Consider the following 57,671-nt stretch of genomic DNA (forward strand, 5'->3'; position numbering starts at 1 on the left):
GTGCTCGCCCGTCGGCCGCGTGGTCATCTCAGCCCAGCCGGGCCAGCAGCGAGGACGCTTCCTGGCGGGAGCTGCCCTCCTCGGTGAGGTGGTGCAGCTGCTCGGGGATCTCCTCGCCGCGGCTCGTCATCGCCTGTGCCCACAGGCGTCCGGCGCGGTAGCTCGAGCGGACCAGCGGGCCGGCCATGACGCCGAGGTAGCCGAGCTCGGTCGCGATGTCGGAGAGCTCGACGAACTCCTGCGGCTTGACCCAGCGGTCGACCGGGTGGTGGCGCAACGAGGGCCGCATGTACTGGTTGATCGTGATGAGGTCGGTGCCGGCCTCGCGGATGAGACCGAGCGCCTCGACGACCTCGTCGAACGTCTCGCCCATGCCGAGCATGATGTTCGACTTCGTGACGAAGCCGTCGTCGCGGGCGGCGCGCAGGACCGAGAGTGAACGGTCGTAGCGGAACCCGGGCCGGATGCGCCGAAAGATCCGGGGCACGGTCTCGACGTTGTGCGCGAGCACCTCGGGCCGCGAGGAGAACACCTCGGCGAGCTGGTCCGGGTCCGCGTCGAAGTCGGGGATGAGCAGCTCGACACCGGTGCCCGGGTTGAGCCGGTGGATCTGCCGGACGGTCTCGGCGTAGAGCCAGGCGCCGCCGTCGTCGAGGTCGTCCCGGGCCACGCCGGTGATCGTCGAGTACTTCAGGCCCATGCGCCGTACCGAGCTCGCCACCTTGAGCGGCTCCGCGCGGTCGAACAGGGCGGGCTTTCCGGTGTCGATCTGACAGAAGTCGCAGCGCCGCGTGCACTGGGCCCCGCCGATGAGGAACGTCGCCTCGCGGTCCTCCCAGCACTCGTAGATGTTGGGGCAGCCGGCCTCCTCGCACACGGTGTTGAGGCCCTGGCCGTGGACGAGGTCCTTGAGCTCGTTGTACTCCGGGCCCATCGTCGCGCGGGTCTTGATCCACTCCGGCTTCTGGCCGATCGGGGTCTCGGCGTTGCGCTTCTCGACCCGCAGCATCTTGCGCTCGCCCGGCGCAGGCCGCCGAGCGGGGTCCGGCTGCGACTCCGGTGCGTCGACCTTCGCGTCGGCGTGCCCGCCGCAGCCGCACGACGCGCCGCCCCCGCACCCGCAGGAGCCCCCGGTGGCGGCGAGAGAGGTGAGCCCGAGGTCGACCGATACGTACGGGTCGGCCGACCGCGCAAGACCGTTCGCCGGCGCGGCCGTGACGGCGTCGGCCGCGACGTCCGGCAGGGCGTGGACGGCCGTCATCGGGAGCAGGTGCCGCACGAGGGCGCGCTCGACGACGTCGGCGACCTCGCCGAGGGTGAACGGGCGGCCGAGCGACCGCTCGAGCGAGGTGACGTCGGCGTCGGGGATCCCGCAGGGAACGATCCGGTCGTACGCGCCGAGGTCGGGGGAGACGTTGAGGGCGATGCCGTGCATCGTCGTCGCGCGCGCGACGCGGACGCCGATCGCACAGATCTTCGCGTCGGGCGCCCCACTGGTACCCGGGACCCAGACGCCGGTGCGCCCGGGGACCCGCACGGTCGTCAGCCCGAGCTCGGAGCACGCGTCGATCACCGCGTCCTCGAGGGCACGCACGTAGGCGACGACGTCGACCGGCTCGGCCAGCCGCACGATCGGGTACACGACGAGCTGGCCCGGACCGTGCCAGGTGATGCGCCCGCCGCGGTCGACGTCGACCACCGGGGTGCCGTCCGTCGGCCGGTCGGAGCGCGCGGTGCGCCGGCCGGCCGTGTAGACGGGGTCGTGCTCGAGGAGGAGGAGCGTGTCGCTCCGCGTGCCGTCGGCGACCTCCGTGTGGACCTCCCGCTGCAGGTCCCAGGCCTGCCGGTAGTCCGTACGGGCGGTGCCGAGATCGAGCCTGCGCAGATCCATGCCCTCGACTCTAACCGCGCGGCGGTCGGTCGGTGCCACGGGGCCGACAGGTGGCCCCGCCGGGTGCGCGTGCGGGCGCCGGGCCCTGTCGGGGTACGACTCGACGGGCTGTCGAGCCCGACGGGTGCGCGGTCGAGGTTCGACGCGGACGGGCCCCGCGGTCACCCTCGGTGACTGCGGGGCCCGTCCGTGGTCCCTGAGGTCGGGTCAGAGGCCGAGGTCGCCCTCGAAGGAGCCCTCCTCGAGCCGCGCCTTCATCGTCTGGAGGAACCGCGCGGCGTCCGCACCGTCGATGAGCTGGTGGTCGTAGCTGATCGCCAGGTACATCATCGAGCGGATGGCGATCGCCTCGTTGCCGTCGGTGTCCTTGACCACGACCGGGCGGCGCGTGATCGTCCCGGTGCCGAGGATCGCAACGCCGGGCTGGTTGACGATCGGCGTGTCGAACAGCGCGCCGCCGGAGCCGGTGTTGGTGACCGTGAAGGTCGCACCGCTCACGTCGTCCGGGGTGACCTTGCCGGTGCGGGCCCGCTCGGCCTGCTCGGCGATCCGCTTGGCGATGCCGCCGAGCGTGAGGTCGCCGGCGTCCTTGACGACCGTGACCATGAGGCCCTTCTCGGTGTCGACCGCGATGCCGATGTTCTCGGCGTCGTGGTAGACGATGTTCTCGCCGTCGATCTCGGCGTTGAGCTTCGGGTGCGCCTTGAGCGCCTCCGTGGCCGACTTGACGAGGAACGGCAGGTACGTGAGCTTGACGCCCTCGTTGGCCTGGAAGGTCGACTTCGCGCGGGCCCGCAGGTCGGCGATGCGGGTGAGGTCCACCTCGACGACCGTGGTCAGCTGCGCGGTCGTCTGCATCGACTGCATCATCCGCTTGGCGATGACCTTGCGGGTGCGGGACATCTTCTCGGTCGTGCCGCGCAGGGTGGAGGCCGCCGGGACGGTCGTCGGCGCCTTGGCGGCCGGAGCGCCGGCCGCCGGAGCGGCCGCGGGGGCCGCCGACGCCTGGGCAGCGGCCTCGGCCGCGGCCTCGACGTCCTGCTTGCGGATCCGACCGCCGACGCCGGAGCCCGTCACCGTGGACAGGTCCACCCCGCGGTCGCGGGCGAGCTTGCGCACGAGGGGCGTGACGTAGGACGCGGCGCCCTCGGCGTCCGCGGGCGGGGCAGCCTGGGCCTGCGCCGGAGCAGCAGGTGCCTGCGCCGGGGACGCCGGAGCAGCAGGCTTCTCGGCGGCCGGAGCGGACGGAGCCGCCGGAGCGGGCGCCTCGGCCGGGGGAGCGGCCGGTGCGGGCTTCTCCTCGGCCTTCGGCTCCTCGGCCTTCGGCTCCTGGGTCTTCGGCTCCTCGGCCTGCGCCGGGGCCGGTGCGGCCTCCTCGGCGGGGGCCGCGGCCGACCCGCCGGCGTCGCCGCCGATGACGGCGAGCACGGCGCCGACGTCGACGGTCTCGTCCTCGTTCACCCGGATCTCGGTGAGCGTGCCCGCGAACGGGGAGGGCACCTCGGTATCGACCTTGTCGGTCGAGACCTCGAGGAGGGGCTCGTCCACGGCGACCTCGTCGCCGACGGCCTTGAGCCACTGCGTGACCGTGCCCTCGGTGACAGACTCGCCGAGCGCCGGCATGGTGACCTCCTGGCCGCCGCCACCACCGGTGGACGCGGTCGCCGGCGCCGCCTCCTGGGCGGGCTCCTCGGCCTGGGCGGGCTCCTCGGCCTGCGCCGGAGCCGCGTCCGCCGGCTCCTCGGACGACTCCTCGGCGGGAGCCTCCTCTGCGGGGGCCGCGTCCGCCGGCTCCTCGGACGACTCCTCGGCGGGAGCCTCCTCCTGCGCGGGAGCGTCGTCGGCGCCACCGCCGCCGGAGCCGTCGCCGATGACCACGAGGTCGGTACCGACCTCGACGGTCTCGTCCTCCTCGACGAGGATCTTCTCGATCGTTCCGGCGACCGGCGACGGGACCTCGGTGTCGACCTTGTCGGTGGAGACCTCGAGCAGGGGCTCGTCGACCTCGATGGTGTCGCCGACGGCCTTGAGCCACTGGGTGACGGTGCCCTCGGTGACGGACTCGCCCAGCGCGGGCATCTTCACGGATTCAGACATGGTGGGTGCTTTCTCCTAGGCGCGGGCTCAGTTGTGGGAGTGCAGGGGCTTGCCGGCGAGCGCGAGTGCCGCCTCTCCGACGGCCTCGTTCTGGGTCGGGTGCGCGTGGACGAGGGCGGCGACGTCCTCGGGGTAGGCCTCCCAGTTGACGATGAGCTGGCCCTCGCCGATCTGCTCACCGATGCGGGCGCCGACGCCGTGGAAGCCGACGATCGGCCCGTCCTTCTCACGGACGAGCTTGATGAAGCCGGTGGTGCCGAGGATGCCCGACTTCCCGTTGCCGGCAAGGTTGAAGTCGACGGTCTCGACGTTGTCCTTGCCGAACCGCTCCTCGGCCTGGGGCTGGGTGAGGCCCACGGAGGCGATCTCCGGGTCGCAGTAGGTGACGCGCGGGATGTTCGCCTCCTCGATGACGACCGGGTTGAGGCCGGCGATCTCCTCGGCCACGAAGATGCCCTGCTGGAAGCCCCGGTGCGCGAGCTGCAGGCCCGGCACGATGTCGCCGACCGCGTACACGCCCGGCACGCTGGTCGCCAGGCGCTCGTTCGTCAGGACGAACCCGCGGTCCATCGCGACACCCTGCTCCTCGTACCCGAGGTTCGCGGTGGCCGGGCCACGGCCGACGGCGACGAGCAGGTAGTCGGCGTCGATCGACTTGCCGTCCTCGGTGGTGACCGTGACGCCGGAGTCGCTCTGCGTGACGCCGGAGAAGCGGGCCTTGGTGTGGAAGGTGATCTTCCGCTTGCGGAAGGCCCGCTCGAGCGCCTTGGAGACGGCCGGGTCCTCGTTGGGGACGAGGTTGGGCAGGCCCTCGATGATCGTCACGTCCGCGCCGAACGACTTCCAGACCGACGCGAACTCGACGCCGATGACGCCGCCGCCGAGGACGACGACCGAGCTCGGCACGTGGTCGAGCTCGAGCGCCTGCTCGGAGGTGATGACCCGGCCGCCGATCTCGAGGCCGGGGATCGACTTCGAGTAGGACCCGGAAGCGAGGATCACGTTGCGACCGACGAGACGGCGACCGCCGACCTCGACGGTGTTGGGCGCCACGAGGGTGCCCCAGCCGGTGACGTACTCGATCGAGGCGGAGGACACGAGGCCCTGCAGCCCCTTGTACAGCTTGCCGACGACGCCGTCGCGGTAGCCGTTGACGGTGGGCATGTCGATGCCGTCGAGGGAGGCCTTGACCCCGAACGTCTCCGAGTGCGCGATCTCGTCGGCCACCTCGGCGGCGTGGAGGAGCGCCTTGGTGGGGATGCAGCCGCGGTGCAGGCAGGTCCCCCCGAGCTTGTCCGCCTCGACGAGCGCCACGCTCAGCCCGAGCTGCGCCCCACGCAGGGCCGCGGCGTAACCGCCGCTCCCCGCTCCGAGGATGACGATGTCGTACTCCTGGTCTGCCACGTGCCTCTCCTTGCCGCAGGCTCGGCGGTCCACCTCACGGGGCCGCCATGTCAACAGGTCCAACCGTAGCCGCCCGGGACGGCCCGTCCCGCCGATGGGCCGAGCGCCAGGGCGCTTCACGGTCGATCGTGTCACGGCGGGGGCTCCCGGCGCGCGCCGGGAGCCCCCGCCGCCCGGTCACGAGGCGGCGCGCGCCTCGAGGTAGCCGAGCATCGTGCGCACGCCGTACCCGGTGCCGCCGACCGGGGTGTAGCCGAACGGCTTCGCCGAGTTGTAGCTGGGCCCGGCGATGTCGATGTGCGCCCACGGGGCGTCCCCGACGAACTGCTGGAGGAAGACGCCCGCCGTCAGCATGCCGCCGGCGCGCTCGCCGGAGTTCTTGAGGTCGGCGACGGGGGACCTCAGCCCGTCGAGCAGCTCCGGCGGGAGCGGCATCGGCCAGGCGGCCTCCCCGGCGGCGTCCGCGGCGGCGACGACGTCGGCGCGCGCGTCGTCGGTGCCCATGATCCCGGCGGTGCGGTCGCCGAGGGCGACGACCTGGGCGCCGGTGAGCGTGGCGATGTCGAGCACCGCGTCCGGCTTCGCGGCGACGGCGTCGACGAGCGCGTCCGCGAGGACGAGCCGCCCCTCGGCGTCGGTGTTCGTCACCTCGACCGTCGTGCCGTCGCGCTGGGTGAGGACGTCGGACGGACGCTGCGCCGTGCCGCTGGGGAGGTTCTCCGCCAGCGGGAGGTAGCCGGTCACGGCGACGGGGAGACCCAGCTCGGCGGCGGCCAGCACGGTGTGCAGGACGGCGGCGGCACCGGCCATGTCGGACTTCATCGTCTCCATCGACTTCGGCGGCTTGAGCGACAGGCCGCCCGAGTCGAACGTGATGCCCTTGCCCACGAGGGCGTACCGCCCCTTCGCGCGCTTCGGCGCATAGCTGACGGTGACGAGGCGCGGCCCGCGGGTCGAGCCCTTCCCGACGCCGACGAGGCCCCCGTAGCCGCCCGCCTCGAGCGCGGCGACGTCGAGGACGTCGACGGTCACCTTGGTCTTCCGCGCCAGCTCCTTCGCCCGGTCGGCGAACGACTCGGGGTAGAGCTCGCCGGGGGAGGCGTTGACGAGGTCGCGGGTGGCGTTGACGTGGCCGGCGACGATCCGTGCGCGGTCGGCGGCGGCGTCGATCTCCTTGCCCTTGACGGTCGCGAGGGTGAGGCGCTCGACGGGCGTCTCGGGCTCGGAACGGTAGGTGCCGGCGGAGAACGCGCCGAGCAGGGCGCCCTCGGCGACGGCCCCGGCGTCCGCGGCGTCCCGCGCCGGCAGGGCGAGGACGGCGTGCCCGACGCCGGACAGCGAGCGCGTGGCGGCGCCGGCCGCGCGGCGCAGCGCCTCGGCGTCGACCTCCTCGACCGGTCCGACCCCGGTGAGGACGACGGCGGGTGCCTTCCAGGACTCCGGGGCGGCGACGCGCACGACCTGATCGGGCTTCCCCGTCACGCCGAGGGCCGCGAGGCGGTCGGTGAGCGCCCCGTGGTGCCTGCCGAGCGCGTCGCTCCCGACGAGCGCGGGCCCGTGGCCGGTGGTGCCGACCCCGACGACGACGACGTCGGCCGTGATCGTGGTCGCTGACTTCGTGCTGGTCTCAAGTGTGGTCACCGCTCCAGGGTAGGACGACCGTGCGACGCCCCGGGCGGCCCGCCTAGGCTGCGCCCGTGCCCCTGCCCGACCCGTACCCCGCGATCTACCGCCGCCTGCTCACGCGCGTCGACCCCGAGGAGGCCCACGTCGCCGCGCTGCGGGCCATCGCCGCGGCCGGCAGGGTCGAGCCCGTGCGGCGCCTGCTCAAGGCGACGGTCGGGCGGGCCCCCGCGGTCCCTCTCGCGCCCGCGCCCCACGGCCCGTTCGCCCGTCAGGTGCCGTCCGTCGTCGGTCTGGCCGCAGGGATGGACAAGGACGGGCGCGCGATCCTCGGTCTCGACGCCCTCGGTTTCGGTTTCGTCGAGGTCGGGACCGTCACCGCGCACCCCCAGCCCGGCAACCCCCGCCCGCGCATGTGGCGCCATCCCGAGCTCCACGGCCTGCGCAACGCGATGGGCTTCAACAACGCCGGCGCCGACGTGCTCGCGCAGCGGCTGCGCGAGCTGCGCTCGACCCGACAGGGTCGCGGCGTCGTCGTCGGGGTCAACATCGGCAAGTCCCGGGTCACCCCGGTCGAGGACTCCGTGGCCGACCACGAGCACTCTGCCCGCGTGCTCGCGCGGTGGGCGGACTACCTGGTCGTCAACGTCTCCTCGCCCAACACGCCGGGCCTGCGGGCGCTCCAGCACGTCGACGCGCTGCGCCCCATCCTCACCGCGGTCCAGCGGGCCGCCGACGACGCGGCGGACCGTCGCGTGCCGCTCCTGGTGAAGATCGCGCCCGACCTCGCGCCCGCCGACGTCGACGCGGTCGCCGACCTCGCGCTCGACCTCGACCTGGCGGGCGTCTCGGCGACGAACACGACCATCGACCACGACCTCGGCGCCGGAGGACTGTCCGGCGCCCCGCTCACCCTGCGCTCCCGGGAGATCGTCGCGCGGCTGCGCGGGCGGCTCGGGCCGGACCGGGTGATCATCGGTGTCGGCGGCATCGGCTCCGTCGACGACGCCCGGGCGATGCTGGGTGCCGGCGCCGACCTCGTGCAGATCTACTCGTCGTTCGTCGAGCAGGGCCCGTTCCTGCCGGGCAGGCTCGCGCGCCAGGCATGACCGGCGTCCTCGACGCCTTCGGAACGATCGGCGTCCTCATCGGCGCGGGCGCGCTGCTCGCCCACCTGGGGATCGTCGACCTCGGGGTGCAGCGCGCGCTGAGCACCGTGGTGTTCTGGCTCGCGGTCCCGGCCCTGCTCGTCGGGGTCGTCGGCGCGGCCGACCTGGGCGACATCGTCTCCGGCGCCGCCCTCGCCCAGCTCCTGGCGGTCGTCGTCGCCTCCCTCCTGGTCGCCGTTCCGGCGCGCCTGATCCTCCGGCGCGACCTGGTGAGCACGACGGTCGCCGCGTCGCTCGTCGGGTTCGTCAACGCCATCAACCTCGGGCTGCCGCTCGCGATCTTCGCGCTCGACGACCCCACCGTCGTGGTCCCGATGGTGCTGATCCAGCTCGTCCTCGTCCAGCCGCTGATGATCACGGTGCTCGAGGTCTCGCGGGCCCGGCGCGGCGGGGCGGGGGAGTCCCGCGAGCAGGGGCGGGGCGCGGACGCTGCGAAGGCTCGGGGCGCCGGGCCCGTCCGCGCCGCCCTGCAGACGCTGGCCAACCCGATGCTGCTCGGCACCGCCGTCGGTATCGTGCTCTCGGCGACGGGCTGGGAGCTGCCGACGACGATCGACACCCCGCTGTCGATGCTCGGGGACATGACGATCCCCGCGATCCTCGTCGCGTTCGGCATCTCGCTCCGGCTCGGCCCGCGGATCGGCGAGGGCGGCTGGGCCGAGGTCGCCTGGATCACCGTCGTCAAGCTCGTCCTCATGCCGGCCGTCGGGGTCGGGGTCGCCCTCGCGCTCGGGCTCGACCGGACAGCCACGCTCGGGGTCGCGGTCGTCTGCGCCCTCCCGGCCGCCCAGAACATCTTCGTCATCGCCGGCGAGTACGGCCGCGGCGAGCAGCTGGCCCGCGACGGCATCGTCGTCACCACGGTGCTCTCGTTCCCGGCGATCCTCGGTATCGCGGCGGTCCTGGGCTAGGGGCGCGAGGCCCCGCGGACCGCTACTGCTTCGGCCGCACCGGCTCCCCGCCGATGCGCACCTGCGGCTTGGGCTGGCGGAGGAAGCGGGGGTACATCGAGCGGATGAACGCGTACCAGACGGTGCCCTTCTGGTAGCGCGCGCCGTGCTCGGCGACCAGGCGGCGCTTCATGAGGAACACGGCAATGACCGACGTGACGATCGACAGGACGAGGAGCACGTACATCGACATGACGATGACGCCCTCGTAGCCCGGGAAGAACTGCCCGACGATCAGCATGCCGAGCATGATGACGAACGCCCCGGGCAGGAAGATCTGCGAGGGCAGGAACTTGGCGTCGATCCAGTCGCGCGCCGCACGCCGCGCGGGCCCGCGGTCGCGGGCGGGCAGGTAGCGTTCGTCGCCCGTCCGCATCGCCTCCTGCTGGAGGGCGAACGCCTTGTTGCGCTCCGCCTTCGCCCGCTGGCGCGCCGCCTTGCGGTCGTTGACGACCAGCGGCTGGCGGTTGCGGGCGGCGGCCTCGGCCTTCGTCGGCGTGGGGCGGCCCTTGCGCGGCGTGGTGCCGGCGGCCGGCCGCTCGTCCACGACCTCCGGGGCGGCGCCGTCGTCCTCGGGCGCTGCGGGGGACGCGTCTGTGCGGCGAATTCTCACCTCAGCAGGGTAGTCGACCCGTCCGGCGGCCCGGGAGGGTGGCGGCGTGGCTCCGGGCACACGGACCGCGCCGGTCGCGGGTGGCCGGTCGGGCGGGACGCGAGGACCGGAGGGACCGGCTCCCGAGGTCGTGGGGTGGGGCTGGGGGCGTCGGCGGGTGGACGCCGTGGGGAGCGGCCCGCGCCGCGTCGCCTAGCCTCGTGGCGTGACCATCGACGACCTCATCGCCCGTGCCGAGCAGGACTACCCCCGGGTCCTCGCCGAGCTCTCCGAGCTCGTGACCATCCCGTCCGTGTCGAACCCCGCGTTCGACCAGGCGGCCGTCCGCGTGAGCGCGGAGGCCGTCGCCGGGCTGCTGCGGGGCGCCGGGATGCAGGACGTCCGGATCGCGGAGGCCACCACCGACGACGGCGCCGTCTCCCGACCCGCTGTCCTCGGCCACAAGGCGGGCCCTCCCGGGGCGCCCACGGTGCTGCTCTACGCGCACCACGACGTCCAGCCCCCGGGCGAGTCCGCCGGCTGGTCCACGGACGACCCGTTCGTCCCCGAGCTGCGCGGCGACCGGCTCTACGGCCGGGGCGCGGCGGACGACAAGGCGGGGATCCTCGCGCACGTCGGCGCGCTGCGGATCCTCGGCGACGACCTGCCGGTCAACGTCACCGTGTTCGTCGAGGGCGAGGAGGAGATCGGGTCGCCGACGTTCCGCTCGTTCCTCACCCAGCACCGCGACGCGCTCGCCGCGGACGTCATCGTGGTCGCCGACTCCTCGAACTGGGACGTGGGCACGCCGGCGCTGACCACCTCCCTGCGGGGCGTCGTCCAGGTCGAGGTGGAGGTCCGGGTCGCCCACCACGCCGTCCACTCCGGCCTCTTCGGCGGCCCCTCGCTCGACGCCGTCACCTCCCTCGCCCGGCTCATCTCGACCTTGCACGACGAGGACGGGGAGGTCGCCGTCGACGGGCTGCACGTCTCCGACGCCGAGCTCGTCGACTACCCCGAGGAGAGTTTCCGGACGTCATCGGGGATGCTCGACGAGGTCCGGCTCGCCGGCTCCGGGCCGCTCGCGGCGCGCCTGTGGAACAAGCCCGCGATCGCCGTGATCGGCCTCGACGCCACGCCCGTCGCGACGTCGTCGAACACCCTCATCCCCGCGGCGCGTGCCGCGATCTCGCTCCGCGTGGCGCCCGGGCAGGACCCGGCGGAGGCCGCCCGCGCCCTCACCGACCACCTCGAGTCCCGCGCGTCGCTCGGCGCGCAGGTGACGACGACCGTCGTCGAGTCCGGCCCGGGCTTCGACGGCAGCGGTGGCGGCCCGGCCACCGAGGCGGCCGAGTGGGCCCTCGCCCACGCGTGGGGCCGGCGCCCCGTCCACCAGGGCATGGGCGGCTCGATCCCGTTCATCGCCGACCTCAAGGAGACGTTCCCGCACGCGCAGATCCTCGTCACCGGCGTCGAGGACCCGGACTCGCGGGCGCACTCCGAGGACGAGTCCCTGCACGTGGGCGAGCACGCCCGCGCGGTCCTCGCCGAGGCCCTGCTGCTCGCCCGGCTCGGCGGGACCCTGTAACCGTGCGGGTCCTGCTGGCCACCGACCGGGTCGGTGCTCTCCCGGCCCGCGAGGTCGCCGCCGCCCTCGCGCAGGGCTGGGGCGTCGAGCGGCCCGACGACGACGTCCGCGAGCTCCCGCTGTCCGACGGCTCGGCGGGCCTGCTCGACGTCCTGCCGACCGCCGGGCGCGAGGTCGTCGTGGTCCCCGGACCGCTCGGTGACGACATCCCCGCCGGGCTCGCCCGGACGGGTAGCACCTGGTGGATCGACGCCGACGACGTCCTCGGCGCCCGGCTCGTCGGCGGGCGCGTGGCGGAGTCGCTCGAGCGCGGCAGCAGCGCCGGGCTCGGGGTGCTGCTCCGGCACGCCGCCGCCGCGGGCGCGGGCCGGGTGGTCGTCGGCCTGGGACCGGCGGGCGTGCACGACGCCGGGTCCGGCCTCGTCCACGAGCTCGGCGTCCCCGGCCCCGACGAGGACGGCCACTGCACGATCGGCGGGCGCGGGCTCGACGCGGACGGGGCCGCGGGCGCGGGACCTGACTCGCCGACCGGTCCGGTGCCCGGCGACGCGTCGGCCATCGACGATCTCGCCGAACGGGTGCGCCGGGCGGCCGACCGGCTGGCGGGCCTCGACGTCGTGCTCGCTCTCGGCGTGGACGAGCCGCTCACGGGCCTGCACGGCACGGGGGCCCAGCTCGCCGAGCGGCACGGCCTGGACCCCGTGGCCGCCCAGGACCTCGACGGACGGACCGGCCGGGCCGCGGAGCAGATCCTGCGCGCGGCCGCCGACCTGCCGCGCCGGACCTCCCTCCCGCTCGCCGGACCGCCGGACGCCTCGGGTGCGGCGGCAGCGCACGCGGGCCACGCGCACGCCGCGCCCGCAGCCGACGCTCGCCTGACGACCCGCACCGACGGTGGCGGCGCCGGGGGAGGGGCGGGACTCGCCCTGCTGGCGCTCGGCGCCCGGGCGTTCGAGGGGGCGGACGTCGTCGCCGACGAGCTCGGTCTGGCCGACGCGCTCGACGAGCTGGAGGGCGTGGGACTGGTCGTCACGTCCGCCTCGGAGGTGGGCCCCGACGAGGCGCGCCGCTCGGTGCTCGCGACCGTCGGCCGGGCCGCGGCGGCCCGTGCGCTCCCCGTCGTCGCCGTGGGGCGCACCGTCTCGTCCTCGCGCCGAGAGCTCGCCCCGACGGGCGTCTCCGCCACCGCCGCGCTCGTGCCCGGCCGGCACCCGGACGAGGCGCCGGCGGCGGACGACCCGGTGGCCCTGCGCCGCGCGCTCGTCGACCGGGGCGCCCGGCTCGCCAGGACATGGTCCAGGCCCTGATTCTCTGACGTCGTCGGGTCGGCGTTGACGTGACGCATCCGCCTCTCCCGTTCCGGTGCACCGGAGACGTACCCTGTGAGCGCGGGAACAACGCGCGCCGAGCGGGCGTTGCACCCGGGACCGGCCCGGGCCGGAGACGAACTGCGAGGAAGGACGTCCCATGACGGACACGACGATCGACCAGGCGCACGGTGTCAACCTGAGCGACGGCGCCGCTGCCAAGGTCAAGAGCCTGCTCGACCAGGAGGGGCGCGACGACCTGCGCCTGCGCGTGGCGGTCCAGCCCGGCGGCTGCTCGGGCCTCATCTACCAGCTGCACTTCGACGAGCGCATGCTCGACGGCGACCTCGTGCGCGACTTCGACGGCGTCGAGGTGATCGTCGACCGCATGTCGGCCCCGTACCTCGACGGCGCGTCGATCGACTTCGCCGACAGCATCGAGCGCCAGGGCTTCACCATCGACAACCCGAACGCCGGCGGCTCCTGCGCCTGCGGCGACTCGTTCCACTGACCGGCCCCACGGCGCGCCGACGCACCCGTCGGCGCGCCGTTGTGCTGCCCGGACACCCCCAGACCCCGACCCAGACGGAGATCTTGTGCGCCGACCCATCCGACTCGTGACCGCCGCCCTGCTCGGCGCCTCCCTCGCCCTCGCCGGCTGCACCGGCTCGGACGAGGAGGAGAGCACCGACGGCTCCGAGCAGCCCAGCGACGGCGAGGCCGCCACGCCGGCCGGCGAGGACCTGCCGACCGTCAGCACCGAGGTCGGCGAGACCCCGGTCGTCGAGTTCCCCGGCAGCGGCGCGCCCGAGACCCTGCAGACCGAGGTCGTGGTCGAGGGCGACGGCGCCGAGGTCGGCGCGGACGACGTGGTTGTGGCCAACTACTCGGGTCAGATCTGGGACGGCGAGGTCTTCGACTCCTCGTTCGACCGCGGAGCGCCCACCGCCTTCTCCCTCAACCAGGTCATCCCGGGCTGGAAGGAGGGACTGACGGGCACCCACGTGGGCGACCGCGTGGTCATCTCCATCCCGCCGGAGGACGGCTACGGCGAGACCGGCCAGCCCGCGGCCGGGATCGGTCCGGAGGACACGCTGCTCTTCGTCGTCGACGTGGTCGACACGTTCGCGCCCGACGCGCAGGCGGAGGCCGACGCGACCCCGGTCGAGCCGGCCCCCGACCTGCCCGTCACCATCGAGGGGGACCTCGGCAGCGCCGCGACCATCGCGGTCGAGGAGGGCGCCGAGGAGCCCACCGAGATGACCACCCACGTCATCGCCGAGGGCTCGGGCGACCCGGTCCCGGAGACGCCGGGCAGCACGGTGGTCCTCCAGTACGCCGCCGCCTCGTGGGACGGCTCGACGACCGAGTCGACCTGGGAGCTCGGGTCGGTCATGGCTCAGCCCGTGGGCATGGGCAGCGTCGCCGACGCGCTGACGGGGGTCCCCGTCGGGTCCCGGGTCGTCGTCCTCGCCCCGGCGCTGGCCGAGCAGGGCGTCCCGTCGTCGGCCTTCGTCTTCGACGTCGTCGGCGCCGTCGAGGGCCCACCGGTCGAGGGCGGCGAGTCCCCGTCCGAGTCGGGCTCGGAGTCCGGCTCCGGCGCCGAGAGCCCGTCGGAGAGCGCCTCCTGACCCCATCCTCGGACCGACACCTCGGACGGCCCCCGGCAGCGCGCAGGACGCGCCGCCGGGGGCCGTCCCGTCGATACCCGGCCGACGCCGGGACGCCGCCCCACCGGGTGCAACACGCGGGATCCGATCGGGCGGGCGATGGCGACGCTGCGTCGTGACGGCGGGGTAAGGTGGCCCGGACGGGCCTACGTCCCGCTCCACCACGGCTGTGCGGCCGCTGCCCGGGGCGGACGGCCGGCCCAGCTGATCAAGACGTCGGGAAAGGTCCACCGTGCGGAGTACTCAGTCCCACAAGCGGCGAACGCCGCTCCTCGCCGCGGCCGTGACGGCGAGCCTGCTGCTCGCCGGCTGCGCGGGAGAGAACGGTCCCTCGGAGGAGGGGATGGGCCTCGACGTCGGCTTCCTGCCGTCGACGCGGGACATGACGGACAAGACCGACCAGCTCATCAGCTTCTGGAACGGGACCTGGCTCGCCGCCCTGGCGGTCGGCGCCGCCGTCTGGATCATGACGCTCGTGTGCATCGTCGTGTACCGCAAGCGGAAGAACGACGACCGCCTCCCGGTGCAGACCCGCTACCACGTGCCGCTCGAGATGATGTTCACGGTCGTCCCCGTGCTCCTCGTCGGCACGCTCTTCTACTTCTCGCAGTCCTCGACCGCGACGATGCAGGACACCTCCGCGGAGGAGGACCTGGTCATCGACATCTACGGCAAGCAGTGGAGCTGGGACTTCGTCTACACCACCGACGGCGTGTACTACTCCGGCGGCCGCATGGACCTCACCGGCGAGGAGGGCGTCGAGGAGACCCTCCCGACCCTGTACCTCCCGGTCGACCAGACGGTCGAGATCGTCGTGCACTCCCGCGACGTCAACCACGCGATCTGGATCCCGGCCTTCCTCTACAAGGTCGACATGATCCCGGGCCGGACGAACTCCTTCGAGCTCACTCCCACCCGCGAGGGCGTATACTCGGGCAAGTGCGCCGAGCTCTGCGGCGAGTTCCACAGCGAGATGCTGTTCAACGTCGCGGTCGTCCCGCAGGAGGAGTACGACGCGATGATGGAGGAGTACCGGGCGAACGGTTGGGTGGGCGATCTGCCCGCGGAGCTGGGGCGTGACTACGACCTGCCCCGCTACCCGGTCGAGAGCGCGAGCGAGGGCAACTGATGGCGACCACGATCGAGGAGTCGGCACACACGTCCGACGGCGGTGAGCTCGTCCCCGGGCTGCGACCGCGGAAGCAGTCGATGGGCAAGATCATCGTCGACTGGATCACCTCGACCGACCACAAGACGATCGGGTACATGTACCTGATCACCGCGTTCGTGTTCTTCGCGATCGGTGGTCTGCTCGCCCTGGTCATCCGGCTCGAGCTCTTCTCGCCCGGCCTCATGCTCCAGTCGGCGGAGCAGTACAACCAGTTCTTCACGATGCACGGCACGATCATGCTGTTCCTGTTCGCGACGCCGCTGTTCACGGCGTTCGGCAACATCATGGTCCCGTTGCAGATCGGCGCGGCGGACGTCGCGTTCCCCAAGCTCAACATGTTCGCCTACTGGCTCTACCTGTTCGGCGGCATCGTCGTCGTGGCCGGGTTCCTCACCCCGCAGGGCGCGGCGAGCTTCGGCTGGACCGCCTACACCCCGCTGTCGACCGAGGCGTTCTCGCCCGGACTGGGTGGTGACCTGTGGGTCGTCGGCCTCGCGATGACCGGTTTCGGCACGATCTTCGGGTCGGTCAACTTCATCGCCACGATCATCTGCTACCGCGCCCCGGGCATGACGATGATGCGCGTCCCGGTCTTCACGTGGACCACGCTCGTCACCTCGCTGCTCGTGCTCATGGCGTTCCCCGTGCTGGCGTCCGCGCTGTTCGGGCTCGGGTTCGACCGCGTGCTCGGCGGGCAGATCTTCAATCCGGAGGCCGGCGGGGCGCTGCTGTGGCAGCACCTGTTCTGGTTCTTCGGCCACCCCGAGGTCTACGTCATCGCGCTGCCGTTCTTCGGCATCATCTCCGAGGTCATCCCGGTCTTCTCCCGCAAGCCCGTGTTCGGCTACCAGACGCTCATCTACGCGACGATCGCCATCGCCGCCCTGTCGATGACCGTGTGGGCGCACCACATGTACACGACCGGCGGGGTGATGCTCGACTTCTTCTCGCTGATGACGATGCTCATCGCGGTCCCGACGGGCGTGAAGTTCGTCAACTGGATCGGCACGATGTGGCGCGGGAAGCTGACCTTCGAGACGCCGATGCTGTGGGCGCTCGGGTTCATGACCACCTTCGTCTTCGGCGGCGTCACCGGCGTCATCCTCGCGGCGCCCGCGCTGGACTTCATCCTTCACGACACGTACTTCGTGGTCGCGCACTTCCACTACACGGTGTTCGGCACGGTCGTGTTCTCGATGTACGCGGGCATCCACTTCTGGTTCCCCAAGTGGACCGGCAAGATGCTCAACGAGACGCTCGGCAAGATCACGTTCTGGCTGACGTTCATCGGCTTCCACACGACGTTCCTCTTCCAGCACTGGCTCGGTGCCCAGGGCATGCCGCGCCGCTACGCGGACTACATGGTCGAGGACGGGTACCAGCTCTACAACCAGATCTCGACGGTCGGCGCGTTCATCCTCGCCAGCTCGACGATCTTCTTCTTCATCAACGTCTACGTCACGATGCGCGGCCCGCGTACCGTGTTCGTCGACGACCCGTGGGGCTTCGGCAACTCGCTCGAGTGGGCCACGGCCTCCCCGGTCCCGCGGCACAACTTCACGTCGCTGCCCCGGATCCGTTCGGAGCGGCCGGCGTTCGACCTCCACCACCCGGAGGTCACCGCCATGGAGCACACGGCGCCCGACGAGTCGGTGCTCGCCGCGGCCGGCCACGGGCGACGATCGTCGACGAACGACCAGGAGGTCCAGCGATGACGGCGCAGCAGCCCGACGGGAGCAGCACGGACCCCATCGGTATCGAGGAGCAGCAGCGCGAGATCCGCCCCATGCGGGTCGAGATCGTCATGTTCACGGCGCTCACCGTCTTCTTCACGCTGTGCGGCGTCGCGTACGCGATCGTCGCGGACTTCGAGTCCGTCGGCACGGTCGGCTTCCTCCTGCTCGGCGGGATGAACGGCTTCGTCGCCGTCTACCTGTGGCTCACCGCGCGCACGACCGACGCGGCGACCCGCTGGGAGGACGACCCGTACGGCGAGATCGCCGACCGCGCCGGCGACATCGGCGACTTCGCCCCGCGGTCGTGGTGGCCGCTCGTGCTCGGCGTCGCAGCGACCTTCGGGTTCGTCGGCATCGCGGCCGGTTGGTGGCTCACCGGTATCGGTTTCGTCATCGCGATCGTCGGCGTCGCCGGCCAGATGTACGAGGCCAACCGCGGCATCCACGCGCACTGATCCATGGGCGCCACGGCGCCGCAGACGACAAACGCGCCCGGCCCTCCACGCAAGGAGGGGCCGGGCCCGTTCGTCGTACGGAAGGAGCGTCAGGCGACGACGAGGCCGCCGGCCGAGGCCTGGACCTTGGCGAGGCGCTCGGCCACGTTCTGCCAGTTCGCGATGTTCCAGAACGCCTTGACGTAGTCCGCCTTGACGTTGAGGTAGTCGAGGTAGAACGCGTGCTCCCACATGTCGAGCATGAGCAGCGGGAGCGTGCCGACGGGCACGTTGTTCTGCTGGTCGAAGAGCTGGAAGACGACGAGCTTGTTCGACACCGAGTCGAAGGCGAGCACGGCCCAGCCGGAGCCCTGGATCGACGTGGCGGCGGCGGTGAAGTGCGCCTGGAACTTGTCGAAGCTGCCGAACGAGTCCTTGATCGCCTCGGCGAGCTCGCCCTCGGGCTGGCCGCCGCCCTCCGGGGAGAGGTTCTTCCAGAAGATCGAGTGGTTGATGTGGCCGCCGAGGTTGAACGCGAGGTCCTTCTCGAGCTTCGGGGCCGCGGCCAGGTCACCGGACTCGCGGGCCTCGGCGAGCTTCTCGAGGGCGGTGTTGGCACCCGTCACGTAGGTGTTGTGGTGCTTGGAGTGGTGGAGCTCCATGATCTTGCCGCTGATGTGGGGCTCGAGCGCCGCGTAGTCGTAGGGGAGCTCGGGAAGCGTGTACGTCATGCATGTCCTCCATCGTCTCGCCGGCCGTGGCCGGGGGTGTCGTGCTCACGGGCTGCGGGCCCGCTCACCAGTTGCAACAGCACGTGCTCCCCATTGTTCCCGGTTCCGTGAGCCCGCGCACCTTCGTACCGGCGGGAGCGGGGAAGGCCCGCCCGGTCCGCGCTCCCGCCGCAGGATCGCGTCCGGGGCGAGGGCCCGCGTGCGTGGTTCGGCACGCGAACGGCCGGACGACGACGAACGGCGCCACCCGCGTGGGGTGACGCCGTTCGTCGTCGTGCCGGTGGTCGAGGTGCCGGTCAGTCCCGGATGAGACGCGCGCTCGAGAGCGAGGCGGGCGGCTCCTCGTGGTGCTCCTCGGCGGGGTCCGTGCCCTCGACGAGGCCGTGGCGGTGCGTCTCGGCCTCGGCGAGCTCGGCCGGCGTGACAGGCTCGACGCGGTCCTCGTAGAACCACCTCGAGAAGGCCCGGCGCAGCTTGCCGGGGCCGCGCTGGCCGGCCGGACGGTCGACGCCGTTCTCGTCGACCTCGGGCTCCTCGAGCACCGGGCGACCGGCCTCGTAGCCGACGAGCGTCCAGCGCTCGTGCTCGTCGAGGGGGCGGTGCCAGCTGTGCATCGAGCCGTCGGGCAGCTGGACGAGCCGGCCCGTGTTGTGGCCCTCGAGGACCAGTTCGCGGTCCCGGCGCTGCAGCGCGAGGCAGATGCGCTTGACGAGCGGGAAGAGGATGAACGGGAGCGCGAAGAAGGCGACCCGGAACGCCCACGTGATCTGGTTGATCGACAGGTCGAAGTGGGTGGCGATGATGTCGTTCGAGCCGGCCGCGAACAGCAGCCCGAACTCGGCGATGATGATGACGCCGACGGCCGTGCGCACGGGCACGTTGCGGGGGCGGTCGAGGACGTGGTGCTCGCGGCGGTCGCCGGTCACCCACTGCTCGATGAACGGCCACATGGCCAGGAGCCCGAAGAGGATGCCGGGGACGACGACGCCGGGCACGAGCACGTTGAACGGGATCGTGAACCCGCCGATGACGACCTCGGTCTGCCCGGGCATGAGACGGAGCGCGCCCTCGAGGAAGAGCATGTACCAGTCGGGCTGGGCGCCGGCGCCGACGGGGGAGGGGTCGTAGGGCCCGTAGTTCCACACGTTGTTGATCGACATCGTCGCGCCCATGAGCGCGAGGACACCGAAGACGACGAAGAAGAAGCCGCCCGCCTTGGCCATGTAGACCGGGAACAGCGGGAACCCGACGACGTTCTTCTCGGTCCGGCCGGGGCCGGGGTACTGCGTGTGCTTGTAGACCACGACGAGCATGAGGTGGACGGCGACGAGCGCGAGGATGAGCCCCGGGATGATGAGGATGTGCACCGTGAACAGCCGCGGGATGATGTCGGTGCCCGGGAACTCCCCGCCGAACAGCCCGTAGCTGGCGTAGCTACCGATGATCGGGATGCTCTTCGCCACGCCGTCGGCGATGCGCAGGCCGTTGCCCGAGAGGACGTCGTCCGGCAGGGAGTAGCCGGAGAAGCCGGCGAGCAGGCCGAGGATCATCAGGCCGAAGCCGACGAGCCAGTTGATCTCGCGCGGCTTGCGGAACGCACCGGTGAAGAAGATGCGGAACATGTGCGTGACGATCGACGCCATGAACAGCAGGGCGGCCCAGTGGTGGATCTGCCGCATGAGCAGACCGCCCTTGACCTCGAAGGACATGTAGACGGTCGAGCGGAACGCCTCGGACATCTCGACGCCCTGCATCGTCACCGGGAGGGCGTCCTCCGGGTAGACGGTGTGGCCCATCGAGGGGACGAAGAACATCGTGAGGAAGATGCCCGTGATGATGAGCGTGATGAAGCTGTAGAGCGCGATCTCGCCCAGCAGGAACGACCAGTGGTCGGGGAACAGCTTGCGGGCGAACTCCTTGACGAGCTTCGCTCCGCCGACACGCTCGTCGAGCATGACGCCGGCCTTGCCGGCCGCGGTCCGCGGCGCGGAGGCGGGCAGCGCGTTGGGGGTGGCGGTCGTGGTCACTTGAGACGCTCCCAGTAGCTCGCCCCGATGGGCTCGTCGAAGTCGGCGGTCGCGATGAGGTAGCCCTCGGTGTCGACGGCGATCGGCAGCTGCGGCAGCGGGCGCTTGGCCGGGCCGAAGACGACCTTCGCGCCGTCGGTCATGTCGAACGTCGACTGGTGGCACGGGCACAGCAGCTCGTGCGTCGTCTGCTCGTAGAGCGCGACGGGGCAACCCACGTGCGTGCAGATCTTCGAGTACGCGACGATGCCGTCGTAGCTCCAGTCCTGCCGCTCGGGTGCCTCGGTGATGATGCCGGGGTCCATCCGGACGAGGATGACGACGGCCTTGGCCTTCTCCTCGTAGTAGTGCTCCTCGGCGTCCATGCCCTGCGGGACGATGTGGAAGACCGAGCCGCGCGTGACCGCGGCGGCCTGCAGCGGGTCGCCCGTCGGGTCGATCGCGAGGCGGCGGCCCACGCGGCCGTCGGCCGTCTCGCCGAAGAAGCTCGGGTCGGCGTCCTCGGGCGTGTCGCCCCAGATCGTGTGGCGGAACTTGTCGACGTCCCAGTCCCGGCCGAGGTTGCCGACCAGGGGCACGACGAAGGGGAGCGGGGCGAGGGCGAGGGCGCCGGCGAGCGCGCCCTTGAGCAGCGGTCGGCGGGCGATGTTCGAGTCGTCCGCGCCGCGCTGGAGGATCTGCTGCGCCTCGGCCCGCTCGGCGGCGCCGGACGCGACGGAGTGGCGCTCCTCGATCTGCTCCTCGTCGTTCATCAGCGACTTCGCCCAGTGGACGGCCGCGATCCCGATGCCCAGCGCGCCGATCCCGAGGCCCAGGCCGAGGGAGAGGTTGGAGAGCCGGACGCTCATCATCTCGGCGTTGAGCGGCAGGACGACGTAGAGGACGATGCCGGCGACCGACGCGACGATCGAGATCGTCAGCAGGGCCACGACGATGGCCTCGGACCGCTTGGCGGCGGCCGGGTCCGAGTCGCCCAGGCGGTGCTTGTGCGGGGCCAGGCCGGGGTTCTCGAACCGCTCCTGGACCGCGACCGCGGAGTCGCTCTCGCGGCCGGTCGCCACCTCGCGGTGGTCGTCGTTGTGGGGGGTGGTGCTCACGAGGACTTCGCTCCGATCCAGACCGAGGCGGCGACGAGGACGCCCATGCCGACGATCCACACCCACACGCCCTCGTTGACGGGGCCGACTGAGCCGAGCGAGAGCCCGCCCACGGACACGTCACGCTGCGCGACGAGGTAGGCGATGACGTCCCGCTTGCCCTCGGGGGTGATGTTGGCGTCGTTGAACACCGGCATCGACTGTGGGCCGGTGAGCATGGCCTCGTAGATCTCGGTCGGGGTGGAGCCGTCGAGGGCGGGCGCGTACCGGCCCTCCGAGAGGGCGCCGCCGGCGCCGACCGCGTTGTGGCACATCGCGCAGTTGGTGCGGAAGAGCTCCATGCCGTTGGCGGCGTCACCCATCTCCGGGTCGACCTGCTCGGCGGTGGGCACCGACGGGCCGGGGCCGAGGGCCGCGACGAACGCGGCGACCTGGTTGATCTCCTCGGGCGTGAAGCTCGGGTTGCCGGCGGGGGCCTGCGGGCCGTTCATGCGCATCGGCATCCGGCCGGTGGCCATCTGGAAGTCGACGCTCGCCGCGCCGACGCCGACCAGCGACGGGCCGATGTCCGTGCCCGTGGCGTCGAGGCCGTGGCAGGTGGCGCAGTTGGCCTGGAACAGCCGCTCGCCGGTCTCGGCGTCCTCCGAGGAGCTCTCGGCGGACGTCGCGTCCGCGGTGCCCGCGTCGACGAGGGCGAGGACCCCGCCCGTCATCAGCAGTGCGAGCAGGAGCAGGATGACCGGTGCGTACCGGCTCCTCCTGCGGGCGGCGAGTGCCTTCACGATTCTCGACCTCTCGGTGGTGAGTGCGGTGGTGGGGGTCGTGGGATGTCGGGGCTGGTCCGGACCTTTCCGTGCCGCGCCCCGGCGACGCTATCTGATGACGTAGATGATGATGAACAGGCCGATCCAGACGACGTCGACGAAGTGCCAGTAGTACGACACGACGACGGCGGAGCCGGCCTCGAGGTGGCCGAAGACCTTGGCCTGGTACGAGCGGCCGAGGACGTAGAGGAACGCGATGAGCCCGCCGATGACGTGCAGCGCGTGGAAGCCGGTCGTGATGTAGAAGACCGACGAGTACGAGCTCGCCTGGATCGTCACGCCGTGGTGCATGAGCTCGATGTACTCGGTCGTCTGACCGGCGACGAAGATCGCGCCGAGGACGAAGGAGAGCACGTACCACTCGTTCATGCCCCAGCGGCGGATGTCGAGCATCGAGCCGGTGCGGGACTGCTGGAACCGCTCGGCGGCCCACACACCCATCTGGCAGGTGAACGAGCTGGCGACGAGGATGATCGTGATGCTCAGCGCCCACGGGAAGTTGAGGACGGACGCCTCGTCCGACCACGCCTCCGGTCCGGCGACGGACCGGTGCGTGAAGTACATCGCGAACAGTCCCGCGAAGAACATCAGCTCCGAGCTGAGCCAGACGATGACGCCGACCGACAGCGGGTTCGGCCGGTTCACCGTTCCCGGGACGTGGGCGGGTGCAGAGGTAGACGACACCCGGTCATTATGACCCACCCGAGGAGGTGCGCGGACCTCTCCCGTCGGCGCGCCGACAGGTCGGGACGGCCGCGCGACGTGGTACCCGCGGGGGAGGCGGCCGGTCCCGGCGGTCTGTGGGTCGCGCCACGGCCGGGTGGCGCGGCGCGGCGGGCCTACGATGTGCGGGGCAGCCCGGCCGTGCCGGGCCGCCGGGCACCGGACTTGTGAGGAGCAGGACATGACCGTGACCAGGGCCGACCATGGGGCCGAGCCGGCGAAGGACGTCGACGAGGGACGCCTGAGAGTCCTCGTGTTCTCGGACGACTCCGCCACCCGCCGCGAGATCGTCTCCTCGGTCGGGCGGCGCCCCGCGCGCGACGTCCCCCTGGTCGACCTGGTCGAGACCGCCACGGCCGAGGCGGTCGTCGAGGCTGTCGAGGCCGGCGGGATCGCCGCTCTCGTCCTCGACGCGGAGGCGGCCAAGGAGGGCGGGATGTCGCTCACCCGCCGCCTGAAGACGAGCGTCTACAACTGCCCGCCCGTGCTGCTGATGATCGCCCGTCCCCAGGACCGGTGGCTCGCCACCTGGTCGGAGGCCGACGCCGTCGCTACCTACCCGGTCGACCCGCGGGAGCTCCAGGAGGCCCTCTCCGGCCTGCTCCGCGAGCGCCTGTCGTGAGGTCGGGGCGCGCCGCCCGCTGGCCCGACCTCCTCGCCCGCGTGGTCGCGGGGGAGGACCTCTCCGCCCGGGACACCGCATGGGCGATGAACGAGGTGATGACCGGCGCGACGGACGACGTGGTGCTCGGCGGCTTCCTCACCGCGCTCAGCACCAAGGGCGAGTCCGTCGAGGAGCTGCGCGGGCTCGCCGACGAGATGCTCGCGCACGCCCTGCCGGTCGACGTGCCCTCCGACGTGGTCGACATCGTCGGGACGGGGGGCGACCGTCTGCGGACCGTCAACATCTCGACGATGGCGTCGCTCGTCATCGCCGGGACCGGCGTGCGCGTGGTCAAGCACGGCAACCGGGCGTCGTCCTCCGCGTCCGGTTCGGCCGACGTCCTCGAGCGGCTCGGGGTGGATCTCGACCTCGACGTGCCCACGGTCGAGCGGGTGTTCCACGAGAACGGCCTGACGTTCTGCTTCGCCAACATGTTCCACCCCTCGATGCGGTACGCCGCCCCCACCCGGCGCGCGCTGGGGATCGGGACGGCGTTCAACCTGCTCGGGCCCCTGACGAACCCGGCCCACCCCCGCGCGGGCGCCATCGGCGTCTCCCCGGTCCGCAGCGCCCCGCTGGTCGCCGGCGTGCTCGCGGCCCGCGGCACCTCTGCGCTCGTGTTCCGCGGACGCGACAACGGGCTCGACGAGCTGTCGTCGACCACCGTCAACCAGGTGTGGGAGGTCACGGACGGCGAGGTGCACGCCCGCGAGATCGACGCCGTCGCCCAGCTCGGCCTGGCCCCGACCACGGTCGAGGACCTGCGGGGCCAGGACGCCGCCTACAACGCCGGTGTGGCGGAGCGGCTCCTGGCCGGCGAGACCGGTCCCGTGCGCGAGGCGGTGCTGCTCAACGCGGCCGCCGCCCTCGTCGCCGACGGCACCCTGCCCGGGCTGGACCGCGCGGAGCAGCCGGACCTCGTCGAGCGGCTGCGGACGGGCATCGACCACGCCCGGGAGTCCGTCGACACCGGCGCCGCGCGCGCCCGGCTCGACCGCTGGATCGAGCTCACCGCCAGCTGAGGGCCGGACCTCGCCCAGAATATCAAGCGGGAGAACTGGATTGTTCGATATCCAGTCCTCCCGCTTGATTCATTGGGCAGTCAGTCGAGGCCGATGTGGAACGCCTGCTCGAGGTCGTTGCGGGAGTAGGCCTGGAACGCGAGGTACGTCGTCGTCCCCGTGACGCCCTCGATCTTGCCGAGCCGGTCGGACACGACGACCGCGAGGTCCTCGTGCTGCGCCACCCGGGCGATCGCGACGAGGTCGAAGTCCCCCGTGACGGAGTAGACCTCGGCGATGCCGTCGAGGTCGGCCACGCCCTGGGCGACCTCGGGGATCCTGGCCACGTCGGCCTCGATCATGACGATGGCGGTGAGCATGTCTCCTCCTGGAGGTCGGTCGGTCGCCGGGCGGTGCCGGGGCTGTGACGGCGTCAGCGGCGCCGGCCCCCATCATCCCCGATGAGCGAGTCGGGTCCGGGCGGCAGGGGCAGCGAGGCGGCACCGCCGGTCGGCGAGCCGAGCGGCGCGTCGCCGGAGTGCTCGACGATCCGGGTGCCGCCCCGCCACAGCCAGACGGCGAGGATCTCGGTCTCCTCCGCCGACGCCGCGCCCCACCCGCTGCTCGGCGGTTGCACGTGCTCGGCGGTCGCGACGAGGTCGGCCACGGTGTCCATCGGGTCGACGCCCCGCGGGGACACGGCGGTCCCGGCCAGCCGGCCGTGCCGCACCACGACGATCTCCCACCCGCCGGCGGCCAGGGCGCGGGCGGCGACGATCTGCGCGGTCGCGACCAGCGGACGCAGCAGCTCGGTGCGCCGGGCCGCGACGAGCAGCGCCCGCAGCCGGTCGCGCTCCGTCCCGGCCTCCTCGTACCGCTGCCGTGCGGCCAGCTCCCGGATCCGGGCACGCAGCCGGGCGTTCACCTCCGAGACGTCGCCCGCCAGCACCCGGCGCACCGCCGCGACCGCGTCCTCGTGCGGGAGCGGCTCCGACGTGCCGGCGGCACGCGTGCGGGGGCGGATCTCGAGCAGTGCGGGGGAGCCGACGCACGGCGCCGAGCACTGGCCGAGCTCGGCGAGCGCGCAGGCGCGGGCGTCGGCGCGCGGGGTGGCGGGCAGTCGCGTGGTGCAGCGACGCACGGGCACGGCGGCCTGGATCGCCTCGACCGCGCGCTGGGCCGCCCTGTGGGACGTGAACGGCCCGATCGCGGAGTCCAGGCCCCCGGCCGGCAGGGAGCGGACGATCGTCACCCGCGGGTGCGCCTCGTCGGTCAGCCGGACCCAGGGCATCCGCGCCGGCCGCTTCGAGCGCCGGTTGTAGGGCGGGTCGAGCTCGGCGATGAGGCGCAGCTCGCGGACCTGGGCCTCGAGCACGGTGGCGCACGGGATCTCCTCGACCGACACGGCCAGGTCGACCATCTCGCCGATCCGCGCCCGGCGCTCGGCGCTCGTGAAGTAGGAGCGCACCCGCTGGCGCAGGTTCGTCGCCCGGCCGACGTACAGCACCTGCTGATCGGGGCCGACGAACCGGTAGACGCCCGGGCCGCGCGAGAGCCCGTCGGCGAGGGTCGACTTGCGTCGGCGGTGGGCGGGCACCTGCTCGGCCAGCGTCGGCAGGTCCTCGCGGTGCGTGATGCCGAGCGGGGTGAGTCGGCCGATGAGGGCGTGCAGGACGTCGACGGTCGCGCGCGCGTCGGACAGGGCCCGGTGGTCCGGCGTCGTCGTCGCCCCGAAGTACGCGGCGAGCGTGCCGAGCTTGCGGTTGGGCACCTCGTCGTTGGTGACGACGCGGCGGGCGAGCTGGACGGTGTCGACGATCATCGGCCGGGGCCACTCACGCCCGGCGCGGCGGAACGCCTCCTTGAGGAAGCCGACGTCGAACCGCGCGTTGTGCGCGACCAGCACCGAGCCGGTCTCCAGGCCGGCCATCTCGAGGAAGGTGGGGAGCACCTCCTCGATCGGCGGCGCGGGCGTGACCATCGCCGTCGTGATGCCGGTGAGGACCGTGATCTGCGGCGGGATGGGGACGCCCGGGTTGACCAGCGTGCCGAGCTCGGCGAGCACCTCGCCGCCGCGGACCTTGACGGCACCGATCTCGGTGATCCGGTCCGACCTGGCCGCCCCGCCGGTGGTCTCCAGGTCGACGACGACGAACGTCACCTCGCTCAGCGGCGTCCCGAGCTCGTCGAGCCCGACCTGGTAGGGCCGGCCGCCCGGCCCGCCGTCCTCGGTCGCGAGGCGGCGACCGGGCGGCGGGGCGAGCATCGAGGTCATCCCGTGAGGCTACGGACGCGCGCCGACAACGCGCGCGAGCGGGACGGGTCCGGCGCGTCGGAGCGGCGTGGCCCCACGCGCCGTGGTCCGCGCCCGACGGCGTTCCCGTCGGCCGCGTGACATGGCTCCGCGGTCACGACGAGGTGCCGGCCCCGCCGTTGTCGCGTCGGGTCCGGGCGTCGGAGTAGAGCGAGTCGACGACGTCGGCGTGATCGGCGAGCACCGCGGACCGCTTCACCTTGAGCGACGGCGTGAGGTAGCCGTTGTCGACCGTGAGGTCCTCGGGGAGGATGACGAACTCCTTGATCTGCTCGGCGCGCGAGAACTTCGTGTTGACCCGGTCGATGCCCTGCTGGAGCCGCTCGCGGACGAACGGGTCGGTGCGCGCCTGCTCGGGCGTGAGCGGGTCCCGGCCGTGGTTCGCGAGCCAGCCGGGCAGCATCTCCTCGTCGAGCGTGAGCAGGGCCGCGATGAACGGCTGCTTGTCGCCCACCACCACGCACTGGGAGACGAGCGGGTGTCCGCGCAGCGGGTCCTCGAGCAGGGCGGGGGCCACGTTCTTGCCGCCGGCCGTCACGATGATCTCCTTCTTGCGGCCGGTGATCCGCAGGTGCCCGTCGTCGAGCGAGCCGAGGTCGCCGGTGCGGAAGAAGCCGTCCTCGGTGAAGGCGTCCGCGCCGACCCCGCCGCGGTAGCCGCGGAACACGGGCAGGCCCCGCACCTCGATCTCGGAGTCCTCGGCGATGCGGATCTCGGTGCCGGGCATCGGCAGGCCCACCGTGCCGATGCGCAGGGAGTCGGGCCGGCAGACGGCGATCGGCGCCGTCGTCTCGGTGAGGCCGTAGCCCTCGAGGACGACCAGGCCGACACCGCGGTAGAAGTGCCCGAGCCGCTCGCCGAGCGGCGCACCGCCCGAGACCGCGTACTTCAGGCGGCCGCCCATGACGTCCCTCAGCTTGCCGAGGACGAGGCGGTCGAGGACCCGGAAGCGGGCCTTGAGCAGGGCGGAGGGGCCCGAGGGGGTGTCGAGCGCCCGCGAGTACTGCTCGGCGGCCTGCGCCGCGGCGCGGAACAGCTTGAGCTTGATGCCGCTGCCCGCCTTCTGCTCGGCCGAGTTGTAGACCTTCTCCCAGATCCGGGGGACCGAGAGGAGGAGGGTGGGCCGGAAGACGGCGAGGTCCGCGACCGCCTCCTTCGGGTCGGGGGCGTGCCCGAGCGGGACGCCGGCGGCGAGGATGAGGACCTCGACGAAGCGGGCGAAGACGTGGGCCAGCGGGATGAACAGCAGCGTGCAGGAGCCGGGCTGCGCGACGACCTCGTGGAGGTCGTGCACCGACTCGACGGCGAGCACGGCGAAGTTCTCGTGGGTGAGCTCGGCGCCCTTGGGGCGGCCGGTCGTGCCCGAGGTGTAGATGATCGTCGCGAGGTCGGCGAGCCGGACGGCCCGCTGGCGCTCCCGGACCTGCTCGTCGGTCACGTCGGCGCCGCGGGTGGTCAGCTCCTCCAGGGCGCCGTCGTCGATGACGAGGACCTCGCGCAGCGTCGGGGTGCCACCCTCGAGCGTGCCCGCCTCGCGCAGGACCTCCGCGTTGGCCCCGGTCTCCGCGAACGCGACCGTGACCGCGGCGTCGTTGACGATCCACTGGGCCTGGTCGGACGCGGAGGACTCGTAGATCGGCACCGGCACCGCTCCGACGTACCAGCCGGCGAGGTCGAGGAGCGTCCACTCCAGCCGGGTGCGGCACATGATCGCGACCGAGTCGCCGGCTCCGACCCCTGAGGCGACGAGGCCCTTCGCGAGCGCCTCGACGCGGGCGAGGCTCCAGGCGGCGTCCCGGTCGACCCACTCGCCGTCGACCTTCTCCCGGAACAGCACGCGGCCCGGTGTCTCCCGGGCGTGGTCGACCAGCAGCGTGGTGATCGAGGAGTCGTCGGGCACGTCGATCACGCGGGGGAGCGAGGCGATCGGGCGGGGGGCGTGCTCGCTGGACATGGGGGCCTCCGTCGGCTCGTGGTCCTGCCGGGCGAACTCGGCCGCCCTGACGTCGTTGGTGGGGCAAGAGTAGGCGGCGGCGGGCGGTCCTGCGCGCGGCGCGACGACGCGGTCCGGCCGTGTCGGTGTCTGCGCCCGTCGCCGGTGCAGCCGTTCCCGGCGCGTCGCCGCGCACGGCCCGGCGCGCGGCGCGACCGGCCGCGGGGCGTCCCGGTCAGACGACAGCGCCGTCCGAGCCGTGGCCGCGCTCGCCGGGGAGCCGACGGACGAGCAGGGTGATGCCCCCGATCGTGACGGCGAGCCCGAGCAGCATGATCAGCACCGACGGGGGACGACCGACCAGGCCGAGGACGATGCCGGCGACGATCGGGCCGATCGCGAGGAGCCACCCGACAACCGCGCCGGGGTCGGACAGGTCCGGTCCGGGCGGGTCGGGCTCGACGAAACCGTCGATGCCCCACGCCGGGTCCTCCGGGTGCTCCTCGAGCAGCTCGTCGCGCGGCCCGAGCGGACGGGGCGTGCGCGCCGGCCGGTCGTGGGTGGCCGGGGGAGCCGGGGAGCGGACGGGCGCGGCACCGAGCTGGTCGAGGATCGACGCGAACTGGCGGTCCACCTCGGCGTCGTCGAGCTCGCCCGCGCCGGAGGTGTTCGCGCCGTCGGGCCGCCCCGCGCCGGAGGGGGTGCCGTCGTCGGAGGGGGACCGGTCGTCGGAGGGGTTCTCGTCGTCGGGATCCTCGGGAGAGGTGCCGGGACCGGGCTCGCGCCCGTGGTCGTTCCCCGCGGACGGCGGGCCGACCGACGTCCGCTCGTCGTCGCCCGGCTCCTCGGGGTACGTGGTCACCCGGCCACGGTATCGCCGCGGGCGCCCGCGCGGGCCGCGGGGGCGGCGGCCCCGCTCCTAGGATGGAGGGGTCCACGATGACCTCGCCGTCGAAAGGCCACCCATGACTGTCCGCCGCGTCGCCCTGCTCACCGCGGGCGGGTTCGCCCCGTGCCTGTCCTCCGCCGTCGGCGGCCTGATCGAGCGCTACACCGAGATCGACCCCGAGGTCGAGATCATCGCCTACCAGCACGGCTACCACGGGCTGCTCACCGGCACCTCGATCGAGATCACCCCCGAGGCGCGCGCGCAGGCACCGATCCTCCACCGGTTCGGGGGCAGCCCGATCGGCAACTCGCGCGTCAAGCTGACGAACGTCAAGAACCTCGTCGAGCGCGGGCTCGTGGCGGAGGGGCAGAACCCGCTCCAGGTGGCCGCCGACCAGCTCGTGGCCGACCGGATCGACGTCCTGCACACCATCGGCGGCGACGACACCAACACCACGGCCGCCGACCTCGCGCAGTTCCTCGAGGAGAACGGCCACCACATGACGGTGGTCGGCCTCCCGAAGACGATCGACAACGACATCGTGCCCGTCCGGCAGTCGCTGGGTGCCTGGACCGCCGCCGGCGAGGCCGCCGAGTTCGCCGCCAACATCGTCGGCGAGCACCGGTCCAACCCCCGCATGCTCATCGTCCACGAGGTGATGGGGCGGCACTGCGGATACCTCACGGCGGCCGCCGCCCGGCGCTACCGGACGTGGCTCGACGCCCAGGAGTGGGCGCCGGCGCTGGGCCTGACCCGCGAGCGGTGGGACGTGCACGCGGTCTTCATGCCCGAGCTGCACCTCGACATCGACGCCGAGGCCGAGCGCCTGCGCGCGATCATGGACGCCCAGGGCAACGTCAACGTCTTCCTCTCCGAGGGCGCGGGCGTCCCCGAGATCGTCGCCGAGCTCGAGGCGAGCGGCGAGAAGGTCGAGCGCGACCCGTTCGGCCACGTCAAGCTCGACACGATCAACCCGGGCGCCTGGTTCGCCGAGCAGTTCGCCGAGAAGCTCGGCGCCGAGAAGGTCATGGTGCAGAAGTCGGGTTACTTCTCCCGCTCCGCGGCCGCGGACCCGGACGACCTGCGCCTCATCAAGTCGATGACCGATCTCGCCGTCCAGGTGGCGCTCGAGGGTGGCTCCGGCCTCATCGGGCACGACGAGGAGCGTGGCGGGCTCCTGCGCGCGATCGAGCACGAGCGGGTCGCCGGGGGCAAGGCGTTCGACATCTCCCAGGAGTGGTTCACCGACCTCATGGCCGCGACCGGCCAGGACGTCCGGGCCGCGGAGCAGACCGCGCACTGACGCGTCGCGGGCGCGGTGGCGGCGACGTCACCGCGCCCGCGCGTCGTAGGTCACGTCCGACGACCGGGCGGGAGGGCCCCGGCCCGCGACGCCCTGCCTACGATGGCGCGGTGAACGTCGAGCCCACCGCGGAGACCCTGGCCGGACTGCAGCAGTGGCGGAGCATGACCGCCGCCCAGCAGCCGACCTATCCCGACCCGGAGGCGCTGTCGGCCGTCGTCTCCGAGCTCGAGTCGAGCCCCCCGCTCATCTTCGCCGGCGAGGCGGACCGGCTCACCGGTCTCATGGCTGCCGCCGGACGCGGGGAGGCCTTCCTCCTCCAGGGCGGCGACTGTGCGGAGACCTTCGCCGAGTCGACCGCCGACCGCATCCGGAACAAGATCCGCACGATCCTGCAGATGGCGGTCGTCCTCACCTACGGCGCGAGCCTCCCGATCGTCAAGATGGGTCGGATGGCCGGCCAGTACGCCAAGCCGCGCTCGAGCGACCTCGAGACCCGGGACGGCGTCACGCTGCCCTCCTACCGCGGGGACGCCGTCAACGCGCACGGCTTCACCGAGGCGGACCGGACGCCGGATCCTCAGCGGCTGCTGGGGATGTACCACCGCTCGGCGACGACGCTCAACCTCATCCGCGCCTTCACGGGCGGCGGGTTCGCCGACCTCCGGCTCGTCCACGAGTGGAACCGCGGGTTCATCGAGAACCCCGCGCACGGCCGCTACGAGTCGCTCGCCGGCGAGATCGGCCGCGCGCTGCGGTTCATGGCCGCCGCCGGCGTCGACTTCGACGCGCTGCGCACGGTCGACATGTACTCCTCGCACGAGGCGCTGCTGCTGGACTACGAGGCCGCGCTCACGCGCATCGATCACCGCACCGGGCAGCCCTACGGCACGTCGGCCCACTTCCTGTGGATCGGCGAGCGCACCCGCCAGCTCGACGGCGCCCACGTCGACCTCCTCTCGCGCGTGCGCAACCCGATCGGCGTCAAGCTCGGCCCGAAGGTCACGCCCGACGAGGTCCGCAGCCTCATCGACCGACTCAACCCCGACGGCCTCGCCGGCCGGCTCACCTTCATCTCGCGCATGGGCGCGGGCACGGTCCGCGACGCGCTGCCGGGCATCGTCGAGTCGGTCGTCGCGGACGGCCGGCCCGTGACCTGGGTGTGCGACCCGATGCACGGCAACACGATCACCTCCCCGTCCGGCTACAAGACGCGGGAGATGGACACGATCCTCGACGAGGTCCGCGGGTTCTTCGAGGTGCACCAGCAGATGGGCACCGTGCCCGGCGGCCTGCACGTCGAGCTGACCGGGGACGACGTCACCGAGATCATGGGCGGCGCCGACCCGATCGACGACGCGGGGCTCGCCCGCCGGTACGAGACGCTGGTGGACCCGCGTCTCAACCACCAGCAGTCGCTCCAGATGGCGTTCGAGGTCGCGGAGATGCTGCGCAGCTGAGGCCGCGCGGACCGCGGCGGGGAGCGGCGAGGTCCGGGCCGCCCCGCGCCCGGTCCCGGCCTGGACCCGGACGGTTCGCAATGGCCGGATGTGGCCCGGCTGGTTCTCGCCGACCGGGTGTCAGACCACGCGGAGCGTGACGACCGTGCCGGGCTCGACCATGGCCCCCGCCGCGGGCGTCTGCTCCCGCACCGTCCCGTAGAACGCGCCGAGCACGTCCTCGCGCTCCGGCTCGAGCCCGAGCTCCTCGAGCCGGGCGATCGCGTCGTCGACGTTCTCGTTGAGGAGGTCGGGGACCTCGACGAGCTCGGGGCCGAGCGAGATGACGATCTCGACCTGGTCGCCGACGTAGGCGTCGCCGTCGGCGGGGTCCTGCGAGATGACCAGGCCCTCGTCGACGGTGTCGGAGTGCTCCTCGACGACGTCGGGCTCGAGCCCCGCCTCCCGCAGGGCGTCGGCCGCGTCCGCGCGGGTCTCGCCCGTCACGTCCGGCACCTCGGCCGGCTCGCGCCCGTCGGACACGACGACGTCGACGGGGCGGTCGTGGGGGACGACCTCGCCCGCCGCCGGTTCGGTGGAGACGACCTCGCCCTCGGGCACCGTGTCGTCGTAGGCGGTCGTCACCTCGCCCACGGTGAGCCGGGCCGTGGCCAGCACGGACTCCGCGTCCTCCAGGGGCGTGCCGACGACGTCGGGGACCGCGAGCGTCTCGACCCCGAGGGAGACGATGACGGTGACGGAGTCGTCACGCGTGCGTTCGCCCGCCGCCGGCGTCGTGGCGACCACGTTGCCCTCGGAGACGTCGTCGGAGTAGGCCTGCTCGAGCTCGGTGCTCAGCCCGGCGTCCTCGAGGGCGGCGACCGCCGCGTCGCTCGTCCGGCCCGTGACGTCGGGGACCGTCGTGCCCGCGAGCGGGCCCGCCGTCAGCAGCCACCAGCCGCCCGCGAGGAGCGCCGCGAGGACGACGAGCAGGAGCGAGACGACGCCGGTGCGTCGCCGCCGGACGACCCGCGCGCGGGTGGACGACGTGCGTGCGGCCCGGCCCCGGTGCGAGGGGCCGGAGCCGGTCGGGGACCCCGGGTGGTCGGACGACGGCCCGTCGTCGCCGGCACCGCGCAGGGCGATCGGGCGGGTGTCGTGGGAGTCGGCGGGGGTGGCCCTGACGGGCCGGGTGGCCGGGTGGACCGGGGTGTCGTGTCGGGACGGTGCGTCGTGGTGGGACGCGGAGCCGGACGCGTCCCGCTCGCGCGGCGCCGGGGTGGTCGTCGGCGCGTCCGGCGATCCCGCGGCGGCCCGGGCGGGCGACCCGGGACGGGCCGCCGCGCCGTTCGCAGCGCGGGTGCGTGCCGTACCGTCGGCGGTCTCCCGCGCGCCGGTGTCCACGTCCGACGTCGCGGGGCGCGCGCCCGATCCGGCCGTACCGGCGGAGGCGGCCGGACCGGCGGAGGCGGCCGGGCGCGACCCGGCGGGCACGGGGCGCGTGGCGGAGGCGGCCGGGCGCGATCCGGTGGGCGCGGGTCGTGACCCGGTGGCGGAGGCCTTCGCCCTGCGGGGTGCGGGTCGCCCGTCCGGACGGATCGAGCCGATCGGGATCGCGACCGACCGCGAGGCGGTGTCGACCGCGCCGGTGTCGGCCGAGGTGCCGGTCGGCTCGTCGTCGAACACGGCCGGCGGGCGGGGCTCGACGTCGGAACGCATGTCGAGGACGTCGTCGGGCAGGACGGCGCGTGTGCGGCGCACGAGAGCGAGCGCCTCTCCGGCGTCGGCCGGCCGGTCGTCCGGGTCCTGGGCCGTGAGCGCGGCGACGAGGTCGTCGACCTCGCGCGGGATCCACGGCAGCTCCGACCCGGGGCCGGGGACGGCGCTGTTGACGTGCTGGAAGGCCACCTGCGCGGGGGTCGTCCCGGTGAAGGGCTGCCCGCCCGTGAGCAGCTCGTAGGCGACGATGCCGGCGCCGTAGACGTCGGCGGGCGGGTCGGCGACGCCCTCGAGGACGGTCTCGGGCGCGATGTAGGCGACGGTCCCGAGCACGGTCCCGGACGTGGCCGCCGTCGTCTCGCTGATGGCGCGGGCGAGGCCGAAGTCCGCGACCTTCACCCGGCCGTCCGCGGTGACGAGGATGTTCTCCGGCTTGATGTCCCGGTGGACGAGGCCGGCTCGGTGCGCGGCGGCGAGGGCGTCGAGGACCTGCTCGAGGACGTCGAGGGTCTGCCCGAGGGTGAGCGAGCCGCGGGCCCGCAGCTCGTCGCGGAGGTTGGGGCCGTCGACGAGCTCCATCGCGAGGTAGGAGGACTCGCCGGTCACGCCCTGGTCGTGGACGGCGACGACGCCGGGGTGCGACAGGCGGGCGGCGGCCCTCGCCTCGCGCCGGAACCGGCGCACGAAGTCCGGGGACTCGGCGAGGTGGGGGTGCATGATCTTCACCGCGACCACGCGCTCGAGCCGCAGGTCCTGCGCACGGTAGACGCTGGCCATGCCGCCCCGGGCGATGCGCTCGATGATCCGGTAGCGCTCGTCGACGAGGTGGCCGGCCAGCGGGTCGGCGCGGGTGTCCACGGGCGGATGCTATCCGGGCGCGGACGGCCTCAGGTGGACCCGCGCCGGGCCGGACACCCCTGGTGGCAGGGGCGGCCCGGTCCCGGCGCGGTCGTGACGTCCCTGGTCAGAACCGGTTCATCGCCGCGCGGACGGTGTCGACGTAGTTCTCGGTGTCGGGGTACATGCCGTGGGCGCGGACGCCGCCGAGGCCCTGGTAGTAGGCGGCGATGCCCTGGTCGGAGTCGTCGGCCGAGCGCTGGAGCGCGCGGATGATGGCGACGCCGGCGACGACGTTGTCCTGCGGGTTCATGATGTTGAGCGGGCGGCCCACGAGGTCCGAGGCCCACTCGCCCGACGACGGGATGACCTGCATCGTGCCGATCGCGTTGGCGGGGGAGACCGCGGCGTGGTTGAAGCCGGACTCGACGAACGCGTGCGCGAGGGCGAGCCGGGGGTCGACGCCCATCGACACGGCCGTGCTGCGCACGAGCTCCTGCATCGAGGCCCGCGAGGGGACCCCGGACGCGACGAGCGCCGTGCGGTTGGCGTTCGCCGCGCCGACGACGGCCTCGGGGTACGTGCGTCCCGCGAAGGTCGAGCCGACCCCGCCGGAGGTGTTCCCGGGGTCAGAGGTGGCGGGGCCGGTGGCCGCGGCGCCGGGCATCGTCAGGGTCTGGCCCACGTAGATCCGGCCGTCGGAGCCGATCGAGTTGGCCTCGGCGATCTCCGCCACCGAGGTGCCCTGGGCGCGGGCGATCCCGGTGAGGGTGTCTCCCGCGCGCACCGTGTAGCTGCCGCCCGTGGACGAGGCCGACGACGACGGGGCCGCGGCGTCCGTGGCCTCCGCGCCGCCCGCGCCCGGGATCGTCAGGGTCTGCCCGGTGCGGATGACCGTCCCGGTGAGGGAGTTCGCCTGCTGGATCTCGCGGACCGACGTGCCGTGGGCACGGGCGATGCCGATGAGCGTGTCACCGGCGGAGACGAGGTAGCTGCCGCCGGTCGACGAGGTCTGCTCGGCGTTCGCGGGCGCGGTCGCGCCCGGGACGGTGAGGGTCTGGCCGGCGAGGATGAGCGAGCCCGACAGGGAGTTGGCCCGCTGGATCTCGCGCACCGTGGTGCCCAGCTCGCGGGCGATCCCGGTGAGCGTGTCCCCGCGGCGGACGGTGTAGCTCGTCTCCTCCGGCGAGAGGCGCACGGGTGTGGCGGGGGAGGTGCGGACCACGGCGACGGGTGCCGAGGTGGCGACCGGTGCGGGTGCGTGCGTGGTGACGGGCACCTGGAGCGCCGCGTCCTGGGCGGCGGGCGTCAGCGTGGCCGGCGCCGGGACGTCCGACGCGACGGCCGGGACGGCGAGGAGCGTCGGCGCACCGATCGCCGTGGTGGCGATCGCGGCGAGGGTGATCGGTCGGTGGGTGGTACGGCGATGCGCGCGTGCGACGGCGGGCATGTGTCCTCCGGGAAGTGGTACGCGACCCACCCCTGCGAGCATGCCCCCAGGCTGCGGGTGTGAACAGATTGACAGGTGTTACTGGTGTAACGATTGGGACACTAGTGGTTGTTGGGGCAGGAGTCGAACGTGTGGCGCGTCCTGGACGGCCGGGCGGGTCGGGAGCCGCCGGCGCGGCGGTCGGCGGGTGCGGGGTCGTGGACGGAGCGGGGAGGGGCCGGCGACCGGGGTGTCGGCGTCTGACCCCGGCGTGACCGAGGGGCTGCCGCGACTACGCTGGCCGTCATGCCTGGACCGACCTGGATCTCCGTGCCCGAGGCCGCCGACCTGCTCGGCATCCGCGACCGCGACGTCCGTCAGCTCGTCCGGGACGGTCGCCTCGTGACGGTGCGGTCGTCGACCGGGGCGGCGGGGATCGCTCGCGAGATGCTCGACCTGGCCGCCGAGCCCCCGGCGGTCCTCGACGGCCTCGCCGGCACCCTCACGCTGCTGGGCGACGGTGGGATGTCACCCGAGACGGTCGTCGACTGGCTGTGGGAGCGGGACGACGAGCTGGAGGAGGCGCCGATCGAGGCGCTGCGGTCCGGTCGAGTGCACGCGGTACGCCGCGTGGCGCTCGCGCAGGCGTTCTGAGGGCCGGGCCGCTCTCCTAGGCCGAGCGGGTGACGAGCGCGGCCGCGAGGGCCTCGAGCACCTGACGGGGTGCGTCGTCGAGCGCAAGGTCCGTCAGGGCCCGGCCGGCGGCCTGCTCGCGCTCGTCGATGAGGCGCTCGTGCGCCGCCCGGGCGCCGGTCGAGGTGATGACCTCCCGCAGCCTGTCCACCCCGGCGGCGTCGAGCGCGGGGTCGCCGACGAGCGCCTCGATCTCGTCCCGCTCGTCCGGCCCCGCGGCGCTCCACGTGAGCGCGAGCAGGGCGGTCCGCTTACCCTCCCGCAGGTCGTCGCCCGCGGGCTTCCCGGTGACCTCGGGATCACCGAACACGCCGAGCTCGTCGTCGCGGAGCTGGAACGCCTCGCCGAGCGGCTCGCCGACCGCCCGGAGCCCGGTGACGAGCTCCGGCGCGCCGCCCGCGAGCGCCGCTCCGAGCGCGAGGGGGTGCTCGACCGAGTACCGCGCGGACTTGTGCCGCAGCACCGTGAGCGAGCGGGTGAGCGCGCCGTCCGGGTCGGTGCGCAGCGGGGTGGCCGCCGCCCGGACGTCGAGGTACTGCCCGGCGGCGACCTCCGCGCACATGTGGTCGTAGATCGCCCGGGCGGTCGCGCCCGGTCCCGCGTCGACGGCGGCGCGGGCGGCATCCATCGAGGCCGACGAGGCGGCCAGGAGGAGATCCCCGAGCAGGATCGCCCCGGCCACGCCGAACGACACCGCATCGCCGTCGAGCCGCTGCTCGCGGTGCGTCCCGGAGATGGCGACGTGCGCCGCCGGGAGCCCGCGGCGCACGTCGGCGCCGTCCATCACGTCGTCGTGGACGAGCGCCGCCAGCTGGAAGAGCTCGAGCGCCGCCCCGGCGCGCACGACCGGGTCCGGCGCGTCGACCTCCTGCGGGCCTCCGGCGGCGAGGTGCCCCGCGTAGGCGAGGAGGGCGCGCGACCGCTTCCCGCGGGCGAGCAGGGCGCGACCCGGGTCGACGAGGGCGTCGAGCCGGCCGGTCAGCCCCTCGAGCCGCGCGAGCGTGGCCTCGAGCTCGGTGCGCGTCGCCGCGTCGACCGCCGAGCGGACGGCGGGCAGGGGGGCGGGCAACGCGTCGGGGGCCATGGGGTCAGGGTACGGGCGCGGGTCGGCCACGAGGTCCCCGGGCGAGTCCACAGGTCGCCGTGCGGCGGTGCTGTGCACAGGGCCGCTCCGGGCGGTGGGAGCCGGCTGCCAGCGTGCTCGCATGACGCCAACGACGCTCCGACTGTCCTGCGACGCCGACCTGGTCGGCGCCGTCCCGCACCTCTTCGGGTTCGTGCCCGAGGAGTCCCTCTCGCTGCTCACGGTGCCGATGCCGCCGGGGCCTCCCGGGGTCGGACCGGCCGCGCGGCTCGAGCTGACCGAGGCGGGCGGCCCCGGCGGGCAGCCCTACGTCTCCGGTGTGATCTCCCGGTTCGCCCGCGACAGGTTCGGCATCTACGCCGCGGTCGTGCACACCGACCTCCCGCTGAGGGACGCGTGCGAGTCGCCGGTCGTGCTCACCGCGGTCCGGAGGGTCCGCGAGCTCGACGACCCTCGCGTCGGCGCGTGGGTCGTGGCGCGCGACGGGTGGCAGCGCCTCCCGGGGCACGCGCCGTTCGAGGACCGGTCGGGTCCGCGCCCGCTCGACGAGCTGGGGCACGCACGGGCCGTGACCGAGCTCGTGCTCACGGGCTCGGCGCCAGTCGCGGGTCGGGCTGACCTGGGGATCGCGCGCGAGCCGGACTCCGCGACCGGGAGCCTCCTGCTCGACGCGCTCGCGGACCGGATGCAGCGGCGTCTGCCGGGGGTGGTGCTGACCGTGCGCGCGTACGACGAGCTCGTGACCCGCAGGCTCCGTCCCGACCAGGGGCTGAGCGGGCGGGACCGGGAGCTGCTCGCCCGGCTCCTCCTCGGCCTCGAGCGGCCGGGCGTCCGTGACGCCGTGCTCACGCGCGTGCTCGTCGGGACGGGCATGCCGGTCGAGCTGCTGACGGAGCCCGAGCTCGTCGGGCAGCTGTGGACGGGTGGTCCCATCGAGACCGCCGACCGTCGCCGACCGCTCGAGGTGCTGGCCAGGTTCGCCCCCTCGGGGGTCGTGGCGCCGACGTCGGCGCTCCTCGCCCTGCTGGCGTGGCGCCGCGGGGAGGGGGCGCGCGCGGCCGTGCTCGCCGAGCTCGCGCTCGAGGATCGGCCGGAGTACAGCCTCGCCCGCCTCGTGCTCGAGGTGCAGGCATCCGGGGCGATCCCGCCGGCAGCCCGGCATGACGCGCTCGAGGATGACGCGGACGACTGGTTCGGTCCGTCGCCGTTCCTCGACGAGCCCGGCGGGCACCCCGACCTCGACGATCTCTCGGACATCGAGGAGGACGGCCCCGACGGGTCGTGGTGGCTCGGTGGTCCGCCGACCGACGACCGGTGCCTGCAGATGTACACGGAGGAGCTGATCGACGAGATCGAGCGGGGCGACGGGCGCTCGGGGACCACGTGAGGACGGCGCGGGCCGCGCCGAGCGCGCTGCGGTGGCAGGCGTCGCCCGGGACGTCCGGGTAGCGTCGTCCTGGCGCGCACCGCACGGGTGGCCGCGCGGAGGAGGACCCGATGCACGTCGTCGTCGCGTACCTGGCCACGCCCGAGGGCGAGGCCGCGCTCTCGGAGGCGATCGCCGCCGCCACGGAGCGGGACGAGCGGGTCGTCGTCGTCCTCACCCGTGCGCGGACCGAGGTGGACACGCAGACGGTCGTCGAGGTCGATGCGGACGCCGCCCGCGCCCGCCTCGACGAGGCGGACCTCGCCTACGAGATCCGGTACGTCGGGCTGGGGCGGGACGCCGGGCACGAGATCGTGCAGGCGGCCGTGGACACGCAGGCCCGGCTCGTCGTCCTCGGCCTGACGCGCCGCGCACCGACGGGCACCCTCAGCCTCGGCTCCGGCGCCCAGCACGTCCTGCTCGAGTCGCCGTGCCCCGTGCTGGTCGTCCATCCCTGATCCCGCCCGGCCGCGTCCCCGGCGCCGTACGCTGGAGGGCGCAGCCCACCCGCCGCACCGTCGCACCTGAGGACCGCCGTGACCGAGCAGGACGTCCAGCACACCCCCTTGCACGTCGCCCACCTGGACGCCGGCGCCTCGATGACCGACTTCGCCGGCTGGGACATGCCGTTGCGCTACAGCTCCGAGCTCGAGGAGCACCGGGCGGTCCGCACCGCGGCGGGCCTCTTCGACCTCTCCCACATGGGCCAGGTCGTCGTGGAGGGCCCGGGTGCCGGGGAGGCGCTCGACCGGGCGCTCGTCACCCGCCCCTCGACCGCCGAGGTCGGGCGGGCGAGGTACTCGGTCATGCTCGACCCCGACGGGGGCATCGTCGACGACCTCGTCGTGTACCGCCTCGGCGAGCACGAGTTCCTCGTCGTGGCGAACGCCGCCAACCGGCTCGTCGTCGTCGACGAGCTGACCCGTCGGGCCGAGGGCGTCGCCGACGTCTCGGTGGAGGACCGCACCACCGCCCGCGCCCTGATCGCGGTCCAGGGTCCGCAGGCGCCGGCGATCCTCGCGTCCGTCACGGACGACGATCTCGACACGCTGCGGTACTACCGGGCGCGGCGCGCGACGGTGGCCGGCGTCGACCTCCTCGTCGCGCGCACCGGCTACACCGGGGAGGTCGGCTACGAGCTCATGCTCGGTGCCGCCCACGCCCGCTCGGTGTGGGACGCCCTGCTCGTGGCCGGCGCCGAGGAGGGCCTCGTCCCGGCCGGGCTGGCCTCCCGCGACACGCTGCGCCTCGAGGCCGGCATGCCGCTCTACGGCAACGAGCTCTCCCGGTCCACGGGCCCGGACGAGGTCGGCCTCACCCGGCTCGTCGACCTGACCGAGGAGCACGCGTTCGTCGGCCGCGCGGCGGTGGAGGCCGCGCGTGAGCGCCCGACCGGACGGGCGCTCGTCGCGCTGTCCGGCGAGGGCCGTCGCGCCGCGCGCGCGGGGTCCGCAGTGCTCGTGGGGGACGTGGAGGTCGGGACGGTGACCTCCGGGGCGCTCTCCCCGACCCTCGGCCACCCGATCGCGCTCGCCCTCGTCGATCGCCCCCTCGAGCCCGGCACGGCCGCCGAGGCCGACGTGCGCGGGCGTCGGCAGGCGATGACCGTCGTCGAGACCCCGTTCTACAAGCGCCCGTCCTGACGTCGACCGGTCGCGCCGCACCCGCGACGTCCCCTCCTCACCCGCCTCCTCCCGTTCGCCCCACCTGTCCCCGTCAGACTCGTCCCGATCCGCCACGTACCCGAAGGAGACCGCCGTGAGCAGCTACCCCGAGGACCGGAAGTACACCGCAGAGCACGAGTGGATCGCCGTCGACGGCGCGACCGCCAGGGTCGGGCTGACCAGGTTCGCCGCGGAGTCGCTCGGCGAGGCCGTGTACGTCGACCTGCCCGAGGTCGGCGACACCGTGACGGCCGGCGAGGCCTGCGGAGAGGTCGAGTCGACGAAGTCGGTCTCCGACCTCGTCGCCCCCGCCACCGGCGAGGTCACCGCGGTCAACGACGCCGCGGACGCCGACCCGGCGCTCATCACGAACGACCCCCACGGCGAGGGGTGGCTCTACGAGATCACGGTCGGCGAGCTGCCGTCCGACCTGCTCGACGCCGCCGGGTACGCCGCGCTCGCCGACGAGGCCGCCAAGTGAGGCCCTTCGTCGACCGCCACCTCGGCGCGGGCGCCGCCGCGCGCGAGACGATGCTCGCCGCGGTGGGCGCCTCGTCGTCGGCCGACCTCATGGCGCGCGCCCTGCCCCCGAGCATCCGGGACGACGCCGAGACCCTCGCCGCCGAGCTGCCGATCCCGGCGGCGGCGAGCGAGGCCGAGGTCGCCGCCGAGCTCCGTGCGATGGCGGCGACCAACACCGTGCGGCGGTCGATGATCGGCCAGGGCTACTACGGCACCCACACCCCGGCGGTGATCCGGCGGAACGTGCTGGAGAACCCCTCCTGGTACACGGCCTACACGCCCTACCAGCCCGAGATCTCCCAGGGCAGGCTCGAGGCGCTGCTCAACTTCCAGACCCTCGTCTCGGACCTCACGGGCCTCACGGTCTCCGGCGCGTCGATGCTCGACGAGGCCACGGCCGTGGCCGAGGGGATGCTGCTCGCGCGCCGCGCCGTCAAGGGCGCCGGCCCGCGCATCGTCGTCGACACCGACCTGTTCGCGCAGACCGCGGCCGTGCTGGCCACCCGGGCCGAGCCCGTCGGCATCGAGCTGGTCCCCGCCGACCTCTCGGCCGGGGAGCTCCCGGACCTCGAGGGCGTCGCCGGGGTCGTCGTCCAGGTCCCCGGGGCCTCGGGACGCATCCCCGACGCCGAGGTGCTGCGCGGTGTCGTCGAGGCCACCCACGCCGCCGGGGCACTCGCGATCGCCGCCACCGACCTGCTCGCGTGCACGCTGATGACGGCGCCCGGCGACCTGGGGTTCGACGTCGCCGTCGGCTCCTCCCAGCGACTCGGCGTGCCGATGGGCTTCGGCGGTCCCCACGCGGGCTTCATGTCGGTGCGCGAGGGCCTCGAGCGACAGCTGCCGGGCAGGCTCGTCGGCGTCTCCGTCGACGCCGACGGACGGCCCGCCCACCGGCTCGCCCTCCAGACCCGCGAGCAGCACATCCGCCGCCAGAAGGCCACGAGCAACATCTGCACCGCTCAGGTGCTGCTCGCGGTCATGGCCTCGTCGTTCGCGGTCTACCACGGCCCCGAGGGACTCACCGAGATCGCCGCGCACGCCGCCCGGTCGGCGAACGAGCTCGCCTCCCGCCTCCGGGCGGGCGGCGCCGACGTCGCGGTCGGCGGCCGGTTCGACACCGTCGAGGTCCGCGTCCCCGGGCGGGCCGCCGAGCTCGCCGCCGCCGCGTCGGCGGACGGGGTGTGGCTGTGGGTCGAGGACGCCGACACCCTGCGCATCTCCACCGACGAGACGACGACGGCCGGCGACCTCGACACGGTGGTGCGCGTCGTCGTCGGGCAGGACCGGACGCCGGGGGAGGGCGCCGGCCGGGCCGCGCCTGCGGGTGGGTCCGAGCCCGCCGGCGGGGCCGGGCCGACCGCGCCGGGCGACCCGACCGACGGCACGGGCGTCCCCGCGTCGATGCGCCGGACGACCGAGTTCCTCACGCACCCGGTGTTCTCCGCGCACCGCTCCGAGACCGCGATGCTCCGCTACCTCACGCGGCTCGCGGCGAAGGACTACGCGCTCGACCGCGGCATGATCCCGCTGGGCTCGTGCACGATGAAGCTCAACGCCGCGATAGAGATGGAGTCGATCAGCTGGCCGGGCTTCGCCGCGGTCCACCCGTTCGCGCCCGCGGAGGACGTGACCGGCTACCTGCGCCTCGTCGAGGACCTCGAGGGCTGGCTCGCCGCCCTCACGGGGTACGAGGCGGTGTCGCTCCAGCCCAACGCCGGCTCCCAGGGCGAGCTCGCCGGGCTCCTTGCCATCCGCGGCTACCACCGGTCCCGCGGGGACGAGCGACGCACCGTCTGCCTCGTCCCGGCGTCCGCGCACGGGACGAACGCGGCCTCGGCGGTGCTCGCCGGGTTGTCGGTCGTGGTCGTCCCCTCCGCGTCGGACGGCTCGATCGACATCGACGCGCTCACCGAGCTCGCCGCGTCCCACGCCGACGACCTCGCGGCCATCATGCTCACCTACCCGTCCACGCACGGCGTCTACGAGGAGCACGTGCGGCAGGTGTGCGACGTCGTGCACGAGCACGGGGGCCAGGTCTACCTCGACGGCGCCAACCTCAATGCGCTGCTGGGCCATGCCAGGCCCGGCGAGTTCGGCGGCGACGTCAGCCACCTCAACCTGCACAAGACCTTCTGTATCCCACACGGGGGCGGCGGACCCGGCGTGGGGCCGGTGGCCGCCAAGTCCCACCTGGCGCCGTTCCTGCCCGGGCACCCGCTCGCGCAGGGCGACCTGCGCGCGGACGGGGCGGTGTCGGCGGCTCCCTACGGCTCCCCGTCGATCCTGCCGATCACGTGGGCGTACATCCGGCTCATGGGTGCGGACGGGCTGCGGCGCGCCACCGAGGACGCCGTGCTCGCGGCGAACTACGTGGCGGCGCGGCTCGGCGACACGTTCCCGGTGCTCTACCGCGGCCCGGGGGACGCCGTCGCGCACGAGTGCATCCTCGACCTGCGCCCGCTCAAGTCCGCGACCGGCATCACGGTCGACGACGTCGCCAAGCGCCTCATCGACTTCGGCTTCCACGCGCCGACGATGAGCTTCCCGGTGCCCGGCACCCTCATGGTCGAGCCCACCGAGTCCGAGGACCTGCCGGAGATCGACCGGTTCGTCGACGCGATGCTCGCCATCGAGGCCGAGGCGCGGGCGGTGGCCGAGGGGCGGTGGCCGGCGGTCGACAACCCGCTCGTCAACGCCCCCCACCCCGCCGCACGTCTGGCAGGGGAGTGGACGCACCCCTACACGCGCGCCGAGGCCGCGTTCCCGGCCGGCGAGGAGGACAAGTACTGGCCGCCGGTGGCGCGCGTCGACGGCGCGTTCGGGGACCGGAATCTCGTCTGCTCGTGCCCGCCCCCGGAGGCGTTCGCCCAGGTCTGAGGGGCGTATCAGGGGACCGACTGACGCCCCGTCGGCGTCGGCGCGCAGCCGGAGGTGCGTCGACGCCGACAAGGGTGTAATGTCTGTGTCGGCTATAATTGTAGGGACGGCGCGCGCCGCCCCGGGCTCGTTCTGCGGGTCGGCATGGAACATGCGGCGCGACGGGCGTGTTGAGACCACGACGCCCCCACCCCCGGCGAAAGGCCCCCTACCGATGAGTACCGACGTTACTGAGCCTGCGACGGGCACGAGCACGACCACCCCCGCGGCGAAGACACCTGCCAAGAAGACCACCGCCAAGAAGACCACCGCGAAGAAGCCCGCGGCGAAGAAGACGACCTCGTCCACGACCGCCGCGAAGAAGACCACGGCGAAGAAGACGTCCAGCGCGAAGTCGTCGACCACCGCCGCGAGGTCGGGCAGCACGGCGAAGTCGTCGACCGCCGCGAAGAAGACCACCACCGCGGCCGCTCCGATGCGTGGCGCGAAGGCCGCGAAGCCGGCGGACGAGGTCGAGGAGACCGAGGAGACGACGACCACCCCCGAGGACGTCGACGAGTCGGAGCTCGTGGACGAGACCGGCACGGCGGACACCGACAGCGCCGACGAGGCCGACGACTCGGACGACGAGACCGACGGCGCCGACACGGACGATGCCTCTGACGAGGACCACGCCGAGGAGCCGGCCCCGGCGCAGTCCGCAACCCGTGGTTCGCGCCGCGGCAAGCTCGCCGTCGTCCCGGACGCGTCCTCCACGAAGGACGGGAAGTCCGGCAAGGAGGAGACGACCGCGAGCGGGTTCGTGGTCTCGGACTCCGACGACGACGACCAGCCCGTCCAGCAGGTCGTCACCGCCGGCGCGACCGCGGACCCGGTCAAGGACTACCTCAAGCAGATCGGCAAGGTGGCCCTCCTCAACGCCGAGCAGGAGGTCGAGCTCGCCAAGCGCATCGAGGCCGGCCTGTTCGCCGAGGAGCGCCTGGCCCAGGAGCCCGAGATGGAGCGCAAGCTCTCCCGGGAGCTGCAGTGGATCGCGAACGACGGCCGCCTCGCGAAGAACCACCTCCTCGAGGCGAACCTGCGACTCGTCGTGTCCCTGGCCAAGCGGTACACGGGTCGCGGGATGCTGTTCCTCGACCTCATCCAGGAGGGCAACCTCGGCCTCATCCGCGCGGTCGAGAAGTTCGACTACACCAAGGGCTACAAGTTCTCCACGTACGCGACCTGGTGGATCCGTCAGGCCATCACCCGCGCCATGGCCGACCAGGCCCGCACCATCCGCATCCCCGTGCACATGGTCGAGGTCATCAACAAGCTCGCCCGCGTCCAGCGGCAGATGCTCCAGGACCTGGGCCGCGAGCCCACGCCCGAGGAGCTCGCCAAGGAGCTCGACATGACCCCGGAGAAGGTCGTCGAGGTCCAGAAGTACGGCCGCGAGCCCATCTCCCTGCACACCCCGCTCGGCGAGGACGGCGACTCCGAGTTCGGTGACCTCATCGAGGACTCCGAGGCCGTCGTGCCCGCCGAGGCCGTGAGCTTCACGCTCCTGCAGGAGCAGCTCAACGCCGTGCTCGACACGCTCTCAGAGCGGGAGGCCGGCGTGGTCTCCATGCGGTTCGGCCTCCAGGACGGCCAGCCCAAGACCCTCGACGAGATCGGCAAGGTCTACGGGGTCACCCGCGAGCGCATCAGGCAGATAGAGAGCAAGACGATGTCGAAGCTCCGTCACCCGAGCCGCTCCCAGGTCCTGCGCGACTACCTGGACTGACCCCGACCGAACGACCGACCCGACGGGCCCGTGTCGCACCTCATCGTGCGGCCCGGGCCCGTCGGCATCCCCGGCCGGTACAGATATCGGGCGTTCCGGCACGGACGCCACGCGCCACGGAGGCCGACGACGGGCGGTCGAGCTCCGGCGCCGCCTAGAAGAGTGTCATCACGCCCCAGATGGCGAGCAGGACGCCGAAGGCGATCGTCACGCCCCACAGCCCCTTGATGAGGAAGCTGGTCGTCCGCCGGGACTGCGGGTCGTCGTCGTACCGTCCGAAGGGGAGGCCCGCCATCGTCGGCCCGGGTTCCCGGCCCTCGTGGGCCGCGACGGCCCGCTCGGCATCGGAGATCCGCGAGGGCGGCGGCTCGGCGCCGTCGGCGCCGAACGCGTCGCCGTAGCCGCCTGACCCGTCGCCAGGGGCGCCGGAGGCGTCCGGCCCGTTCATGCCGTACGGGTCGGAGGCGGGCCGCTCGCCGGCCGGGGTGGGCGCGGCGGAGGCGCCGTACTGCTCGGGGCCCGCAGCCGGGTACTCGTCGGGGCCGGCCGTCCCGGGCTCCCGGACGTCGGCGGTCCATCGTGTGCCGTCCCATCGACGCTCGAGGCCCTCCTGCCACGGGTCCGGGTGCCAGCCTGGTTCGCGCTGCTCCATCTCGGGACTCCTCGTCTCGCTCGGTCGGGCGTAGTCCAGCGTGGCACAGCGGCGCGTGCGGCGCCGGTCAGGCACAGGGGTCAGGTACCTGGCGGTCGGGGTCGGTCGGGTCGCGCGCCGGGCCACGGCGGACCCCAGGGCCGCGCGGTGGTCGCGAACGCGACGACGAGCCGGCGTGCGGCCCCGGTGAGCACGAGCCCGAGCATGACGCGAAGCAAGGAGCCGTCGGCGAGGACGAGCTCGACCCGACCGGCCTGCAGCAGTCGGCCTCGGCGTCGGGCACCGCGGACAACGTCGCGCGGCAGGTCCCACAGGATCTCGGGTGCGCTCTCGAGGGGATTCGTCGTGAGGACCACCCGGTGGGACGTGACGAGGAGGTACGGGAACGTCTCGCAGCGGTCGATCGCGTCGCGCACCTCGGTGGCGAGACAGTCCGGCCAACCTATGAGGGACACGCCCGTGACCACCGAGTCCGCGAGATCGGCGGTGTAGTCGGTCGGCAGGCCGAGCAGCATGTCCAGCGGCGACCCGAGGTCGAACCTCGGCCGCGGACCGAAGCGCTCGGCGCCCGCCATGTAGGCCACACCCTCCCAGGCGTGCGGGCGCTCGTCGGGCGTGCGTAGCACGCGCGGCAGCGCGTGCCCGGCATGGCGGAGCATGTCCATGGCGTCATGCTGCCGTACCGCTGACCCGCCGCGACGCGCGCGAGCGAGGGGGATCAGGGGTAGGGCCACCCGTTGGGGATGCACCCCTGCATGCCGAGCGTCTGCTGCTGCATGACGGGAGCCGGCCGTCCCGGCGCGGGACAGCGCACGTGTCCGTGGCCCAGGAAGTGGCCCATCTCGTGGTTGACGACGTAGTCGCGGTAGCTCGTCAACGAGCCACCCGCGTTCGTGAACGGCGCGGCGCCGTACGCCCAGCGGTTCGCGTTGATGACCACCGACGTCCCCACGCGGCACGAGGTGTACCCGTTCGTGTTGAGCGGGTAGCACAGGCGGTCCACCGTGGCGGGCGAGGTCAGGCGGAGGACGACGTCGGCGGGCCCGTCCGTCCGGGCGAACGAGACCGCGCCGTGGCGCCCCCACCCGCGCGAGGCGTTGAGGGTGGTCATGACGAGGTCGGCGAACTCGGGGCGCACCACGGAGATGCCGCGCTCGGTCTCGATCCGCACGCGGACCGTCCGCGCGGAGTCGTTCGGGGCGGGCACGGAGCCCGGGACGACCGCGAAGGTGCCCGACCCGGACCACGGCGGTGCACCGACGAGCCCCCCGTTGGTGGGCGGCGTCGGAGGCGGTGGCGGGGGAGTCGGGGCGGCCGCGGGGCGCCGCAGGCCGAAGGTGTCGGCGCCGTTCCCGTCCCAGTCGCCGGCGAAGGCCGTGTCGTCCGTGCGGCCGAAGGAGATCGTGCGGTCCGCGTTCCCGCCGGCCAGCGTGGTGCTCACGTGCAGCTCGGTGCCGCGGCGCACGGCGAGCGTGTCCGTCCCGTCCCCGTCCCAGTCGCCGACGAGGACGGTGTCCCCGGCGCGACCGTAGTCGAGCTCGATCTCGGCGTTGCCGGAGGTGAGGGTGTCGGAGAGGAAGTACCGGTTCCCGCGCCGCACGGCGAGGGTGTCGGTGCCGTCCCCGTCCCAGTCGCCGACGAGGACGGTGTCCCCGGCGCGGCCGTAGTCGAGCTCGATCTCGGCGTTGCCGGAGGTGAGGGTGTCGGAGAGGAAGTACCGGTTCCCGCGCCGCACGGCGAGGGTGTCGGTGCCGTCCCCGTCCCAGTCGCCGACGTGGACGACGTCGGCCGCCCGGCCGTAGGCGATCTGCCGGTCGGCCGGCCCCGAGGTCAGCGTGTTGCGCAGGTGGTACACCTGGCCGCGGCGCACCGCGAGCGTGTCGGTGCCGTTCCCGTCCCAGTCGCCGGTCAGGACGTCGTCGTCGGCGCGGCCGTAGACGAGGTGCCGGTCGGTGACGCCGTCGAGGTCGTCGTCGAGGAAGAACTCGGTCCCTGATCCGCCGACCTCCCCGGTGGCCGCCGTGGGCGAGGCGGGGGCCGTGAGCGCTGCGAGGGTGGCGAGGGCGGACACGGCGGCGAGAGCGCCAAGCCGGCGCGGGGTCCTGGTGGGGAGCACGGCCCCCAGGCTAGGGGCTCGGGCGGCACCCGGACAGCGTTTCGGCAGGTCGGTCCGGCCCGCCCCCTCCGGTCGGGCCCGTCAGGACCTGTCGGTCCGGCTCAGTCCTTGACGACGTGCCGCGCGGCGAGCACGTGGAACACGCCGAAGAGCATGAGGCCCACCGCGATCGCGCCGACGAGCACCGGGCCCGCGGGCCAGCCGAGGATGGTGACGAGCGCGGTGTCGGTGCCACCGGCCTGGTCCGGGTCCGACCGCAGCGCCGCGAGCGCCACGAGGACGCCGAGGACGGTGAAGGCGAACCCGCGTGCCGCGTGCCCGACGCGGCCGGCGAGCAGCACCTTCCGGTCGACGCGCGGGTCGAGCTTCTTGGCGAACCGCTCCGTGGCGCCGGTCCAGATCCACCACAGCCCGACCGCCACGACGGCGCCGCCGACGCACGCGAGCAGGATCTGCCCGCCCGGCTGGGACAGGAGGGTCTGCGCACCCTGCTCCTCGGTGTTCCCCGACCCGGAGCTGCCGCGCATGAGGACGACGACGCCGGTCACCGCCAGCGCAGCGGCGACGACCCCCTTGGCGGCCGAACCGATCCGCCGCGCCAGGTCCGAGGACCCGTGCTCGTCCGGGTGCCCGACGACCGCGAGGACGAGCTGCCAGACGACGTAGCAGAGCAGGCCGAGCACCATGACGACGAGCAGGGCGGCGCCGAGCGGCGTGCTGCCGATCTCCTCGATCGCTCCCGAGGCGGTCGAGTCCTCGGAGGAGCCGGATCCGATCGCGAGGCCCATGGCGATCCAGCCGACGACGAACCACACGACGCCCTGGGCGGCGAAGCCGACCTGGCCGAGCCGGTGGAGCCACCCTCCACGCGCGGAGTCCTGAGCGTCCTGGGCCACCTCGTCGGCCTGGTCCTTGACCTGGTCGACCTGGTCCTTCATCGAGTCGCTGTCCACCGGGGCATCGAATCATCTGTGGCGGGCCGCTGCACCCGGGACGACGAACGGCTGCCGCCCCGCGCGGGGCGGCAGCCGTTCGGGGCGTGCCGGGTCAGGCGTCCGCGCTGAGCAGACGGTCGCTCTCGTCGTGGATCTTCGTGGCCACCTCGTCGAGCTTGTCGGCGTGGCGGCGGGCGTGGTGCGCGCAGAACAGGAGCGAGCCGGAGCGCAGGGTCACGCGGACGTAGGCCTGTGCGCCGCAGGCGTCGCAGCGGTCGGCGGCGGTGAGCTGGGGTTCGGTCGCTGTCGTGGTCACACCGGCATGTAATCATCCCGGACCCCGTTCTGTGCCGAGGTGGCGGGGGAGTTCGCCCCCGGCGTAGCCGCGTGTCGCCCCGGTCACCGGCCGTCGACCGCGCCTCCGCGACCGTCGACCGCGCCTCCGCGCCCGTCGGCCACGCCTCCGCGCCCGTCGGGCGGCCCCGCCGTACGATCCTTCGGTGAATCCCACCTCCGCCGCCGAGTACTCGGCACGGCACCTGTCGGTCCTCGAGGGACTGGCCGCCGTGCGCAAGCGACCGGGCATGTACATCGGCTCGACCGACGGTCGGGGCCTCATGCACTGCCTGTGGGAGATCGTCGACAACTCGGTCGACGAGGGCCTCGGCGGGCACGCGACCCGCATCGAGATCGTCCTGCACCCGGACTCCTCGGTCGAGGTCCGCGACGACGGACGAGGCATCCCGGTCGACGAGGTCCCCGGCGTCGGGCTGTCCGGTGTCGAGGTCGTCTACACCAAGCTCCACGCGGGTGGGAAGTTCGACTCGGGGTCGTACGCGACCTCGGGCGGACTGCACGGCGTCGGAGCGTCGGTGGTCAACGCGCTCTCGGCGCGCCTCGACGTCGAGGTTGACCGCGGGGGGAAGACCCACCGGATGACGTTCCGCCGCGGTGAGCCCGGCACGTTCGACGACCCGGCCGCGGGCCCCTCGGCGGACGCCGACTTCCAGCCGTTCGAGAAGGCGTCGAGCCTGGAGGTCACCGGCAAGGTGCGCCGTGGTGTCACCGGGACGCGCGTGCGGTACTGGGCGGACCCACAGATCTTCCCGGCCACGGCCGAGTTCAGCCTCGAGGAGGTGCTCGGTCGCGCCCGGCAGACCTCCTTCCTCGTCCCGGGCCTGACGATCGTGGTCTCCGACCGCCGCGCGTCGGACCCCGAGGAGCACACGACCGAGGAGTTCCGGCACGACGGCGGTACGGCGGACTTCGTCGAGTACCTGTCTCCGGACACCGCGGTGACCGAGGTGTGGCGCCTGACCGGTCAGGGCGCGTTCACCGAGACGATCCAGCAGCTCGACGGCAAGGGCCACCTGCGGCCCGTCGAGGTCGAGCGGGTCTGCGAGGTCGACGTCGCGCTGCGCTGGGGCACGGGGTTCGAGACGACCGCCCGCAGCTTCGTCAACATCATCGCCACCCCCAAGGGCGGCACGCACGTGGCCGGCTTCGAGCAGGCCGTCCTCAAGGTGGCCCGCAAGCAGATCGAGGCGTCCGCGCGTCGGCTCAAGGTCACCGCCAAGGACCCCCGGATCGAGAAGGACGACGTCCTCGCCGGCCTCACCACAGTGGTCTCGGTCCGCGTGCCCGAGCCGCAGTTCGAGGGGCAGACCAAGGAGGTCCTCGGGACCGCGCAGGTCCGGCAGGTCGTGGCGAAGGTGGTGGAGGCCGAGCTCACGGACCTGCTCACCTCGACGAAGGCCGCGCAGCGGTCGCAGTCGAACGCCCTGCTGGAGAAGATCGTCGGCGAGATGCGTGCGCGGGTCGCCGCCCGCACGCAGAAGGACATCTCGCGACGGAAGAACGCCCTCGAGAGCTCGTCGCTGCCGACCAAGCTCGTCGACTGCCGCTCCAAGGAGGTCGAGCGCTCCGAGCTGTTCATCGTCGAGGGCGACTCCGCTCTCGGCACCGCGCGCCGGGCGCGGAGCTCGGAGTTCCAGGCGCTGCTGCCGATCCGGGGCAAGATCCTCAACGTCCAGAAGGCCTCGGCCGCGGACATCCTCAACAACGTCGAGGTCGCGACGATCTTCCAGGTCATCGGGGCCGGGTCGGGGCGCACGTTCGACCTCGACCTCGCCCGCTACGGGAAGATCGTCCTCATGACGGACGCCGACGTCGACGGCGCCCACATCCGCACCCTCCTGCTCACCCTCTTCTTCCGGTACTGCCGGCCGCTGGTCGAGGCGGGCCGCGTCTTCGCCGCGGTCCCGCCGCTGCACCGGGTCGAGGTCGCGGGCTCGGGCGGGCGCAAGGGAGAGGTCCACTACACCTACTCCGACGCCGAGCTCGCCCGCCTGCTCGCCAAGCTGGACAAGGCCGGGAAGAACCTGCGGTCGACCCCGCAGCGGTACAAGGGCCTCGGTGAGATGGATGCCGACCAGCTGGCCGAGACCACGATGGACCCCGCGCGCCGCACGCTGCGACGCATCACGGGGGCCGACGAGGAGGCGGTGGCCCGCGCCGAGTCCGTCTTCGAGCTGCTCATGGGCAGCGAGGTCGCGCCGCGCAAGGACTTCATCGTGGCCGGTGCGGCCGCGGTCGACCGTGAGCGGATCGACGCCTGAGGCGGGGGAGTCCTCGGGCCCGGCGACACGGCGACGTAGACTTCCGGGCATGATCGTGTCCTCGGCCGGGTCCGCCGCGCAGCTCGCGCGCCGGTTCGACCCGCCGGCCTCCGCCGCGGTCCCGGGTCCCCACCTGGGCCTGCGCTGGCGCACCCTCGCCGCCGACGACGGGGCGGACGTCGCGGCGCTGTGGGACCGTTCCGACGCCGTCGACTCCCGCGGGACGCGCACGACCCGGGCCGACGTCGACCGGCTGCTCTCGGCCGCGGCCGACGCCGGCGACACCCTCGGCGGGTTCGACGCCGACGGGATCCTGCGCGCGGCGGCGGCGCTCGTCCTCACGCTCCAGGGCGACGGCGCGGAGGTCCGCCTGCGCGCGACGATCGACCCGGGCAGGCGCGGGCTGGGCATCGGCAAGGCCCTGCTCGGCTGGCAGGACGACCGAGCGCGTCAGCTCCTCGCCGACGCCGCACCCGCCGGGCCGGCTCGCATCGTCATCGAGGTCGACCCGCACCAGAGCGACCGCCGTCGCCTCTGTGCGGCTGCCGGCTTCGCCCCCGAACCCGGCGCGCCGGGTCGGACGTTCGCGGTGGTGCTGTGAGCCAGCCTCCCGGGCGCGGGCTGCGCGCCGCACTGACGGGCCTGCGCACCTCGACCCGGCGTCCCTCCGGCGAGACCGTGGCCATGCACGTCCTCGCCGAGCCCGACCCCTCGACCGGGTCGACCGACCGGCTCCTGCCGCGGGCGGTCGACGGGCTCACGTGGTCGGTGCTCGACGCGCCGCGCGCAGCCGAGCTCGCCGCCCTCGTCTCCCGCATCGAGTCGGCCGACGGCACCCCGCTGCGCACCTCTGCCGAGGAGGTCGAGAGCTACTTCGCCGCCCGCGAGGGCTACCGGGCGGTCGCCGGGGACGACGCCGAGGGCGTGCTGCGGGCGTTCGGCCTGGTGCGACCCAAGGGCGAGGTCGTCGACGGCATGCCCTCGTTCACCTGCTCCGGCGGGGTCGACGACGCGCTGCGGCTCAAGGGCGCGGGCGCCGCGCTCGTCGGCTGGCAGGTGGCGACCTCGCAGGCGCTGCTCGCTGAGTCGGGGGCCGAGCGTGGCGCCGTCGTCGTCCACGTCGACGAGAGCGAGTCGGATCTCAGCGCGCTGCTCGAGGAGCACGGGTTCCGGCCCCGGCGCTGGTACGTCCAGATGCGCCGGAGCCTGTCGCTCGACATCCCGACGATCCCGCTGCCCCCGTACGTGTCTGTCGAGCCCTGGACGCCCGAGCTCGCCGACCAGGTGCGGCGTGCCCACGGCCGGGCGTTCGCCGACCAGCCGGAGGGCGCGATGGAGCGCGGCGCCGAGCTGTGGGGCCCGGAGGCGACGGCCTTCGAGCCGGGCTGGAGCTTCGTCGCCCTCGACCGGTCCTCGGACCGCGCGAAGGTCGCCGGCTACGTCGTGTCCAGCAGGTACGAGCAGGACTGGGAGGCGCTGGGCTGGACCGAGGGGTACACCGAGGTCCTCGGCGTGCTGTCGGAGTGGCGCGGCAAGCACGTGGGCAGCGCCCTGCTGAGCGCCGTCATGCGCGCGTACGCGGCCGACGGCATGGAGTACGCGGGGCTCGACGTCGACGTCGACTTCTCGCTCGACGTCGACCATCCGGAGCCGCACTCGATGATGGCGCTGTACACGAGCCTCGACTACGTCCCGACCAGCCGGTCCGCCCTGTACGTCCTCGAGCTCTGACGCGGATCCGTCGCCCTGGACGAGCACGCCGGACGACGACGCAGCGCGCGGCTGCGCCGCCGTCGAGCGATGTTCAGCGGTGCAGGTGGGGCTCGACGAGCTCGGCGTAGCGCGCGGCCACCGTGGCCAGCGTGGAGTCGCCGGGCGCGTCCCAGATCTCCTGGTTGAAGATCTCGACCTCGACGTCGCCCGTGTACCCGGCGTCGGCGACCCAGCCCGTGATGGTGGCGAAGTCGACGAACCCGTCCCCGGGGAAACCGCGGGAGAGCAGCGGGTCGGCGGCGATCGGGAGGTTCCAGTCGCACACCTGGTAGGACGCGAGGCGTCCCTCGGCGCCGGCGCGGGCGACCTGCTCGCGCAGGTCCGGGTCCCACCACACGTGGTAGGTGTCGACGACGACGCCGACGGTCCCGGGTGCGAAGGGGGCCGCGAGGTCGAGGCACTGGCGCAGGGTGGAGAGCACCGCGCGGTCGGCCGCGAAGATGGGGTGCAAGGGCTCGAGCACGAGGCGTACGTCGCTGCCGGCAGCGTGCTCCGAGAGCTCGGCGATCCGGTCGGCCACCCGGGCGCGGGCGGCCACGAGGTCCCTGTCGCCGCCGGCCGACGGCGGGCCGTTGGGGCCGGTGGCCGCGGGCAGCCCGCCGACGACGAGGACGAGCTCGCGGGTGCCGAGGGCGGCCGCCTCGTCGATCGCGGCGCGGTTGTCGGCCAGGGCGGCGCGCCTCCCGTCGTCGTCGGCCGCGGTGAGGAACCCACCGCGGCACAGCGAGGAGACGCGCAGGCCCGCCTCGCGCACGAGCCGGGCCGCGCGCTCGAGCCCGGCCTCGGCGACCCGGTCGCGCCACAGCCCGAGGGCGGGGATCCCCGCGGCCACCGCGCCCTCGACGGCCTCCTCGAGGGTCCAGCGCTTCGTCGTGGCGGTGTTGAGGGAGAGCCGGGACAGGTCCGGGGCGCTCATCGTCCGGCCCCGATCCCGGCGACGTCGAGGAAGCGGGTCATCCGCGCGGCGGCGAGGTCGGGGTCGGTGAGCAGCCCGGCGGCGTCGGCCAGGCGGACGAGCTCGACGAGGTGCGGGACCGAGCGGCCCGACTGGAGGCCGCCGACCATCTGGAAGCCGGGCTGGTGGCCGTTGAGCCACGCGAGGAAGGCCACGCCCGTCTTGTAGTAGAAGGTCGGGGCGGCGAACACGTGTCGTCCGAGCGCCTGCGTCGAAGCCAGCGTGGCGTGCGCACCCGCGGTGTCCCCGGCGTCGAGGGCGCTCAGGGCGTGGGACGCGGCCGGAGCGATGGCGGCGAAGATCCCGAGGAGCGCGTCCGAGTGCCCGCGCTCGTCGCCGACCACGAGGTCGGGATAGTTGTAGTCGTCACCTGTGTACATCCGCACGCCCTCGGGCAGGCGCTCCCGGACCCAGATCTCCAGGTCCGCGTCGAGAAGCGAGATCTTCATGCCGTCGACCGCGCCCCGGTGCTCACGCACGAGGTCGAGGAGGACCTCGGCGGCCGCGTACGGGTCGTCGTGCCCCCAGTAGCCGGCGAGCTGCGGGTCGAACGCCTCGCCGAGCCAGTGGAGGATGACCGGCGCCGACGAGCGGGACAGGAGGTCGGCGTAGACCGAGCGGTAGTCGTCGGCGTCGCGGGCGGCGGCGGCGAGCGCGCGGGACGCCATGAGGATCGGCCGGGCGCCGGCCTCGCCGACCACGTCGAGCTGGCCGCGGTAGGCGTCGGTCACCGTGCGCAGCGCGCCGGCCGGGTCCGCGCCGTCGACCTGGGCCGGCAGCACCTCGTCCGTGCCGGCGCCGCAGGCGATCGTGCCGCCCACGGAGGCGGCCTCGGCCGACGAGCGGCGGATGAGCTCGGCCGCGGCCGGCCAGTCCAGCCCCATGCCGCGCTGCGCCGTGTCCATCGCCTCGGCGACCCCGAGTCCGAGCGACCACAGGTGGTGCCGGAAACCCAGCGTCGAGTCCCAGTCGAGGACCGCGGGCGCGCCCGGGGCGGTCTCTGCGGTGACGACGGGGACGACGTGGGCGGCCGCGTAGGCCACCCGCGAGGTGAACGGGGCCGACGGGCGGTCCCAGCCCCGGGCCGGCGCGAGCCGGTGGTCCTCCAGGGTGCCGTCGGCGCCGGGCAGCGTGACGCCCGGCCCGGTGCCTGTGCCGGTGCCGGTGCCGGTCATCGGGCCGCTTCCGCGGGCGCGGCCGGCGCGGGGGCGGACCCGTGCGCCGTGTCGAACGAGACGACCGGGACGTCGAGGCGCCGGCCCTCGGCCGAGGAGCGCAGGCCGAGCTCGGCGAGCTGCACCCCGCGCGCGGCGGACAGCAGGTCGTAGCGGTGCGGTCGGCCGGCCACGACGTCGTCGAGGAACTCCTCCCACTGGGCCTTGAAGCCGTTGTCGAGCGTGGCGTTGGCGGGCACGTCGAGCCACTGGTCGCGGTAGGACTCGGTGACGGGCAGGTCCGGGTTCCACACGGCGGCGGGCGTGTGGGCGCGCTGCTGGGCCACGCACGAGTGCAGGCCCGCGACTGCCGAGCCGTGGGTGCCGTCGACCTGGAACTCGACGAGCTCGTCGCGGTGGACGCGGGTCGCCCACGAGGAGTTGATCTGGACCACCACGGGGTCGCCGCCGGGGGTGGTGACGTCGAAGATCCCGTAGGCGGCGTCGTCGGCGGTGGCGGTGTAGGTCGCCCCCTGCTCGTCCACGCGGGAGGGGATGTGGGTGACGGTCCGCGCCGTCACGGTGTCGACCGTGCCGACGATGCCCTCGAGGACGTAGTTCCAGTGGCAGAACATGTCCGTGGTGATGCCCCCGCCGTCCTCGCTGCGGTAGTTCCACGACGGCCGCTGACCGGGCTGGACGTCGCCCTCGAACACCCAGTAGCCGAACTCGCCGCGCATCGAGAGAATCCGGCCGAAGAAGCCCTCGTCGACCAGGCGGCGGAGCTTGACCAGGCCCGGGAGGTAGAGCTTGTCGTGGACCACGCCGATGGTCACGCCCGCCTCGTCGCCCCGGCGCGCGAGCTCGAC

Annotated in this window: 49 protein-coding genes and 1 pseudogene (2 of these 50 cut by a window edge); 23 read left to right on the forward strand and 27 right to left on the reverse strand. The window is 73.5% G+C overall.

Annotation, left to right across the window (positions count from 1 at the left end):
* The 6 genes and pseudogenes from ACZLMO_RS07725 to ACZLMO_RS07750 all read right to left on the reverse strand — a co-directional run.
* A protein-coding gene (locus ACZLMO_RS07725) for a TIGR01777 family oxidoreductase (RefSeq protein ID WP_463653383.1) crosses the window boundary here: on the reverse strand, window positions 1-27 show its beginning. 924 nt of this gene lie to the left of the window's left edge; 27 of the gene's 951 nt are visible here — the first part of the coding sequence; it begins with the start codon at window positions 25-27; the stop codon falls past the left edge of the window.
* A 1-nt stretch (window position 28) separates the two neighbouring features.
* Window positions 29-1,009 (reverse strand): lipoyl synthase, encoded by a 981-nt coding sequence (locus ACZLMO_RS07730; protein ID WP_463653454.1) that lies wholly within the window; start codon window positions 1,007-1,009, stop codon window positions 29-31.
* Window positions 1,010-1,258: 249 nt separating this feature from the next.
* A pseudogene (gene lipB, locus ACZLMO_RS07735) lies at window positions 1,259-2,056 on the reverse strand (lipoyl(octanoyl) transferase LipB); the annotation flags it as partial.
* 42 nt (window positions 2,057-2,098) lie between these two features.
* Entirely contained in the window at window positions 2,099-3,988 is a 1,890-nt protein-coding gene (sucB, locus tag ACZLMO_RS07740) for a 2-oxoglutarate dehydrogenase, E2 component, dihydrolipoamide succinyltransferase (RefSeq protein ID WP_463653384.1), read from the reverse strand.
* A 27-nt stretch (window positions 3,989-4,015) separates the two neighbouring features.
* Window positions 4,016-5,392 carry a dihydrolipoyl dehydrogenase gene (gene lpdA, locus ACZLMO_RS07745; protein ID WP_425713300.1) on the reverse strand — a complete coding sequence of 459 codons (1,377 nt, stop codon included), beginning with the start codon at window positions 5,390-5,392 and terminating at the stop codon, window positions 4,016-4,018.
* A 177-nt stretch (window positions 5,393-5,569) separates the two neighbouring features.
* Complete coding sequence (locus ACZLMO_RS07750) at window positions 5,570-7,033, reverse strand: leucyl aminopeptidase (protein WP_463653385.1); 1,464 nt, start codon at window positions 7,031-7,033, stop codon at window positions 5,570-5,572.
* 56 nt (window positions 7,034-7,089) lie between these two features.
* Here ACZLMO_RS07750 and ACZLMO_RS07755 point away from each other — a divergent pair, with 56 nt between their 5' ends.
* Together ACZLMO_RS07755 and ACZLMO_RS07760 are read left to right on the forward strand one after the other, a co-directional pair.
* Window positions 7,090-8,124 carry a quinone-dependent dihydroorotate dehydrogenase gene (locus ACZLMO_RS07755; protein WP_463653386.1) on the forward strand — a complete coding sequence of 345 codons (1,035 nt, stop codon included), beginning with the start codon at window positions 7,090-7,092 and terminating at the stop codon, window positions 8,122-8,124.
* Window positions 8,121-9,095: an AEC family transporter gene (locus ACZLMO_RS07760; RefSeq protein ID WP_463653387.1), complete on the forward strand. Its 975-nt coding sequence runs from the start codon at window positions 8,121-8,123 to the stop codon at window positions 9,093-9,095. Before ACZLMO_RS07755 ends, ACZLMO_RS07760 begins: the two co-directional genes overlap by 4 nt.
* A gap of 22 nt (window positions 9,096-9,117) precedes the next feature.
* On the opposite strand, the gene ACZLMO_RS07765 is transcribed toward ACZLMO_RS07760, so the two are convergent.
* Window positions 9,118-9,747, reverse strand: a complete 630-nt coding sequence (locus ACZLMO_RS07765) for a DUF3043 domain-containing protein (RefSeq protein WP_425713304.1) — start codon at window positions 9,745-9,747, stop codon at window positions 9,118-9,120.
* 205 nt (window positions 9,748-9,952) lie between these two features.
* Between ACZLMO_RS07765 and ACZLMO_RS07770 the strand changes: the two genes are divergently transcribed.
* The 7 genes from ACZLMO_RS07770 (at window position 9,953) to ACZLMO_RS07800 (ending at window position 17,653) form a co-directional block, all read left to right on the forward strand.
* A complete protein-coding gene (locus ACZLMO_RS07770) occupies window positions 9,953-11,314 on the forward strand; it encodes a dipeptidase (RefSeq protein WP_425713305.1) in 1,362 nt (453 codons plus the stop codon).
* Between the two features lie 2 nt (window positions 11,315-11,316).
* Window positions 11,317-12,621 carry a glycerate kinase gene (locus tag ACZLMO_RS07775; protein WP_425713306.1) on the forward strand — a complete coding sequence of 435 codons (1,305 nt, stop codon included), beginning with the start codon at window positions 11,317-11,319 and terminating at the stop codon, window positions 12,619-12,621.
* A gap of 160 nt (window positions 12,622-12,781) precedes the next feature.
* Window positions 12,782-13,132: a HesB/IscA family protein gene (locus ACZLMO_RS07780; RefSeq protein WP_425713307.1), complete on the forward strand. Its 351-nt coding sequence runs from the start codon at window positions 12,782-12,784 to the stop codon at window positions 13,130-13,132.
* An 85-nt stretch (window positions 13,133-13,217) separates the two neighbouring features.
* The gene (locus tag ACZLMO_RS07785) at window positions 13,218-14,252 is read left to right on the forward strand and encodes an FKBP-type peptidyl-prolyl cis-trans isomerase (protein ID WP_425713308.1); all 1,035 of its coding nucleotides are present in this window, start codon (window positions 13,218-13,220) and stop codon (window positions 14,250-14,252) included.
* A gap of 271 nt (window positions 14,253-14,523) precedes the next feature.
* Window positions 14,524-15,420, forward strand: coding sequence for an aa3-type cytochrome oxidase subunit II (gene ctaC, locus ACZLMO_RS07790; protein WP_425713309.1), 897 nt, complete (start codon window positions 14,524-14,526; stop codon window positions 15,418-15,420).
* Entirely contained in the window at window positions 15,420-17,177 is a 1,758-nt protein-coding gene (gene ctaD, locus ACZLMO_RS07795; RefSeq protein ID WP_463653388.1) for an aa3-type cytochrome oxidase subunit I, read from the forward strand. The genes ctaC and ctaD overlap by 1 nt, the downstream gene beginning before the upstream one ends.
* The gene (locus ACZLMO_RS07800) at window positions 17,174-17,653 is read left to right on the forward strand and encodes a cytochrome c oxidase subunit 4 (protein WP_425713311.1); all 480 of its coding nucleotides are present in this window, start codon (window positions 17,174-17,176) and stop codon (window positions 17,651-17,653) included. Before ctaD ends, ACZLMO_RS07800 begins: the two co-directional genes overlap by 4 nt.
* A gap of 89 nt (window positions 17,654-17,742) precedes the next feature.
* On the opposite strand, the gene ACZLMO_RS07805 is transcribed toward ACZLMO_RS07800, so the two are convergent.
* From ACZLMO_RS07805 to ctaE, 5 genes are all read right to left on the reverse strand, one after another.
* Entirely contained in the window at window positions 17,743-18,363 is a 621-nt protein-coding gene (locus ACZLMO_RS07805) for a superoxide dismutase (protein WP_425713312.1), read from the reverse strand.
* 296 nt (window positions 18,364-18,659) lie between these two features.
* Window positions 18,660-20,390 (reverse strand): cytochrome bc1 complex cytochrome b subunit, encoded by a 1,731-nt coding sequence (qcrB, locus tag ACZLMO_RS07810; RefSeq protein ID WP_463653389.1) that lies wholly within the window; start codon window positions 20,388-20,390, stop codon window positions 18,660-18,662.
* On the reverse strand, window positions 20,387-21,487 hold the full coding sequence (gene qcrA / locus ACZLMO_RS07815) for a cytochrome bc1 complex Rieske iron-sulfur subunit (RefSeq protein ID WP_463653390.1): 1,101 nt from the start codon (window positions 21,485-21,487) through the stop codon (window positions 20,387-20,389). Before qcrA ends, qcrB begins: the two co-directional genes overlap by 4 nt.
* On the reverse strand, window positions 21,484-22,269 hold the full coding sequence (gene qcrC / locus ACZLMO_RS07820) for a cytochrome bc1 complex diheme cytochrome c subunit (RefSeq protein ID WP_463653391.1): 786 nt from the start codon (window positions 22,267-22,269) through the stop codon (window positions 21,484-21,486). The genes qcrA and qcrC overlap by 4 nt, the downstream gene beginning before the upstream one ends.
* A 90-nt stretch (window positions 22,270-22,359) precedes the next feature.
* Complete coding sequence (gene ctaE / locus ACZLMO_RS07825) at window positions 22,360-22,995, reverse strand: aa3-type cytochrome oxidase subunit III (protein ID WP_425713316.1); 636 nt, start codon at window positions 22,993-22,995, stop codon at window positions 22,360-22,362.
* 220 nt (window positions 22,996-23,215) lie between these two features.
* Between ctaE and ACZLMO_RS07830 the strand changes: the two genes are divergently transcribed.
* Window positions 23,216-23,656, forward strand: a complete 441-nt coding sequence (locus ACZLMO_RS07830) for a hypothetical protein (RefSeq protein WP_425713317.1) — start codon at window positions 23,216-23,218, stop codon at window positions 23,654-23,656.
* The gene (trpD, locus tag ACZLMO_RS07835) at window positions 23,653-24,720 is read left to right on the forward strand and encodes an anthranilate phosphoribosyltransferase (protein ID WP_463653392.1); all 1,068 of its coding nucleotides are present in this window, start codon (window positions 23,653-23,655) and stop codon (window positions 24,718-24,720) included. Before ACZLMO_RS07830 ends, trpD begins: the two co-directional genes overlap by 4 nt.
* 80 nt (window positions 24,721-24,800) lie before the next feature.
* On the opposite strand, the gene ACZLMO_RS07840 is transcribed toward trpD, so the two are convergent.
* From ACZLMO_RS07840 to ACZLMO_RS07855, 4 genes are all read right to left on the reverse strand, one after another.
* The gene (locus ACZLMO_RS07840; protein WP_425713319.1) at window positions 24,801-25,079 is read right to left on the reverse strand and encodes an Lrp/AsnC family transcriptional regulator; all 279 of its coding nucleotides are present in this window, start codon (window positions 25,077-25,079) and stop codon (window positions 24,801-24,803) included.
* Window positions 25,080-25,132: 53 nt separating this feature from the next.
* Window positions 25,133-26,974, reverse strand: coding sequence for a DEDD exonuclease domain-containing protein (locus tag ACZLMO_RS07845; RefSeq protein WP_463653393.1), 1,842 nt, complete (start codon window positions 26,972-26,974; stop codon window positions 25,133-25,135).
* 133 nt (window positions 26,975-27,107) lie between these two features.
* The gene (locus ACZLMO_RS07850) at window positions 27,108-28,967 is read right to left on the reverse strand and encodes an AMP-dependent synthetase/ligase (RefSeq protein ID WP_463653394.1); all 1,860 of its coding nucleotides are present in this window, start codon (window positions 28,965-28,967) and stop codon (window positions 27,108-27,110) included.
* A 214-nt stretch (window positions 28,968-29,181) separates the two neighbouring features.
* Complete coding sequence (locus ACZLMO_RS07855) at window positions 29,182-29,808, reverse strand: hypothetical protein (protein WP_463653395.1); 627 nt, start codon at window positions 29,806-29,808, stop codon at window positions 29,182-29,184.
* 103 nt (window positions 29,809-29,911) lie between these two features.
* On the opposite strand from ACZLMO_RS07855, the gene ACZLMO_RS07860 reads away from it, so the two are divergent.
* Window positions 29,912-31,138 carry a pyrophosphate--fructose-6-phosphate 1-phosphotransferase gene (locus tag ACZLMO_RS07860; protein WP_463653396.1) on the forward strand — a complete coding sequence of 409 codons (1,227 nt, stop codon included), beginning with the start codon at window positions 29,912-29,914 and terminating at the stop codon, window positions 31,136-31,138.
* A gap of 110 nt (window positions 31,139-31,248) precedes the next feature.
* Complete coding sequence (locus ACZLMO_RS07865) at window positions 31,249-32,598, forward strand: class II 3-deoxy-7-phosphoheptulonate synthase (protein WP_463653397.1); 1,350 nt, start codon at window positions 31,249-31,251, stop codon at window positions 32,596-32,598.
* Window positions 32,599-32,718: 120 nt separating this feature from the next.
* Here ACZLMO_RS07865 and ACZLMO_RS07870 read toward each other — a convergent pair whose 3' ends face one another.
* Together ACZLMO_RS07870 and ACZLMO_RS07875 are read right to left on the reverse strand one after the other, a co-directional pair.
* Window positions 32,719-35,154 carry a PASTA domain-containing protein gene (locus tag ACZLMO_RS07870; RefSeq protein WP_463653398.1) on the reverse strand — a complete coding sequence of 812 codons (2,436 nt, stop codon included), beginning with the start codon at window positions 35,152-35,154 and terminating at the stop codon, window positions 32,719-32,721.
* Between the two features lie 106 nt (window positions 35,155-35,260).
* Window positions 35,261-36,583: a LysM peptidoglycan-binding domain-containing protein gene (locus ACZLMO_RS07875; RefSeq protein ID WP_463653399.1), complete on the reverse strand. Its 1,323-nt coding sequence runs from the start codon at window positions 36,581-36,583 to the stop codon at window positions 35,261-35,263.
* A 285-nt stretch (window positions 36,584-36,868) separates the two neighbouring features.
* On the opposite strand from ACZLMO_RS07875, the gene ACZLMO_RS07880 reads away from it, so the two are divergent.
* Window positions 36,869-37,216, forward strand: coding sequence for an Rv2175c family DNA-binding protein (locus ACZLMO_RS07880; RefSeq protein WP_463653400.1), 348 nt, complete (start codon window positions 36,869-36,871; stop codon window positions 37,214-37,216).
* Between the two features lie 16 nt (window positions 37,217-37,232).
* On the opposite strand, the gene ACZLMO_RS07885 is transcribed toward ACZLMO_RS07880, so the two are convergent.
* Window positions 37,233-38,339, reverse strand: a complete 1,107-nt coding sequence (locus ACZLMO_RS07885; RefSeq protein ID WP_425713328.1) for a polyprenyl synthetase family protein — start codon at window positions 38,337-38,339, stop codon at window positions 37,233-37,235.
* Window positions 38,340-38,460: 121 nt separating this feature from the next.
* Here ACZLMO_RS07885 and ACZLMO_RS07890 point away from each other — a divergent pair, with 121 nt between their 5' ends.
* From ACZLMO_RS07890 to ACZLMO_RS07915, 6 genes are all read left to right on the forward strand, one after another.
* A complete protein-coding gene (locus ACZLMO_RS07890) occupies window positions 38,461-39,726 on the forward strand; it encodes a DUF4192 family protein (RefSeq protein WP_463653401.1) in 1,266 nt (421 codons plus the stop codon).
* A 110-nt stretch (window positions 39,727-39,836) separates the two neighbouring features.
* Window positions 39,837-40,223: a universal stress protein gene (locus ACZLMO_RS07895; protein ID WP_425713330.1), complete on the forward strand. Its 387-nt coding sequence runs from the start codon at window positions 39,837-39,839 to the stop codon at window positions 40,221-40,223.
* A gap of 78 nt (window positions 40,224-40,301) precedes the next feature.
* Window positions 40,302-41,408 (forward strand): glycine cleavage system aminomethyltransferase GcvT, encoded by a 1,107-nt coding sequence (gcvT, locus tag ACZLMO_RS07900; RefSeq protein ID WP_425713331.1) that lies wholly within the window; start codon window positions 40,302-40,304, stop codon window positions 41,406-41,408.
* Between the two features lie 115 nt (window positions 41,409-41,523).
* Entirely contained in the window at window positions 41,524-41,910 is a 387-nt protein-coding gene (gene gcvH / locus ACZLMO_RS07905; RefSeq protein WP_425713332.1) for a glycine cleavage system protein GcvH, read from the forward strand.
* Window positions 41,907-44,831 (forward strand): aminomethyl-transferring glycine dehydrogenase, encoded by a 2,925-nt coding sequence (gcvP, locus tag ACZLMO_RS07910; RefSeq protein ID WP_463653402.1) that lies wholly within the window; start codon window positions 41,907-41,909, stop codon window positions 44,829-44,831. Before gcvH ends, gcvP begins: the two co-directional genes overlap by 4 nt.
* Before the next feature lie 214 nt (window positions 44,832-45,045).
* On the forward strand, window positions 45,046-46,599 hold the full coding sequence (locus ACZLMO_RS07915) for an RNA polymerase sigma factor (protein ID WP_463653403.1): 1,554 nt from the start codon (window positions 45,046-45,048) through the stop codon (window positions 46,597-46,599).
* Between the two features lie 154 nt (window positions 46,600-46,753).
* On the opposite strand, the gene ACZLMO_RS07920 is transcribed toward ACZLMO_RS07915, so the two are convergent.
* From ACZLMO_RS07920 to ACZLMO_RS07940, 5 genes are all read right to left on the reverse strand, one after another.
* Window positions 46,754-47,251, reverse strand: coding sequence for a DUF2510 domain-containing protein (locus tag ACZLMO_RS07920; RefSeq protein WP_463653404.1), 498 nt, complete (start codon window positions 47,249-47,251; stop codon window positions 46,754-46,756).
* A gap of 80 nt (window positions 47,252-47,331) precedes the next feature.
* Window positions 47,332-47,916: a hypothetical protein gene (locus ACZLMO_RS07925; RefSeq protein ID WP_463653405.1), complete on the reverse strand. Its 585-nt coding sequence runs from the start codon at window positions 47,914-47,916 to the stop codon at window positions 47,332-47,334.
* A 53-nt stretch (window positions 47,917-47,969) separates the two neighbouring features.
* Complete coding sequence (locus ACZLMO_RS07930) at window positions 47,970-49,367, reverse strand: DUF3152 domain-containing protein (protein WP_463653406.1); 1,398 nt, start codon at window positions 49,365-49,367, stop codon at window positions 47,970-47,972.
* A gap of 101 nt (window positions 49,368-49,468) precedes the next feature.
* Window positions 49,469-50,320: a DUF1206 domain-containing protein gene (locus ACZLMO_RS07935; RefSeq protein WP_463653407.1), complete on the reverse strand. Its 852-nt coding sequence runs from the start codon at window positions 50,318-50,320 to the stop codon at window positions 49,469-49,471.
* 94 nt (window positions 50,321-50,414) lie between these two features.
* Window positions 50,415-50,618 carry a DUF7455 domain-containing protein gene (locus tag ACZLMO_RS07940; protein ID WP_463653408.1) on the reverse strand — a complete coding sequence of 68 codons (204 nt, stop codon included), beginning with the start codon at window positions 50,616-50,618 and terminating at the stop codon, window positions 50,415-50,417.
* 184 nt (window positions 50,619-50,802) lie between these two features.
* On the opposite strand from ACZLMO_RS07940, the gene ACZLMO_RS07945 reads away from it, so the two are divergent.
* From ACZLMO_RS07945 to ACZLMO_RS07955, 3 genes are read left to right on the forward strand one after another with little or no spacing between them, the layout of a single operon-like run.
* Entirely contained in the window at window positions 50,803-52,920 is a 2,118-nt protein-coding gene (locus tag ACZLMO_RS07945; RefSeq protein ID WP_463653409.1) for a DNA gyrase/topoisomerase IV subunit B, read from the forward strand.
* A 49-nt stretch (window positions 52,921-52,969) separates the two neighbouring features.
* Entirely contained in the window at window positions 52,970-53,521 is a 552-nt protein-coding gene (locus ACZLMO_RS07950) for an N-acetyltransferase (protein WP_425713341.1), read from the forward strand.
* A complete protein-coding gene (locus ACZLMO_RS07955) occupies window positions 53,518-54,651 on the forward strand; it encodes a GNAT family N-acetyltransferase (RefSeq protein WP_463653410.1) in 1,134 nt (377 codons plus the stop codon). The genes ACZLMO_RS07950 and ACZLMO_RS07955 overlap by 4 nt, the downstream gene beginning before the upstream one ends.
* Window positions 54,652-54,724: 73 nt before the next feature.
* Here the strand turns inward: ACZLMO_RS07955 and ACZLMO_RS07960 are convergent, their stop codons facing one another.
* The 3 genes in view from ACZLMO_RS07960 to ACZLMO_RS07970 are tightly spaced (each overlapping or abutting the next) and all read right to left on the reverse strand, a layout consistent with a single transcriptional unit that may run on beyond the window.
* Window positions 54,725-55,609 carry a sugar phosphate isomerase/epimerase family protein gene (locus tag ACZLMO_RS07960; RefSeq protein ID WP_463653411.1) on the reverse strand — a complete coding sequence of 295 codons (885 nt, stop codon included), beginning with the start codon at window positions 55,607-55,609 and terminating at the stop codon, window positions 54,725-54,727.
* Window positions 55,606-56,823 carry a dihydrodipicolinate synthase family protein gene (locus tag ACZLMO_RS07965; protein WP_463653412.1) on the reverse strand — a complete coding sequence of 406 codons (1,218 nt, stop codon included), beginning with the start codon at window positions 56,821-56,823 and terminating at the stop codon, window positions 55,606-55,608. Before ACZLMO_RS07965 ends, ACZLMO_RS07960 begins: the two co-directional genes overlap by 4 nt.
* On the reverse strand, window positions 56,820-57,671 hold the 3' portion of the coding sequence (locus ACZLMO_RS07970; RefSeq protein WP_463653413.1) for a Gfo/Idh/MocA family protein. 366 nt of this gene lie beyond the right edge of the window; the window shows 852 of its 1,218 coding nt (coding positions 367-1,218); its start codon lies off the right edge, out of view; the stop codon is at window positions 56,820-56,822. The genes ACZLMO_RS07965 and ACZLMO_RS07970 overlap by 4 nt, the downstream gene beginning before the upstream one ends.

The sequence above is a fragment of the Georgenia sp. G2120 genome (assembly GCF_055326485.1).

Excerpts from the sequence above, each read along its gene's own strand:
- ACZLMO_RS07730 (WP_463653454.1), bottom strand. The coding sequence starts at position 1,009 with ATGCTGCGGGTCGAGAAGCGCAACGCCGAGACCCCGATCGGCCAGAAG.
- sucB (WP_463653384.1), bottom strand. The coding sequence starts at position 3,988 with ATGTCTGAATCCGTGAAGATGCCCGCGCTGGGCGAGTCCGTCACCGAG.
- ACZLMO_RS07760 (WP_463653387.1), top strand. The coding sequence starts at position 8,121 with ATGACCGGCGTCCTCGACGCCTTCGGAACGATCGGCGTCCTCATCGGC.
- ACZLMO_RS07780 (WP_425713307.1), top strand. The coding sequence starts at position 12,782 with ATGACGGACACGACGATCGACCAGGCGCACGGTGTCAACCTGAGCGAC.
- ctaD (WP_463653388.1), top strand. The coding sequence starts at position 15,420 with ATGGCGACCACGATCGAGGAGTCGGCACACACGTCCGACGGCGGTGAG.
- ACZLMO_RS07800 (WP_425713311.1), top strand. The coding sequence starts at position 17,174 with ATGACGGCGCAGCAGCCCGACGGGAGCAGCACGGACCCCATCGGTATC.
- ACZLMO_RS07805 (WP_425713312.1), bottom strand. The coding sequence starts at position 18,363 with ATGACGTACACGCTTCCCGAGCTCCCCTACGACTACGCGGCGCTCGAG.
- ACZLMO_RS07830 (WP_425713317.1), top strand. The coding sequence starts at position 23,216 with ATGACCGTGACCAGGGCCGACCATGGGGCCGAGCCGGCGAAGGACGTC.
- ACZLMO_RS07840 (WP_425713319.1), bottom strand. The coding sequence starts at position 25,079 with ATGCTCACCGCCATCGTCATGATCGAGGCCGACGTGGCCAGGATCCCC.
- ACZLMO_RS07845 (WP_463653393.1), bottom strand. The coding sequence starts at position 26,974 with ATGACCTCGATGCTCGCCCCGCCGCCCGGTCGCCGCCTCGCGACCGAG.
- ACZLMO_RS07850 (WP_463653394.1), bottom strand. The coding sequence starts at position 28,967 with ATGTCCAGCGAGCACGCCCCCCGCCCGATCGCCTCGCTCCCCCGCGTG.
- ACZLMO_RS07860 (WP_463653396.1), top strand. The coding sequence starts at position 29,912 with ATGACTGTCCGCCGCGTCGCCCTGCTCACCGCGGGCGGGTTCGCCCCG.
- ACZLMO_RS07875 (WP_463653399.1), bottom strand. The coding sequence starts at position 36,583 with ATGCCCGCCGTCGCACGCGCGCATCGCCGTACCACCCACCGACCGATC.
- ACZLMO_RS07880 (WP_463653400.1), top strand. The coding sequence starts at position 36,869 with ATGCCTGGACCGACCTGGATCTCCGTGCCCGAGGCCGCCGACCTGCTC.
- ACZLMO_RS07885 (WP_425713328.1), bottom strand. The coding sequence starts at position 38,339 with ATGGCCCCCGACGCGTTGCCCGCCCCCCTGCCCGCCGTCCGCTCGGCG.
- ACZLMO_RS07890 (WP_463653401.1), top strand. The coding sequence starts at position 38,461 with ATGACGCCAACGACGCTCCGACTGTCCTGCGACGCCGACCTGGTCGGC.
- ACZLMO_RS07895 (WP_425713330.1), top strand. The coding sequence starts at position 39,837 with ATGCACGTCGTCGTCGCGTACCTGGCCACGCCCGAGGGCGAGGCCGCG.
- ACZLMO_RS07915 (WP_463653403.1), top strand. The coding sequence starts at position 45,046 with ATGAGTACCGACGTTACTGAGCCTGCGACGGGCACGAGCACGACCACC.
- ACZLMO_RS07920 (WP_463653404.1), bottom strand. The coding sequence starts at position 47,251 with ATGGAGCAGCGCGAACCAGGCTGGCACCCGGACCCGTGGCAGGAGGGC.
- ACZLMO_RS07925 (WP_463653405.1), bottom strand. The coding sequence starts at position 47,916 with ATGGACATGCTCCGCCATGCCGGGCACGCGCTGCCGCGCGTGCTACGC.
- ACZLMO_RS07950 (WP_425713341.1), top strand. The coding sequence starts at position 52,970 with ATGATCGTGTCCTCGGCCGGGTCCGCCGCGCAGCTCGCGCGCCGGTTC.
- ACZLMO_RS07960 (WP_463653411.1), bottom strand. The coding sequence starts at position 55,609 with ATGAGCGCCCCGGACCTGTCCCGGCTCTCCCTCAACACCGCCACGACG.
- ACZLMO_RS07965 (WP_463653412.1), bottom strand. The coding sequence starts at position 56,823 with ATGACCGGCACCGGCACCGGCACAGGCACCGGGCCGGGCGTCACGCTG.